Source organism: Photobacterium sp. 270122K (genome assembly GCF_059941365.1).
In genome coordinates, this window is the sequence record NZ_JBPOEN010000008.1 from 1 (window position 1) to 57,671 (window position 57,671).

50 protein-coding genes, 16 tRNA genes and 1 other annotated feature (1 of these 67 running past the window's edge) are annotated in these 57,671 nt (G+C 50.8%); of the genes, 12 read left to right on the top strand and 54 right to left on the bottom strand.

Translation table 11 applies throughout. The features are described from left to right. Window positions 1-446: 446 nt before the first annotated feature. Complete coding sequence (clpB, locus tag ACSF8W_RS14740) at window positions 447-3,020, bottom strand: ATP-dependent chaperone ClpB (RefSeq protein WP_500848024.1); 2,574 nt, start codon at window positions 3,018-3,020, stop codon at window positions 447-449. Between the two features lie 222 nt (window positions 3,021-3,242). On the opposite strand from clpB, the gene ACSF8W_RS14745 reads away from it, so the two are divergent. Beyond that, a complete protein-coding gene (locus ACSF8W_RS14745) occupies window positions 3,243-3,611 on the top strand; it encodes a hypothetical protein (RefSeq protein ID WP_500848025.1) in 369 nt (122 codons plus the stop codon). Between the two features lie 168 nt (window positions 3,612-3,779). Further along, a complete protein-coding gene (locus ACSF8W_RS14750; RefSeq protein ID WP_500848026.1) occupies window positions 3,780-4,151 on the top strand; it encodes a hypothetical protein in 372 nt (123 codons plus the stop codon). A gap of 52 nt (window positions 4,152-4,203) precedes the next feature. Here ACSF8W_RS14750 and pgeF read toward each other — a convergent pair whose 3' ends face one another. Both pgeF and rluD read right to left on the bottom strand, forming a co-directional pair. After that, window positions 4,204-4,971 (bottom strand): peptidoglycan editing factor PgeF, encoded by a 768-nt coding sequence (gene pgeF, locus ACSF8W_RS14755; RefSeq protein WP_500848027.1) that lies wholly within the window; start codon window positions 4,969-4,971, stop codon window positions 4,204-4,206. Further along, window positions 4,961-5,935 (bottom strand): 23S rRNA pseudouridine(1911/1915/1917) synthase RluD, encoded by a 975-nt coding sequence (rluD, locus tag ACSF8W_RS14760; RefSeq protein WP_500848028.1) that lies wholly within the window; start codon window positions 5,933-5,935, stop codon window positions 4,961-4,963. The genes pgeF and rluD overlap by 11 nt, the downstream gene beginning before the upstream one ends. 139 nt (window positions 5,936-6,074) lie before the next feature. On the opposite strand from rluD, the gene bamD reads away from it, so the two are divergent. Then, the gene (gene bamD / locus ACSF8W_RS14765; protein WP_500848029.1) at window positions 6,075-6,800 is read left to right on the top strand and encodes an outer membrane protein assembly factor BamD; all 726 of its coding nucleotides are present in this window, start codon (window positions 6,075-6,077) and stop codon (window positions 6,798-6,800) included. Between the two features lie 128 nt (window positions 6,801-6,928). Here the strand turns inward: bamD and ACSF8W_RS14770 are convergent, their stop codons facing one another. Next, on the bottom strand, window positions 6,929-7,129 hold the full coding sequence (locus tag ACSF8W_RS14770; protein WP_500848030.1) for a hypothetical protein: 201 nt from the start codon (window positions 7,127-7,129) through the stop codon (window positions 6,929-6,931). Window positions 7,130-7,198: 69 nt separating this feature from the next. Between ACSF8W_RS14770 and hpf the strand changes: the two genes are divergently transcribed. The 3 genes from hpf (at window position 7,199) to ACSF8W_RS14785 (ending at window position 10,429) form a co-directional block, all read left to right on the top strand. Beyond that, complete coding sequence (hpf, locus tag ACSF8W_RS14775) at window positions 7,199-7,558, top strand: ribosome hibernation-promoting factor, HPF/YfiA family (RefSeq protein ID WP_500848031.1); 360 nt, start codon at window positions 7,199-7,201, stop codon at window positions 7,556-7,558. A gap of 144 nt (window positions 7,559-7,702) precedes the next feature. Continuing rightward, window positions 7,703-7,825, top strand: a sequence feature (Phe leader region). A 32-nt stretch (window positions 7,826-7,857) separates the two neighbouring features. Beyond that, a complete protein-coding gene (pheA, locus tag ACSF8W_RS14780; RefSeq protein WP_500848032.1) occupies window positions 7,858-9,027 on the top strand; it encodes a prephenate dehydratase in 1,170 nt (389 codons plus the stop codon). Window positions 9,028-9,172: 145 nt separating this feature from the next. After that, the gene (locus ACSF8W_RS14785) at window positions 9,173-10,429 is read left to right on the top strand and encodes a glycosyltransferase family 4 protein (protein WP_500848033.1); all 1,257 of its coding nucleotides are present in this window, start codon (window positions 9,173-9,175) and stop codon (window positions 10,427-10,429) included. A gap of 48 nt (window positions 10,430-10,477) precedes the next feature. Here the strand turns inward: ACSF8W_RS14785 and tyrA are convergent, their stop codons facing one another. Next, window positions 10,478-11,605, bottom strand: a complete 1,128-nt coding sequence (gene tyrA / locus ACSF8W_RS14790) for a bifunctional chorismate mutase/prephenate dehydrogenase (RefSeq protein ID WP_500848034.1) — start codon at window positions 11,603-11,605, stop codon at window positions 10,478-10,480. 34 nt (window positions 11,606-11,639) lie between these two features. Continuing rightward, the gene (locus ACSF8W_RS14795; protein WP_500848035.1) at window positions 11,640-12,710 is read right to left on the bottom strand and encodes a 3-deoxy-7-phosphoheptulonate synthase; all 1,071 of its coding nucleotides are present in this window, start codon (window positions 12,708-12,710) and stop codon (window positions 11,640-11,642) included. Window positions 12,711-12,926: 216 nt separating this feature from the next. On the opposite strand from ACSF8W_RS14795, the gene ACSF8W_RS14800 reads away from it, so the two are divergent. From ACSF8W_RS14800 to ACSF8W_RS14810, 3 genes are all read left to right on the top strand, one after another. Beyond that, on the top strand, window positions 12,927-14,663 hold the full coding sequence (locus ACSF8W_RS14800; RefSeq protein ID WP_500848036.1) for a LytS/YhcK type 5TM receptor domain-containing protein: 1,737 nt from the start codon (window positions 12,927-12,929) through the stop codon (window positions 14,661-14,663). Next, entirely contained in the window at window positions 14,656-15,369 is a 714-nt protein-coding gene (btsR, locus tag ACSF8W_RS14805; protein WP_500848037.1) for a two-component system response regulator BtsR, read from the top strand. Before ACSF8W_RS14800 ends, btsR begins: the two co-directional genes overlap by 8 nt. Before the next feature lie 301 nt (window positions 15,370-15,670). Beyond that, window positions 15,671-17,152 (top strand): carbon starvation CstA family protein, encoded by a 1,482-nt coding sequence (locus ACSF8W_RS14810; RefSeq protein WP_500848038.1) that lies wholly within the window; start codon window positions 15,671-15,673, stop codon window positions 17,150-17,152. A 669-nt stretch (window positions 17,153-17,821) separates the two neighbouring features. Here ACSF8W_RS14810 and ACSF8W_RS14815 read toward each other — a convergent pair. The 7 genes from ACSF8W_RS14815 to ffh all read right to left on the bottom strand — a co-directional run bounded on the left by ACSF8W_RS14815 (window position 17,822) and on the right by ffh (window position 22,664). After that, on the bottom strand, window positions 17,822-18,106 hold the full coding sequence (locus ACSF8W_RS14815; protein WP_500848039.1) for a transposase: 285 nt from the start codon (window positions 18,104-18,106) through the stop codon (window positions 17,822-17,824). A gap of 212 nt (window positions 18,107-18,318) precedes the next feature. Next, window positions 18,319-18,594: a hypothetical protein gene (locus tag ACSF8W_RS14820; RefSeq protein ID WP_500848040.1), complete on the bottom strand. Its 276-nt coding sequence runs from the start codon at window positions 18,592-18,594 to the stop codon at window positions 18,319-18,321. A 564-nt stretch (window positions 18,595-19,158) separates the two neighbouring features. Further along, window positions 19,159-19,512 carry a 50S ribosomal protein L19 gene (rplS, locus tag ACSF8W_RS14825; protein WP_428479376.1) on the bottom strand — a complete coding sequence of 118 codons (354 nt, stop codon included), beginning with the start codon at window positions 19,510-19,512 and terminating at the stop codon, window positions 19,159-19,161. 36 nt (window positions 19,513-19,548) lie between these two features. Then, window positions 19,549-20,295 carry a tRNA (guanosine(37)-N1)-methyltransferase TrmD gene (gene trmD / locus ACSF8W_RS14830; protein WP_428479377.1) on the bottom strand — a complete coding sequence of 249 codons (747 nt, stop codon included), beginning with the start codon at window positions 20,293-20,295 and terminating at the stop codon, window positions 19,549-19,551. 19 nt (window positions 20,296-20,314) lie between these two features. Then, window positions 20,315-20,842, bottom strand: coding sequence for a ribosome maturation factor RimM (gene rimM, locus ACSF8W_RS14835; protein ID WP_500848041.1), 528 nt, complete (start codon window positions 20,840-20,842; stop codon window positions 20,315-20,317). A 26-nt stretch (window positions 20,843-20,868) separates the two neighbouring features. After that, the gene (gene rpsP, locus ACSF8W_RS14840) at window positions 20,869-21,117 is read right to left on the bottom strand and encodes a 30S ribosomal protein S16 (RefSeq protein ID WP_047879367.1); all 249 of its coding nucleotides are present in this window, start codon (window positions 21,115-21,117) and stop codon (window positions 20,869-20,871) included. A gap of 182 nt (window positions 21,118-21,299) precedes the next feature. Then, on the bottom strand, window positions 21,300-22,664 hold the full coding sequence (ffh, locus tag ACSF8W_RS14845; protein ID WP_500848042.1) for a signal recognition particle protein: 1,365 nt from the start codon (window positions 22,662-22,664) through the stop codon (window positions 21,300-21,302). Between the two features lie 212 nt (window positions 22,665-22,876). Here ffh and ACSF8W_RS14850 point away from each other — a divergent pair, with 212 nt between their 5' ends. Beyond that, window positions 22,877-23,674 (top strand): cytochrome C assembly family protein, encoded by a 798-nt coding sequence (locus ACSF8W_RS14850; protein WP_500848043.1) that lies wholly within the window; start codon window positions 22,877-22,879, stop codon window positions 23,672-23,674. A gap of 109 nt (window positions 23,675-23,783) precedes the next feature. Continuing rightward, a complete protein-coding gene (locus tag ACSF8W_RS14855; RefSeq protein ID WP_500848044.1) occupies window positions 23,784-25,061 on the top strand; it encodes an HlyC/CorC family transporter in 1,278 nt (425 codons plus the stop codon). A 163-nt stretch (window positions 25,062-25,224) separates the two neighbouring features. On the opposite strand, the gene luxS is transcribed toward ACSF8W_RS14855, so the two are convergent. The 29 genes from luxS to ACSF8W_RS15000 all read right to left on the bottom strand — a co-directional run bounded on the left by luxS (window position 25,225) and on the right by ACSF8W_RS15000 (window position 44,001). Beyond that, window positions 25,225-25,743, bottom strand: a complete 519-nt coding sequence (luxS, locus tag ACSF8W_RS14860) for an S-ribosylhomocysteine lyase (protein WP_428479383.1) — start codon at window positions 25,741-25,743, stop codon at window positions 25,225-25,227. Window positions 25,744-25,895: 152 nt separating this feature from the next. Then, on the bottom strand, window positions 25,896-26,522 hold the full coding sequence (locus ACSF8W_RS14865) for a transglycosylase SLT domain-containing protein (protein WP_500848045.1): 627 nt from the start codon (window positions 26,520-26,522) through the stop codon (window positions 25,896-25,898). Between the two features lie 110 nt (window positions 26,523-26,632). Continuing rightward, entirely contained in the window at window positions 26,633-28,198 is a 1,566-nt protein-coding gene (gshA, locus tag ACSF8W_RS14870; RefSeq protein ID WP_500848234.1) for a glutamate--cysteine ligase, read from the bottom strand. Window positions 28,199-28,389: 191 nt separating this feature from the next. Continuing rightward, entirely contained in the window at window positions 28,390-31,254 is a 2,865-nt protein-coding gene (locus tag ACSF8W_RS14875) for a M16 family metallopeptidase (RefSeq protein ID WP_500848046.1), read from the bottom strand. An 11-nt stretch (window positions 31,255-31,265) separates the two neighbouring features. Continuing rightward, window positions 31,266-31,697: a YqaA family protein gene (locus ACSF8W_RS14880; RefSeq protein WP_500848047.1), complete on the bottom strand. Its 432-nt coding sequence runs from the start codon at window positions 31,695-31,697 to the stop codon at window positions 31,266-31,268. Window positions 31,698-31,867: 170 nt separating this feature from the next. Beyond that, window positions 31,868-33,001: a sodium ion-translocating decarboxylase subunit beta gene (locus ACSF8W_RS14885; protein WP_500848048.1), complete on the bottom strand. Its 1,134-nt coding sequence runs from the start codon at window positions 32,999-33,001 to the stop codon at window positions 31,868-31,870. Window positions 33,002-33,010: 9 nt separating this feature from the next. Further along, complete coding sequence (oadA, locus tag ACSF8W_RS14890) at window positions 33,011-34,801, bottom strand: sodium-extruding oxaloacetate decarboxylase subunit alpha (RefSeq protein ID WP_500848049.1); 1,791 nt, start codon at window positions 34,799-34,801, stop codon at window positions 33,011-33,013. A 75-nt stretch (window positions 34,802-34,876) separates the two neighbouring features. Then, window positions 34,877-35,128, bottom strand: a complete 252-nt coding sequence (locus ACSF8W_RS14895) for an oxaloacetate decarboxylase subunit gamma (protein WP_500848050.1) — start codon at window positions 35,126-35,128, stop codon at window positions 34,877-34,879. A gap of 488 nt (window positions 35,129-35,616) precedes the next feature. Further along, a tRNA-Arg gene (locus ACSF8W_RS14900) sits at window positions 35,617-35,693 on the bottom strand. A 50-nt stretch (window positions 35,694-35,743) separates the two neighbouring features. Further along, window positions 35,744-35,820, bottom strand: a tRNA-Arg gene (locus ACSF8W_RS14905). Window positions 35,821-35,870: 50 nt separating this feature from the next. Further along, window positions 35,871-35,947: transfer RNA gene (locus ACSF8W_RS14910), tRNA-Arg, on the bottom strand. A gap of 50 nt (window positions 35,948-35,997) precedes the next feature. Continuing rightward, window positions 35,998-36,074 (bottom strand) — tRNA-Arg (locus tag ACSF8W_RS14915). A 50-nt stretch (window positions 36,075-36,124) separates the two neighbouring features. Beyond that, window positions 36,125-36,201, bottom strand: a tRNA-Arg gene (locus ACSF8W_RS14920). 50 nt (window positions 36,202-36,251) lie between these two features. After that, window positions 36,252-36,328: transfer RNA gene (locus ACSF8W_RS14925), tRNA-Arg, on the bottom strand. 50 nt (window positions 36,329-36,378) lie between these two features. Continuing rightward, window positions 36,379-36,455 (bottom strand) — tRNA-Arg (locus ACSF8W_RS14930). 50 nt (window positions 36,456-36,505) lie between these two features. Then, window positions 36,506-36,582 (bottom strand) — tRNA-Arg (locus ACSF8W_RS14935). A 50-nt stretch (window positions 36,583-36,632) separates the two neighbouring features. Continuing rightward, window positions 36,633-36,709, bottom strand: a tRNA-Arg gene (locus ACSF8W_RS14940). A gap of 117 nt (window positions 36,710-36,826) precedes the next feature. Beyond that, window positions 36,827-36,903, bottom strand: a tRNA-Arg gene (locus ACSF8W_RS14945). Window positions 36,904-36,994: 91 nt separating this feature from the next. After that, window positions 36,995-37,087: transfer RNA gene (locus tag ACSF8W_RS14950), tRNA-Ser, on the bottom strand. Window positions 37,088-37,097: 10 nt separating this feature from the next. After that, window positions 37,098-37,174, bottom strand: a tRNA-Arg gene (locus ACSF8W_RS14955). Between the two features lie 53 nt (window positions 37,175-37,227). Further along, window positions 37,228-37,304, bottom strand: a tRNA-Arg gene (locus ACSF8W_RS14960). Between the two features lie 36 nt (window positions 37,305-37,340). Further along, window positions 37,341-37,433 (bottom strand) — tRNA-Ser (locus ACSF8W_RS14965). A gap of 10 nt (window positions 37,434-37,443) precedes the next feature. After that, window positions 37,444-37,520 (bottom strand) — tRNA-Arg (locus ACSF8W_RS14970). Between the two features lie 36 nt (window positions 37,521-37,556). Further along, a tRNA-Ser gene (locus tag ACSF8W_RS14975) sits at window positions 37,557-37,649 on the bottom strand. 209 nt (window positions 37,650-37,858) lie between these two features. Further along, the gene (gene csrA, locus ACSF8W_RS14980) at window positions 37,859-38,056 is read right to left on the bottom strand and encodes a carbon storage regulator CsrA (RefSeq protein WP_036818084.1); all 198 of its coding nucleotides are present in this window, start codon (window positions 38,054-38,056) and stop codon (window positions 37,859-37,861) included. An 85-nt stretch (window positions 38,057-38,141) separates the two neighbouring features. After that, window positions 38,142-39,320, bottom strand: coding sequence for an aspartate kinase (locus ACSF8W_RS14985; RefSeq protein ID WP_500848051.1), 1,179 nt, complete (start codon window positions 39,318-39,320; stop codon window positions 38,142-38,144). Window positions 39,321-39,335: 15 nt separating this feature from the next. Next, window positions 39,336-41,960: an alanine--tRNA ligase gene (alaS, locus tag ACSF8W_RS14990; protein ID WP_500848052.1), complete on the bottom strand. Its 2,625-nt coding sequence runs from the start codon at window positions 41,958-41,960 to the stop codon at window positions 39,336-39,338. 362 nt (window positions 41,961-42,322) lie between these two features. Continuing rightward, window positions 42,323-43,381, bottom strand: a complete 1,059-nt coding sequence (gene recA, locus ACSF8W_RS14995; RefSeq protein ID WP_500848053.1) for a recombinase RecA — start codon at window positions 43,379-43,381, stop codon at window positions 42,323-42,325. Window positions 43,382-43,515: 134 nt separating this feature from the next. Beyond that, window positions 43,516-44,001 carry a CinA family protein gene (locus ACSF8W_RS15000; protein WP_500848054.1) on the bottom strand — a complete coding sequence of 162 codons (486 nt, stop codon included), beginning with the start codon at window positions 43,999-44,001 and terminating at the stop codon, window positions 43,516-43,518. 305 nt (window positions 44,002-44,306) lie between these two features. Between ACSF8W_RS15000 and mutS the strand changes: the two genes are divergently transcribed. Continuing rightward, a complete protein-coding gene (gene mutS / locus ACSF8W_RS15005; protein WP_500848055.1) occupies window positions 44,307-46,862 on the top strand; it encodes a DNA mismatch repair protein MutS in 2,556 nt (851 codons plus the stop codon). Window positions 46,863-46,968: 106 nt separating this feature from the next. Here the strand turns inward: mutS and rpoS are convergent, their stop codons facing one another. The 12 genes from rpoS to relA form a co-directional block, all read right to left on the bottom strand. Further along, on the bottom strand, window positions 46,969-47,961 hold the full coding sequence (gene rpoS, locus ACSF8W_RS15010; RefSeq protein WP_500848056.1) for an RNA polymerase sigma factor RpoS: 993 nt from the start codon (window positions 47,959-47,961) through the stop codon (window positions 46,969-46,971). Between the two features lie 56 nt (window positions 47,962-48,017). Continuing rightward, on the bottom strand, window positions 48,018-49,019 hold the full coding sequence (locus ACSF8W_RS15015) for a peptidoglycan DD-metalloendopeptidase family protein (protein ID WP_500848235.1): 1,002 nt from the start codon (window positions 49,017-49,019) through the stop codon (window positions 48,018-48,020). 5 nt (window positions 49,020-49,024) lie between these two features. Continuing rightward, window positions 49,025-49,648, bottom strand: a complete 624-nt coding sequence (locus ACSF8W_RS15020) for a protein-L-isoaspartate(D-aspartate) O-methyltransferase (RefSeq protein ID WP_500848057.1) — start codon at window positions 49,646-49,648, stop codon at window positions 49,025-49,027. 11 nt (window positions 49,649-49,659) lie between these two features. Next, the gene (surE, locus tag ACSF8W_RS15025; RefSeq protein WP_500848236.1) at window positions 49,660-50,409 is read right to left on the bottom strand and encodes a 5'/3'-nucleotidase SurE; all 750 of its coding nucleotides are present in this window, start codon (window positions 50,407-50,409) and stop codon (window positions 49,660-49,662) included. Continuing rightward, a complete protein-coding gene (gene truD / locus ACSF8W_RS15030) occupies window positions 50,390-51,463 on the bottom strand; it encodes a tRNA pseudouridine(13) synthase TruD (protein WP_500848058.1) in 1,074 nt (357 codons plus the stop codon). Before truD ends, surE begins: the two co-directional genes overlap by 20 nt. A gap of 68 nt (window positions 51,464-51,531) precedes the next feature. Further along, window positions 51,532-52,005 carry a 2-C-methyl-D-erythritol 2,4-cyclodiphosphate synthase gene (ispF, locus tag ACSF8W_RS15035; RefSeq protein ID WP_500848237.1) on the bottom strand — a complete coding sequence of 158 codons (474 nt, stop codon included), beginning with the start codon at window positions 52,003-52,005 and terminating at the stop codon, window positions 51,532-51,534. After that, a complete protein-coding gene (gene ispD / locus ACSF8W_RS15040) occupies window positions 52,005-52,709 on the bottom strand; it encodes a 2-C-methyl-D-erythritol 4-phosphate cytidylyltransferase (RefSeq protein ID WP_500848059.1) in 705 nt (234 codons plus the stop codon). The genes ispF and ispD overlap by 1 nt, the downstream gene beginning before the upstream one ends. A 4-nt stretch (window positions 52,710-52,713) precedes the next feature. Beyond that, window positions 52,714-52,986, bottom strand: coding sequence for a cell division protein FtsB (ftsB, locus tag ACSF8W_RS15045; RefSeq protein ID WP_500848060.1), 273 nt, complete (start codon window positions 52,984-52,986; stop codon window positions 52,714-52,716). A 245-nt stretch (window positions 52,987-53,231) separates the two neighbouring features. Next, window positions 53,232-54,533, bottom strand: a complete 1,302-nt coding sequence (eno, locus tag ACSF8W_RS15050; protein ID WP_500848238.1) for a phosphopyruvate hydratase — start codon at window positions 54,531-54,533, stop codon at window positions 53,232-53,234. 83 nt (window positions 54,534-54,616) lie between these two features. Beyond that, window positions 54,617-56,257, bottom strand: a complete 1,641-nt coding sequence (gene pyrG, locus ACSF8W_RS15055) for a CTP synthase (RefSeq protein ID WP_500848061.1) — start codon at window positions 56,255-56,257, stop codon at window positions 54,617-54,619. Window positions 56,258-56,452: 195 nt separating this feature from the next. Further along, complete coding sequence (mazG, locus tag ACSF8W_RS15060; RefSeq protein ID WP_500848062.1) at window positions 56,453-57,262, bottom strand: nucleoside triphosphate pyrophosphohydrolase; 810 nt, start codon at window positions 57,260-57,262, stop codon at window positions 56,453-56,455. Window positions 57,263-57,482: 220 nt separating this feature from the next. Further along, window positions 57,483-57,671: the final stretch of a GTP diphosphokinase gene (relA, locus tag ACSF8W_RS15065; RefSeq protein ID WP_500848063.1), read on the bottom strand. 2,043 nt of this gene lie beyond the right edge of the window; only the last 189 of its 2,232 coding nucleotides appear in the window; its start codon lies beyond the right edge, outside the window — the gene reads right to left on this strand; it ends in the stop codon at window positions 57,483-57,485.

Consider the following 57,671-nt stretch of genomic DNA (forward strand, 5'->3'; position numbering starts at 1 on the left):
TCTCCTCATATTCAGCTCAAGGCTGCGTCCGATTCGATTTGGTCACTCAGTTTCATTGATAATTCTTTTGTTGACTATCATTTCACGAGTGCCCACACAGATTGCATGGTCAAATTGTTAAAGAACAATACTGACGGGTTAGCGACTTAAGTTGCCGTTCTCCGTGTCAGTGAGGCGGCATTATAAGGAGATTCATCAACGACGCAACCCCTTAAAATAAAAAAAACAACAAAAACAAACCAACCGAACAAAAAACAAACAAAACCACCATCATTAGGCCGCCACGCAACCAATAACACTTCCCTTGAGGGCGCGACTATCGATGAACATTACAGAAACGTCAGCTGTCAGTTCTATCCTCAGTCAAGATCTCGCCTGTCATTCTCATCTTCAAATAGCAACACACCGCCCAAGGGCGGTGTGTGAATGTGCGAAGGCGACATCAATTACTGACGCGCAACAATCTGCCCGTCTTCTGCCACAACAGTGATGGGTTTACCCGTGGTGATTTTGCCGGACAAGATATCTTGCGCCAGCGGGTTTTCAATGTATTGCTGAATGGCACGTTTTAATGGGCGCGCACCGTAGACCGGGTCAAAGCCCGCTTCAGCAATCAAATCCAACGCGCTTTCATCTAATGACAAGATATAGTCACGCTCACTGAGGCGTTTCACTAAGCGTGCGATCTGAATAGACGCAATATTTTTGATATTTTCCGCCCCTAATGGATGGAAGACAACGGTCTCATCCACACGGTTAATGAACTCTGGACGGAAGTGTTGTCCGACCGCTTCCATCACCATCTGTTTGATGCCGGCATAATCCAATGCACCGAAGTGTTCTTGAATTTTGTCTGAGCCTAAGTTCGAGGTCATGATCACCACGCTGTTGCGGAAATCAACCGTGCGACCTTGACCATCAGTAAGGCGCCCATCGTCCAAAACCTGTAGCAGAATATTGAACACATCCGGGTGCGCCTTCTCGACTTCATCCAACAAAATCACAGAATACGGACGACGACGTACGGCTTCCGTTAAGTAGCCCCCTTCTTCATAGCCGACATAGCCCGGAGGCGCCCCAACTAAACGGGCAACCGAGTGTTTCTCCATGAACTCGGACATATCAATCCGCACCATGGCATCATCACTGTCGAACATAAAGTTGGCCAGCGCTTTACACAATTCGGTTTTCCCGACACCGGTTGGGCCTAAGAAGAGGAAAGAGCCAATCGGGCGATTAGGATCCGCCAACCCTGCACGGCTACGTCGAATGGCATTGGCCACGGCTTCCACCGCTTCATTTTGACCAATCACACGCTGATGCAGGCCTGCTTCCATTTGCAGTAACTTATCACGCTCCCCTTCCAGCATCTTCGCAACCGGAATCCCAGTTTGGCGCGACAAGACTTCGGCGATTTCTGCATCCGTGACCTTGTTTTTCAACAAGCTCATTTCTTGCATCTCTGCTTGCGCGGCCAGATCCAATTGCTTTTCTAGCTCAGGAATACGGCCATACTGCAATTCAGACATACGGTTCAAATCCCCTGCACGGCGGGCGATTTCCATGTCTGTACGCGCTTGTTCAAGTTCAGTTTTGATATGCTGCGTTCCCGACAGGGCCGCTTTTTCTGCATTCCACACTTCTTCCAGCTCAGCGTACTCACGCTCTTTGGCATCCAAATCCACGCGCAGATCGGCCAAACGTTTCTGGCTGGCCTCATCGCTTTCTTTGACCAACGCTTGTTGCTCAATTTTCAGCTGAATGATACGACGCTCAAGACGGTCCAAGGACTCTGGCTTAGAGTCAATTTGCATGCGAATGCTCGACGCCGCTTCATCGATCAAATCAATGGCTTTATCAGGCAGTTGACGATCTGAGATATAACGGTGTGACAAACTGGCCGCAGCCACAATTGCCGGATCAGTAATTTCCACATGGTGGTGCAGCTCGTAGCGCTCTTTCAGGCCACGTAAAATCGCCACGGTGTCTTCAACGGTTGGCTCATCCACCAGCACTTTCTGGAAACGACGTTCAAGTGCTGCATCTTTTTCAATGTATTGGCGGTACTCATCTAACGTCGTTGCGCCGACACAGTGTAGTTCACCACGGGCAAGAGCCGGTTTGAGCATGTTACCGGCATCCATTGCACCTTCACCTTTACCGGCGCCCACCATGGTATGAAGTTCATCAATAAAGAGGATCACACTGCCCTCTTCTTGTGACAGCTCGTTCAAAACGGATTTCAAACGCTCTTCAAATTCACCTCGGTACTTTGCCCCGGCAATCAATGACCCCATGTCCAGTGACAGCACACGCTTATGGCGAAGGCCTTCCGGCACTTCCCCGTTGACGATACGCTGCGCCAACCCTTCAACAATTGCGGTTTTCCCCACGCCCGGTTCACCAATGATCACTGGGTTATTTTTGGTACGGCGTTGTAATACCTGAATCGTGCGACGAATTTCATCATCTCGCCCGATCACCGGATCCAATTTGCCCTGCTCGGCACGCTCGGTGAGATCGATGGTGAATTTTTCCAATGCCTGACGGTTTTGCTCGGCATTCGGATCATTCACATTCTGACCACCACGGACTTTTTCAATCGCTTTTTCGATTTTATCCGCCGTCATCCCTTTGGCTTTCAACAGTTGACCCAGCGGGCCTTTGTCATCGACGGCGGCAAGAATAAATAGCTCAGAGGAGATGAACTTATCGTTGCGTTTCTGTGCCAGCTTATCGCACATGTTCAGTAACATGCCCATGCCATGAGACAGTTGTACATCACCGCCAATCCCGCTCACCTTAGGCAAACGATCCAGCAATTCAGCGAGTCCCGATCGCAGCGATGCCATGTCAACATCCAACAAGGTCAGTAACGGTCGAATCGTACTGCCATCTTGGTTCAACAAGGCCACCATCAGGTGAGCCGGTTCGATATACTGATGATCACGCCCTAATGCTAGCGATTGCGCATCAGAGATCGCCATTTGAAATTTGCTCGTAAAACGGTCAAGACGCATACGTCCTCCTCTCTATTCTATCGATAGATATGGTGATCACCTTCTCGCTTTTCAATGCTCTGCCACTACAGATTATTCCTTTATATGCTTTTTCCCGATATTTAACCGCGTAAAACACGCGTTGAGAAGTCAAACGATTTGATTATAGAACGTGCATTGACAGGCATAATCCGCATGGCGTACTATTTAACCGTACGCCATTCTTTAACAAGGATCACCATCATGACAAAGCAACGCCAGATCACCCGAATCATGACTCTTGCCCTACTCATCATGCCCGCTACCGCTTTGGCGCAGCGCGATATCCAAGAACGACGTCAGGAAGCCCGCCAAGAAGCACGTATCGAACACCGCACGGAAGCGCGCATTGATGATCGCCACAATCACACCAGCCCAAACAATGTCATCGTGATTCAACAAGCGATGCTACGCACCGTGAGCTACAACGGGATCGTCTTGCTGCAAGATTCCGCGAACCAACGCTTCTACCGCGCAGACGGTAATGGCTACCGCCTGTATAACGTGCCCTATGGCGCATACGTTGTTGAACTGTCGCCCGCTAACCCGATTAATATCACCGTACTCAATTAAGTCCGCGATACTCGACGCGATCATTGTGTCTGACGTACGTATTCAGTCGAGAGAAGACAGACAGTGATACCGATCGCATCACACAAGCATGGATGACACATGGGCATAGACAGGATCCCTTGACGACGGAAGATAACCACCATCACCATACGGAAAGGGAAACACACCATGAAAGGAATGAATGGTTTACGGGCAATCGTCTTGGTCGGTTGTGGGCTAGTGTCACTTAACAGCTGGGCTGCTTGTAATGATGATGCGAATGCACAAGTGCATTTGGTGTATATCGAAGCGTTTGCGGAAGGAGCCAGTGCAGGCCAAATCGTGAAGCAGAAGGTGGATTACTTACGCAGTGTCATGTCGAACTCTGCGTTTGAATCGATTTCATCGATCCAATCTAATGTCTCGATGTATAAAGAATCAGAGGAAAGTAACAAGCTGATGATCACACTCAGTAGCCAATATAAAGGCGGCTTTGAGGCAATGACCCAGCTTGTTAATAGTAAGCATCATATCTCAATCGATATTAGCCAGTGCGACTAACGTATCTCAGCCATACCACGTAAGAAGATAAAAACGTAAAAAGGCAGAGGCGTTAACCGTGCGCTGCCGGCGCGTCAATCCAAATTAAACTGGCTTGACGCCCCGTCACACCGTCGCGGCGATAGGAATAAAACTGTGCGGGCGAGTGGTACGTGCAGTACTCTCCGCCATACACAGCAGACACACCGACCGATTGCAAACGCTGCGTGGCCAGCTGATACAAATCCGCTAGCCATTTATCTTCCGCCCCGTCCCCCGACACCACAAACGCCTGTGCTGCTTGGGGATCTTGCGTGATAAATTGCGCGCGTACTTCACCACCGACTTCAAACGCCGTCGGGCCAATGGCCGGCCCCAACCACGCCATGATTTCATCAGGCGCCGCGGAAAAGGCCGCGACTGCCGTTTCAATGATCCCATCGGCCAAACCACGCCAGCCCGCATGTACCGCAGCCACTTCCGTGCCCGCTTTATTACATAACAACACCGGCAAACAATCCGCCGTCATGATGGTACAGGCCATGCCCGGCACCTGCGTATAACTGCCATCCGCATCGGGCACACCCCCAAGGGTGTGCGGAAAGGTCAGCACCGTGGTGCCATGGATTTGGTTCAGCCACACCGGTGGTGTGGTAAGGGATAATACTTGCTGCAACGTGGCCCGGTTATCCGTGACCGCATTGATGTCGTCCCCAACGTGCATGCCCAGGTTAAACCCCTGATAAGGCGCGACACTGCAGCCACCCTCACGCGTGGTTGTTACGGCTTTCACCGAGGCCGGCGCAGGCCAGTTGGGAACAAGCAGCATATTAGTATTCATCCTCGCTATGCGCTTCTTTGTCATCACGCAGGATGTTCATCATTACCACCATGTCGACAGGTAACGCCGCGCGCCATTCCATCAACTCACCGGTGATTGGGTGCGAAAGACGCAACATGCGTGCGTGCAGGGCTTGACGATCAAACGCACGTAGCGCGTGGATCAACTCATCAGCGGCATCACGTGGCGGACGAGGACGGCCACCGTACGTTGCATCACCCAATAGCGGGTGGTTCAAGTACGCCATGTGCACACGGATCTGGTGGGTACGGCCTGTTTCAAGGCGTAGCACGATACGCGTATGCTCACGGAAATGCTCAGACACACGGTAGTGCGTGATCGCATCTTTACCCATTTCATTCACAGCCATGCAAGTACGCTTGGTCGAGTGACGGCCAATCGGCTTTTCTACCGTACCGCCACCGGTCATCTTACCGATCGCAATGGCTTCGTATTCACGGGTGATCTTACGTTTTTGCAATGCACGCACCAGACGCGTTTGCGCTTGGATTGTCTTCGCCACCACCATCAAACCGGTGGTGTCTTTATCAAGACGGTGCACAATACCCGCACGCGGCACTTCCGCCAGCTCAGGGCAATGGAACAACAGGGCATTTAGCACCGTACCGTCGGGTGTACCGGCACCTGGGTGGACAACAAAATCACGCGGTTTGTTGATCACCAAAATGTGCTCATCTTCGTAGACGATATCCAATGGGATGTCTTGCGCTTCCCAACGTTCTTCGTCTTCAATTTCAGCATTGATCAGTAGCTCTTCGCCACCCATCATTTTGATTCGGGGTTTGGTTATCACGTTTCCGTCTACTGCAACCATACCGTTAAGGATCCACTCTTTAATCCGAGAGCGAGAGTAATCTGGGAATAATTCAGCGACAACCTGATCAAGGCGCAAGCCTAACTGGCTATCTTTTACTGTATTTGTTAACTCTATCTGCTGTGCCATACCGAACTTTTTTAAAAAGCGTGGGACTAAACGTCAAACGCTGCGTAAAATAACCTAATAGTGTCATTGTATCTGTTAACGGGGCTAACCGTAATGGATCCACAGAAATAAAATTTTTATCAAGGAAGCAGACGCCACAATGAAACGCCTGACCCTCACAGCTCTTCTTGCCGTAACTCTCCTTTCAGGTTGTTCAACCACGGAAGAAGTGGTGCCGGATGTGCCACCTTCAGAACTTTACGCGACCGCCCAACAAGCGTTGCAAAACGGCAGCTGGACGACCGCCATCGAACGTCTTGAAACGCTCGATTCTCGTTATCCGTTCGGTGCTTACTCTGAACAAGTACAGCTTGATCTCATTTATGCCTATTACAAAAATGATGATCTGGCGCTGGGCGAAGCGACCATTGATCGCTTTAACCGTTTAAATCCGGCCCATGAAAAAGCAGATTGGGTGCTGTATATGCGTGGCCTGACCCGCATGGCACAAGATCGCAGCTTTATGCATGACTTGTTCAACATTGATCGCCACGATCGCGATCCTGAACCGGCGCGAAAAGCCTTTCATGACTTTAAACGCCTGCTAGAGCGTTACCCTAACAGTCGCTACACCGCCGATGCGCAAGCCCGTATGGTTTCTTTGAAAAACCGTCTGGCCGATTATGAACTCGCCACCACGGATTTCTATATCCGCCGGGGTGCCTGGGTTGCCGCGATCAACCGTGCACAGCTGATCCAAAATGAATTCGCTGACACACAAGCGGCACGCGAGTCTCTGGCAATGATGGCTATCGCCTATGAAAAACTGGGGCTGGAAACACCGCTTGAAAACACCCGTAAGCTGATGGCGTTGAATCCACAGTAAACGCCGCGGTGACAGAAACAAAAACAGCAGCCCTTGGGCTGCTGTTTTTTTATGTTCTTTTTCAAATCGGGCTAATGGTGTTCAATCGCGCGGTCGTATCATGGCGTTTTAACGCTTAACTCAAGTGGTCAAAAATAACTCAACCCCTTGTTATAAATCGAATAAAGCCCCTGAATAGCACCAGCCACCAGCGTTTGATATACCTCCATACTGCCCCAATTCATTCCACCTCGACAAGTACTTTCGTCAAACTTTTTTGCAACAAACAAATCACGATCACAGATTTTTTTGTGCTGATAACTTAAAAGCCCAAGCGTGACTTGGATCACATTATTGTTCGCTGATTTTAGTAATCTGAAGTTAACCCAACAAGGGGTAGCAAAAGAGGAAAGATAATTATGACATTAAACATCACTGGTAAGAATCTAGATATCACCCCTGCTATCCGTGAGCGTATTGAATTTAAATTCAAGAAGTTGGAGAAGTTTCAAGTACCCTTTATCAGCAAGCATGCCGTCATCAGCACTGAGCCAAACCGCCAATTCAAAGTAGAAATTTCTGCTGCTATTCCAGGAGGTCAGCTTGTCGCCTCAGCAGAACATGATGATATGTACGGCGCCATTACTGAAGTGTACCAAAAACTGGAACGTCAACTTAACAAACAAGCTCACAAACCGACAGCGCGTCGCGCCAGTCACAGTGATAAGCCAGACGTCGAAGAAGAAGCGATCGACGCAGCGGAAGAAGCCGAAGCATAATCACGACAAGAGGATTCCTCGGGGAGTGACCCACTCCCCTAACAGCCCCGCACTGCGGGGCTGTTTAGTTTCAGCTTGACAACATTCCATCAGCTGCATAATGTTGAGCCATATCTCACACAAAATAGACAATTTCATCAACATGTATCCACATCCCCTGTTTTTCTTTCACTTCTTTTTTATGTCACCGTAATGGGGGCTCATCGTTACGTCAGAATGAAGCGAAAGACGAACAGAGAGCCTCCCCAACACGGAGGCTTTTTTTGTGGGTAGCACACAGAGACAGACAGGGAGCAACAATGACAACACCGCACTATTCGCTGGATGAGATTCGGGAAAATGTGACTCGCATTGATAATGAGATTCTCAAACTGCTCGCCGAACGCCGCCAACTGAGCTTGGCCGTGGCCAAAAGCAAAATTCAAACCGCGAAACCGGTGCGAGATCAAGAACGCGAACACGCTTTGTTATTGCGTTTGATTGAGCGGGGCAAAACCGAGCAGCTCGATGCGCAGTATGTGACCCAGATCTTCCATACCATCATTGAAGATTCGGTCTTATACCAACAAGCGTACCTGCAAAAGCTCACCAACCCTGACAGCCTGCAACCCACCGCGCGCGTTTCCTTCCTCGGTGCCAAAGGGTCTTACTCCCATCTGGCCAGTCGCCATTATTTCAGTAAAAAACAAACCACCTTGGTTGAGCTCAGTTGCTCGACGTTCCGTGAAGTGCTGCATGTGGTTGAAAACGGCCATGCCGATTACGGGGTACTGCCGATTGAAAACACCAGTTCAGGCTCAATCAATGAAGTGTATGACTTATTGCAGCACACCAGCCTGTCGATTGTCGGGGAAATCACCCAGCCCATTGAACACTGCCTGCTGACCGCCGTCGATACCCAACTCACCGATATCGACACCTTGTATTCCCACCCGCAGCCACACCAACAATGCAGTGAGTTCTTGCATGCAATGGGGAACATTAAGCAGGAATACTGTTCGAGCACCGCAGAAGCGATGCAAACCGTGGCTGATCTACAACAGCCCAACGTAGCAGCCATCGGTAATGCCTCCAGCGGGGAGCTGTATGGTCTGACCGCCCTGAAAGGGAACATTGCCAACCAACAAGAAAACCATACCCGCTTTATTGTGGTGGCCCGTAAGCCCGTCAATGTGACCTCATTGATCCCGGCCAAAACGACCCTGATCATGTCCACCGCTCAAAAAGCGGGCTCCTTGGTCGAATGTCTGCTGGTCTTGCGTAACCTCGGCATCAATATGACCAAGCTGGAGTCCCGCCCTGTGATCGGCAACCCGTGGGAAGAAATGTTTTATGTCGACGTGGAAGAAAATCTGAAATCCAACGTGATGGAAGTGGCATTGGAAGAGCTGACCCAACTGACGCGCTTTATCAAAGTGCTGGGGTGCTACCCGAGCGAGAACGTCAAACCGACCGACGTTGAGATCTAATCCGCCGCTCTTTTTATCCCCTTTTTTTCGCCCCCCTTCCCCCGTCAAGCAACAGGCTTGGCGGGGTGTCGCGAACCGCTGAGCCATTGTATTTCAACGCATATCTACTACCCTAAGATCACAAAGTGACGAAGGAGGGTAAGGTATGAGTCAGGGAAACATCATCGGCATACTCACAGGTGGACTCATGGGATCCGATCCCTATCACCCTTCATCCTGGTCTGGCAGCTCCGCCTCCTTTTTCAATGAACTGCAGCGACAACAACGCCTAGCCTATGCGTTTGGGCCTGAACTGAGTCGTTGGTATTACTATCGCCGCTTTGCCGGTTGTATGCATTACAACAAAGAAGTGTGGAAACGTAAGCTCTACATGCGTAAAGCCTACCGCGATGATCTGACGGACAAAGCCCGCCAACTGGCGCACTTACACCAAATACAGCACGCCCAATCCGCCGCTCCCCTAGGCCATGCTGTCGTGCAACTCGGCGCCTACATGAATGCGCGTGAAATCTACGGCAACAAGATGCCGATTTTCAGCTACCAAGATGGCAATATTGCCGAGCGGCAGACCTCCAGCTTTACGCCAAAAGCCTTGCGTTCACAGAAAAAACTCTTTGCGGAAGCCATCGCGTATGAAAAGAAAGTCGCCCACGACATGGATTTGATTTTCACCACCAGCGAATACCTGCGCCAGTCCTTCATTGACCATTATGCGTTACCGCCTGAGCGGGTCGTTAATATCGATATGGGCACCAATATCGCTCCGTTTGACCACATCACCAGTCAAGGAAAAGACTACACCCGTAAAGAGATCCTCTTTATCGGTAAAAGCGACTTTTTGCGCAAAGGCACCGATATTGCCATTCATGCATTTGAACGCGTCCAGCAACAGTATCCCGACGCAATCCTGCATCTTGTTGGCCCAGATGTGAAACACCAACAGCGCTACCCCAACCCGAATATCCGCTTTCACGGTTTACTGTCAAAAGAGAACCCGCAACACCTGAAAACACTGGAGGCGCTCTTCCAGCAATGCTCCGTGTATATTCAGCCATCCCGCTATGAGCCATTTGGGATCGCTCCCATAGAAGCCATGATGCACGGCATTCCTGCGGTCGTCACCGGTGAATGGGCGTTGAAAGAAAGTGTGATTGATGGCGTGACCGGTCGGCATGCCAAGTTGGAGGATCATCATGATCTGGCGGATAAAATGATGCAGTTACTGCAAGACCCCACACTGCCGCAAATGGGCGCACAAGCCCAACAGTGGGCAAAAGGCAATTTTACCTGGGAAAAAACCGTGTCGACCCTGCTGCAGCATATTGATCAAACCGCTGGTAACGTCGATGAGCGTGAGGATGAGATGAAACAAGAAAAGGAGAAAGAAGGTGTGTCTCAATGAAAAGCCACTGGGGTGTCCGCACCCCAGTGAGCGTTGCATGCATCAACGTCATGCGCGGTGAGTAGAATCGTTCGCCTGTCTAAGCAATCCCTGGCTCTCGATTAAAAAATGCTGGGCATAATCCCCAAACCAATTTTCGACCCGACCAAACGCCTGTTTGAAGGTCTCTTTGTCTTGGTTATCCAGCATCTCAATCGCGTCACCAAAGCGCTGATGGAAACGTTTGATCATGTCAATGTTCTGCGGCGAAGACATGATAATGTCGGCATATAGCTGGGCATCCTGCGCAAACAAGCGCCCCACCATGGCCAGCTCCAATCGGTAGATCGGCGAGCTCAAAGACATCAACTGCTCAAGCTTGGGATCTTCTTCCGCCAAGTGCACCCCATAAGCAAACGAGGTGAAGTGACGCAGTGCCTGGATCAAGGTCATGCCTTGGTCATGTTCAATGGCACTGATCCGATTCAATGACGCGCCCCAAATCTGGAACTGCTCCAATAGCCATTGGTAGCTTTCTGGGTTGCGGCCATCACAGTAGGCCACCACCTGCTTGGCGAGGCTAGCAATGTCCGGCCCAAACATTGGGTGTAACCCGACAACCGGCCCGTTATGCACTTCCAACATGGCTTGTAACGGGCCGCTCTTCACAGAGGTCAAATCAGCCAGAATACAATCGTCCGGCAAGTTGCTCAGGCGACCGATGATCGCTTCGGTCTGGTTGATCGGCACTGACACCACCACCATTCCGGCATCCGCCAATATTTCATCCGCGTTATCCCAGTCTTGGCTGCCCAGCTTACGCACTTCATAGCCCGATAAACTAAACAGACGGCAGAACAGGCTGCCCAACTGGCCATAACCGCCCACGACCACAATCGGACGCAGTGTCGGATTCAGGCATTTAAAGCCGGAGTCATTTTCACTGGCGTACGACTCACGCATCGTACGGCGCAAAATATCTTCAATCAGATCCGGCGGCACGCCTTGCTGCTCGGCTTCCTGACGGCGTGAGGCCAGCATGGCAGCCTCACGATCCGGGGCATAAATCGGTAGGCCATGCTGACTTTTCACATGACCCACCTCTTCCACTAACGCCAAACGGCGCGCTAGCAGTGCCACCATTTGTTTATCGACATCATCAATCTGATCTCGCAATGTACTCAGTTCGGCAACCATTGATGGGCTCTCTGTCATCTATTTGCTGTAACGATTAATCCATTCGCTGCTGAAGGAAAGGACGCAGTTCCTGATAAGCATGGGCGAGGAGCGCTTGGGTGTTTTCCCAGCTAATGCACGCATCCGTGATGGATACCCCGTAATCCATCTCGGAGAACGGTAAATCTGCGCTTTGACTTCCTTCGTGAATATGGCTTTCCAGCATCAAGCCAATGATTGACTTGTTTCCCTCTCTGATTTGATGAAACACATCTTCCGCCACCAGCGGTTGGCGACGATAATCTTTGCGGGAATTTGCATGGCTACAGTCTACCATCAGCGATGGTGAAAGACCTGCTGCTTTCATCTCGTTCTCACATTCCGCGACCGATACCGAATCGTAATTGGTTTGTTTCCCGCCACGTAAAATCACATGGCCGTCAGGGTTGCCTTCGGTATTAAGCAACGCCACCTGCCCATCGCGGTTAATCCCCATGAAACGGTGGCCAGAAGCCGCCGCTTGCATAGCATTGATCGCGGTGCCTAAGCTGCCATCAGTACCATTTTTAAACCCCACCGGCATCGACAAGCCACTGGCCATTTCACGGTGCGTCTGGGATTCTGTGGTACGGGCACCAATCGCCGCCCAGCTAAACAAATCGCCCAAGTACTGCGGGCTGATCGGATCCAAGGCTTCTGTCGCCAGCGGGATCCCCATTTCGACCAAATCAATCAAGAGTTGGCGAGCAATGTGCAGGCCTTCTTCCACTTCAAATGAGCCATCCAGATGCGGATCATTGATCAGCCCTTTCCAGCCCACTGTCGTACGCGGCTTCTCAAAGTACACCCGCATCACAATGTATAACTGATCACCCAGTTCTTCAGACAAGGCTTTTAATTTCACGGCATAGTCCTTTGCCGCTTCAATATCATGAATAGAGCACGGCCCACACACCACCAATAAGCGGTGATCGCGCTTATGGATAATGTCTGCAATGGTTTGACGAGACTGATGGACAAACTGCAAGCCCGCATCGCTAACAGGGAGCTTGTCACGCAACTGCTGCGGGGTGATTAATACCGATTCATTTTCGATATGGACATTATTGAGCTGGTCTTTTTGCATATGGGCTTCCCTGTAAATCAATAAATACAAAACCGTGAACGAAGAACAGGATCTCCCTGTTGAGGGTAAAACCATAACAAGGATGTCACGTTCATTGCAAGGCAGTGTAAACAAAAAACACCAATCGTAAACCAAGGTTTACATCAAATGTGTTTTGGCGATAATTGAGAAAGCCAGTTACCATAGTGCGATTCCCTCTAAGCCGAAATCACGTCAATGGAACTGATCTTTTCGTTACTGCAACAACTGAGTGTCTACTTAGTACTGGCCTATCTGCTGAGTAAAACCCCTTTATTCATGCCGCTCACCTCGGTGTCGGGGCGCCTTTCTCAGCGTTTTGCCTGCTACATTTTGTTTTCTCTCTTTTGTATTTTAGGCACGTATTTCGGACTTAACATTGAAGATGCCATCGCAAACACCCGTGCCATTGGCGCCGTGATGGGCGGTTTGCTCGGTGGACCGGTAGTCGGTTTTGCCGTGGGCCTGACCGGCGGTCTGCACCGCTACAGCCTCGGCGGCTTTACCGATGTGGCTTGTGCGATATCGACCACCGCCGAAGGATTGATTGGCGGCCTGATGCACAGCTATTACCTGCGCCGTGGCCAAGTGGATCAAATTTTCAAACCCTCTGTCGTGCTGGGTATTACCTTGGTCGCTGAAATTGTTCAGATGGGGATCATTTTGCTGGTCGCCGATCCGTTCAGTCAGGCGCTGCAACTGGTCAGCGCGATTGCCCTGCCGATGGTGATTGCCAATTCCATTGGTGCCGCGCTGTTCATGAGCATCATTCAAGACCGAAAGACCATCTATGAAAAATACTCAGCCGCCTTCTCCAGCCGTGCCCTGAAAATCGCCCAGCGCTCCGTGGGGATCCTCAGCCAAGGCTTTGATGAGGTGACCACCAAGAAAATCGCCCAGATTGTCTACGAGGAAACAGGCGTTGGTGCCGTTGCCATTACCGATCGGGAAAAAATTCTGGCCTTCATTGGGATTGGCGATGATCACCACCTACCCGGAACCCCCATTTCGTCCACTTGTACCCATCGCGCCATTGACGGTTGTGAATTGATCTACGCCGACGGTTACGAGATGCCTTATCAGTGCTCACTGCATGATAAATGCAAACTGGGCTCGGCCTTGGTGATCCCGTTAGTGGGCGGTAACAACGAGGTGCTGGGCACCATCAAACTGTATGAACCCAAACGCAAATTGTTTTCAACCGTTAACCTCACACTGGGAGAAGGGATCGCCAAACTGCTGTCGAACCAGATCCTAACGGGCCGTTATATTCAACAGCAAAACCTGCTGACGCAGGCCGAACTCCGCCTGTTGCAAGCGCAAGTGAACCCGCATTTTTTGTTCAATGCCCTCAACACCATTAATGCGGTGATCCGCCGTGATCCGGATAAAGCCCGTCAGCTTATCCAGCACTTATCGCAGTTTTTCCGCCGTAACCTCAAGCAAAACATTGAGACGGTCACCCTGCAAGAAGAGCTGCAACATGTGAATGCGTATTTAGAGATCGAGCTGGCGCGCTTCTCTGATCGGCTCAGTGTTGTGATGAATGTCAGCCCTGAGCTGCTCAATCACCCTTTGCCGACATTTACCTTACAGCCCTTGGTAGAAAATGCGATTAAACACGGTACTTCCACCCTGCTGGAAGAGGGTAAAATCACCATCAATGGCTATATCCGTCACCACGACATGATCCTCGAAGTAGAGGATAATGCCGGCAATTACAGTGACGATAACGCCGATGCTGGTCTTCCTCTCAAGCAGGAAAAAGGCCTTGGCATGATGATTGTTGATAAGCGCCTCAAAAACCGGTTTGGTAAACACTACGGCCTAACCATGAGTGCGCAATCTCAGGTCTGGACACGCGCGACGATTTGCATGCCGCTTGCGCATCCATCCTATTCCCCCCCACACAAGGAGAACACGCTGCATGATTAACGCCCTCGTCATTGATGATGAACGATACGCCCGTGAAGAGTTAATGGATCTGCTGCAAGAAAGCGGGAAAGTGAACGTGATCGGCGCGTGCAGCAATGCCATTGAGGCACTGAAAAAAATCAACACACTCAAGCCTGATGCCATTTTTCTCGATATCCAGATGCCACAAATCACCGGTATTGAGCTACTGAGTATGCTCGACCCTGACACCATGCCCAAAGTGGTATTTGTCACCGCGTATGATGATTACGCGCTACAGGCGTTTGAAGACAATGCGTTTGACTACTTGCTCAAACCGGTTGAGCCGATGCGGTTAGAAAAAACCCTGAAACGGTTGGATCGTGAATGCCAACCGGTCGACTATGCGCCGCTGGTCAGAGATATGCTGGAGCTGATCCCGTGCAGTGGCCATAACCGGATCATCTTGTTGAGCCCGGCAGAAATAGAAACCGCCTATTCGGATCTCTCTGGGGTGCATGTGGTCAGCAAAACCAGCAAAGCCACGACCCAGTTAACCCTGAAAACGCTGGAAGAGAAAACCCCGCTCATTCGTTGTCATCGGCAATATTTGATCCACCCTCACGCCATACGCGAGATCAAACTACTGGAAAACGGCTTGGCCGAAATCACCACTCTACATCATCATCAGGTGCCCGTGAGCCGCCGTTACCTCAAAGAATTAAAAGACCGCTTTGGCCTGAACTAAAGCGCGCATATCACTGCCCTCGTGCTTGATGCGAGGGCAATATATACCTAGATCACAATTCTCGATAAATCTTCGCAAACGATACCGCACGGAAAAAGCAGAGCCATTGTTCGGAAAAACCATTCAATAGGTATATCGACCACTCGCATCGCTATATAACCGCTCACCCCCTTAGCGGATGAATAATGCTCTTAAATCATTAAGATGGTAGTTATCAAAAGAAGCATTGCGCAGGTTGCCAAGGTGTCTGGCAAGGAACGCAAATTCAACCCACTCCAAAGGAAAGAAGAGAGATAAGCATATGGCTTGGTTTCTAATGTGTGTCGCCGCACTGGTTGGCGGATACTTCATCTACGGTGCCTTCGTCGAGAAAGTCTTCGGGATCAATGAGAATCGTAAAACCCCTGCCTACACCAAACAAGATGGCGTCGACTATGTGCCGATGTCGAACAAGAAAGTGTACCTGGTTCAGCTACTGAATATTGCCGGCGTAGGTCCTATCTTCGGCCCTATCATGGGTGCGCTATACGGCCCTGCGGCCATGCTGTGGATTGTACTGGGCTGTGTGTTTGCCGGCGCGGTACACGACTATTTCTCAGGCATGCTGTCTATCCGCAACGGCGGGGCGTCAGTACCTACTATTACCGGTCGCTACTTGGGCAACGGTGCAAAACATTTTATGAATATTTTTGCTATCGTACTGTTGCTGCTTGTGGGCGTGGTATTTGTTTCTGCCCCTGCTGGCATGATCACCAACCTCGTTAACGAGCAAACTGACATTGGCTTGTCGATGACCACCATGGTTGTGATCATTTTTGCTTACTACATTCTGGCGACCATTGTACCTGTCGATAAAATTATCGGCCGCTTCTACCCGTTCTTTGGTGCCCTGCTTATCTTCATGTCGGTTGGCCTGATCACCGCAATGGCGTTCTCTAGCGAGCATTCGCTGCTAGCGGGCTACGAAATGAGCCAGATGTTCACCAACATGAACCCGAACGACCTGCCACTATGGCCAGCGCTGTTCATTACCATTGCTTGTGGTGCGATTTCAGGCTTCCACGCGACCCAGTCTCCATTGATGGCACGTTGTATGGAAAATGAAAAGAACGGCCGCTTCGTGTTTTACGGCGCGATGATCGGTGAAGGTGTGATTGCCCTAATTTGGTGTGCGGTTGCCCTGTCTTTCTTCGGCTCGGTTGAAGGTCTGAATGAAGCCGTCGCTAACGGCGGTCCAGGCAACGTGGTATACACCGCCTCTATGGGTCTACTGGGTGTATTCGGCGGTATCATTGCCTTCTTGGGTGTGGTTATCCTGCCTATCACCTCAGGTGACACGGCATTCCGTTCAAGCCGTCTGATCTTGGCTGAATACTTCAACATGGAGCAGAAAACCCTACGTAACCGTCTGCTAATGGCTGTACCGCTATTCGTTGTCGGTGGCATCCTGACTCAGGTGGACTTCGCGATTATCTGGCGTTACTTCGGCTTTGCGAACCAGGCGACTGCGGTAATGATGCTGTGGACCGCATCAGCTTACCTGCTGCGTCACAACAAGCTACACTGGATCACCACTGTGCCGGCTATCTTCATGACCACGGTATGTATTACCTTCATTCTGAACAACAGCCAGCTAGGCTTCGGTCTGCCAATGACGCTTTCAACAATTGTAGGTCTTGTCAGCGCCTTCGCAGTTACCGGTCTTGTTATCAAGCGCTCTAAGGGCAAAGGTGAAACAGACCTAGCTGATGAAGAAAGCGGCGAGCTAGATACGGCGAAGTAATCAGCATCGTGATACGCGAGACGCATTAAACAAAAACCAGCCTGCGGGCTGGTTTTTTGTTTCTTGGGGAAAGCAGGGGCGAGTAAAAGCGGGACGAGGAACGAGTAGAAGCGGGAAAAGCGGAGCGAGTCGCAAGATAACAGCCCAACGTAATCCTGTGGTCCTGTGGTCCTGTGGTCCTGTGGTCCTGTGGTCGCCTTATATGGACTCCTAGAGAAAATCAACAAACAGCATGAAAGCAGGAATTGATACGCGCTTATATACGGGCTACTTTGAGGAGCGACCTCGCCCTACTATGTATTAGCACCAACAAGCTTATTCTGGGGCGGTATAACTTACCATGAACCACAACGAGCTTTTGTTGGTCGGTCTGACCTGTTTCATCGTAATTTGTTGATTACTCATATTCATAAAGCCAAACAAACAGGCTTATATTCTGAGTCATGTTTTAGTAGTGCGTACGCGGTACGCACTGTTTTTGACTAACGCTATAGCTGCAATTTTCTTACCTCGACGCTCGATTAAGGATTTCAGCCAAGCTTCTTTTTGAGTTCGTGGTTGGATATGAACCACCTTACACATACGGCAAGCGCACCTTGAAAAAGGATACTGGAGTCGCTTGTCTGCATTACGTTTAGAGATCCGCCTAAGCGCTCTTTCTCACCCGAACTATACTGCTTGGGGGGTTAAACCGATACTGGCTGCTGCATCTTTGCCATTAACAAAATTTTCGCCTTTACCCAAGCGGATAGCTAATCCAAGCGCCCCAATTGGGCCGACGCCCTCTAACGCCATCAACTTTTTGACAAGGAGCATGAAAGCTGCTACCAAAGCTTCCAATTGCACATTTAAACTATCTACATACTCAAGCTGCACTAATAATCTTTGCCAGGCCTGAAATAATGTCTCTCTGAAACTATGAGGTAAGCCGTTCTCGGCATCTTCTAAAATCAAAGGTAGGCTACGTTTTTAACGCTGATAGACCTTGAGGAAAAATGATACCGAACTCACTGAGTAACCCCTTAGTTGGTTACTTAATTCAACTTGTTGAGCAATCGCTAACTCACCGCACTCGAGATATAGATTGTAGGCCTTGCTCCTCTTCAGATAACACCCTCACACTATGAATGTGTAATTGCGTAGCCGCTACGGCTATTGCAAGCGCATCATTTCGATCTTTTTCTGCTTATGTTGGAATGGCTTAACAGCCCTGCACTCATCATCTTTACTGAATGCCCGGCCGACTTTGCAAGTCTTGACCAATAATGCGCGCTGGCGCACGCTTCCATTGCGACCAGCGAAGGCTTTTCTTTCCATATCAATTCAATGAGCTTTTGTCTGGACAACTTTCGGTTGTATAGCACGTTGCCTAACGGGCCAACTTTGCAAACTTGAAAAACATTTTTTGCCAAATCGATGGCAAGCACATTATGGTTACTCATGTATGGGCTCCTCTTTGGCTAATTCTTGCTTGAATTAATACCGTACTCCCCTTGGTGGGAAGGAGTCCATACATCTGTGGTCCTGTGGTCCTTGGTCTGTGCCTGTCCTGGGTCCTGTGGTCCTGTGGTCCTGTGGTCCTGTGGTCCTGTGGTCCTGTGGTCCTGTGGTCCTGTGGTCCTGTGGTCCTGTGGTCCTGTGGTCCTGTGGTCCTGTGGTCTGTGGTCCTGTGGTCCTGTGGTCCTGTGGTCCTGTGGTCCTGGTCCTGTGGTCCTGTGGTCCTGTGGTCCTGTGGTCCTGTGGTCCTGTGGTCCTGTGGTCCTGTGGTCCTGTGGTCCTGTGGTCCTGTGTGGTCCTGCAAGCAGGATTTCAGATCCCTTTATGAATGCAAGCACTTCCGCTCCTGCTTTTTCCATAGGGCCTTAGGGCCATAGGTCCGCTTTTGTTCTTCCGCTTTGACTCGTTCCTCGTCCCGCTTTTACTCGCCCCTGCTCTTCCCAAATTCCACACAAAAAAAAGCCCACCTTACGGTGGGCTTTTTTATTAAACGTCTTACGCGAAGTAAATTACTTCTTAGTAAGCTTCTCTTTGATTCGAGCTGCTTTACCAGAACGATCACGTAGGTAGTACAACTTGGCACGACGTACTGCACCACGACGTTTAACAGTAATGCTGTCAACTACTGGAGAGTGAGTTTGGAACGCACGCTCAACGCCTTCACCGTTAGAGATCTTACGAACAGTGAATGCAGAATGTAGACCACGGTTACGCTTAGCGATAACTACGCCTTCAAAAGCCTGAAGACGTGAACGATCACCTTCTTTAACTTTAACCTGAACGACAACAGTGTCACCTGGTGCGAAAGTAGGTAGGTCTTGTTTTAGTTGCTCGTCTTCGAGCTGCTTAATGATGTTACTCATTGGTATATACCCTAGAATAAACTGATACTAAATTAATTAATTGCTTGCTTTATATTCACGGATAAATTCCGTGAGCAAGAATTCCTGATCGTCAGTCAGAGCTAGGTTTTCCAGGAGCTCTGGTCTTCTCAGCCAGGTACGGCCCAACGATTGTTTCAATCGCCAGCGGCTTATGTCCTTGTGATTTCCCGACAACAAGACCTTAGGCACTTCTTGTCCGTCCAACACTTCAGGACGTGTGTAATGAGGGCAATCTAACCAACCATTTGCAAAAGAATCTTCTTCTGCTGACGCAAAGTCTCCCAGTACACCCGGTACAAACCGGACGACTGCATCCACTAGCGTCATGGCAGGCAGTTCACCACCCGTCAGCACAAAATCTCCGATAGACCATTCTTCGTCTACCTCTTGTTGGATAATGCGCTCATCTACCCCTTCGTAGCGGCCACAGATGAGGATCAGATTCTCATTCTGCGCAAGCTCCTCAACACCCGCTTGATCAAGCTTACGGCCCTGAGGTGAAAGATAAATGACTTTAGCCTGACCTTCTACAGACTGTTTGGCAGCATGAATAGCGTCGCGCAAAGGCTGCACCATCATTAGCATGCCAGGTCCGCCACCATAAGGTCGATCATCAACCGTACGGTGTTTGTCGTGGGTAAAATCACGAGGATTCCACGTTTCCACAGACAAAAGGCCTTTTTTTACCGCCTGGCCTGTCACCCCAAAATTGGTAATGGCGTTAAACATGTCAGGAAACAGGCTAATTATGCCTACCTTCATTTTTTCACCTTACCGGGGATTAAAATCCAGGATCCCAGTCAACTTCGATCCGCTGAGCAGTGCGATCAATCGACTTGATGACCTGCTCATCGAGGAACGGGATTAGACGTTCCTTCTGGCCAAAAGCATCTTTCAGATTGGCTTTTACTACCAACACATCGTTTGACCCTGTTTCCAGGATGTCAGTAACTTTACCGAGGTCGTAACCTTCAGTTGTCACTACTGTCATGCCAAACAACTCACGCCAGTAGAATTCATCTTCTGACAATGATGGCAGTTGGTTAGCCAATACAGAGACTTCTGCGTTAGTTAAGACTTGAACATCCTCGCGGACGTCAAAACCCTCAATCTTCGCAACTAATCCCTGACCATGGCGTTTCCACGACTCAACCTTAAGCTCTCTCCACTCACCCTTAACTTTTACAAACCAAGGATGGTAAGAGAAAATGCTTTCAGCCTCTTCGGTGTAAGAAAAAACTTTGAGCCAGCCCTTGATACCATAAGTGGCACCCAGTTTCCCGACAACAATGCGGTCTTGTGTACTCATTGCTTCTCTGCTACCTGTCATGCCAATTAAGCCGCTTTAGCAGCGTCTTTGATTAGCTTAGCTGCGCGGTCAGACACAGTTGCGCCTTGACCTACCCAGTGGTTTACACGGTCTAGGTCTAGACGTAGACGCTCTTCCTGACCCTTAGCTAGCGGGTTGAAGAAGCCAATTTTTTCGATGTTACGACCGTCGCGAGCTGCGCGAGAGTCAGCAACAACGATTTGATAAAATGGACGCTTTTTAGCGCCGTGACGTGCCAAACGAATGGTTACCATATCGTCCTCTTTGCATTACTGTAAATAAAATTGACCCCGCCATGAATCATAACGGGGTCCGTGCCAAATTAAGCTCGGGAATTTTACTCTTAAAACTGACGAATGCAACCGCTTTAGCTATTTTTTCACCAGTAAAAAACATTCCTGTCCCCAAACCCAATAGATTCAAGGGTTCATGCCGCTTAGCGACCGAACATACCGCCGCCCGGCATCATGCCTTTCATGTTGCGCATCATGTTTTTCATGCCGCCCTTCTGCATTTTCTTCATCATTTTCTGCATCTGGGTGAACTGCTTCAACAGGCGGTTAACGTCTTGCACCTGGGTACCTGAACCCATGGCAATACGCTTTTTACGTGACCCTTTAATGATCTCAGGACGCTCACGCTCTCCTGGGGTCATTGAGTTAATGATCGCTTCCATCTGCATAAACATTTTGTCGTCGACTTTATCTTTTACATCGTCCGGCAATTGCGACATGCCTGGCAGCTTATCCAGCATACCCATCATGCCGCCCATGCTTTTCATTTGCTGCAGCTGGCCGCGGAAGTCTTCAAGATCAAAGCCTTTCTTCTCTTTGAATTTCTTCGCGAGTTGTTCTGCTTTCTCTTTATCAACGTTACGCTCAAGATCTTCGATCAGGGACAGTACGTCACCCATACCCAGAATACGTGAGGCAACACGATCAGGGTGGAACGGTTCCAGTGCGTCGGTTTTCTCACCCACACCCAAGAACTTGATTGGCTTGCCGGTAATGTGACGCACAGACAGCGCCGCACCACCACGGGCATCACCATCCACCTTGGTTAGGATCACACCGGTCAACGGCAGCGCATCCCCAAAGGCTTTCGCGGTATTCGCCGCATCCTGACCCGTCATGGCATCAACCACGAACAGGGTTTCAACTGGGTTCAATACCTGATGGACGTCTTTGATCTCGTCCATCATCTCGCCGTCGACATGCAAGCGACCGGCGGTATCGACAATCAGGACATCATAAAACTTCAGCTTCGCTTCAGCGTGTGCAGCTGTCACGATGTCGACCGGCTTTTGATCGGCCGATGATGGGAAGAAATCAATGCCAATGTCGCCAGCAAGGGTCTCTAGCTGTTTGATCGCCGCCGGGCGATAAACGTCCGCCGACACCACCATGACTTTCTTCTTCTGGCGCTCTTTCAGCAATTTACCCAGTTTACCGACACTGGTGGTTTTACCCGCACCTTGCAGACCCGCCATCAGGATCACCGCCGGTGGCTGGCTCGCCAGATTCAAATCTTCGTTCGAGTCACCCATGACCGCTTCAAGCTCTGCTTGAACAATCTTGATAAACTCCTGACCCGGTGTCAGGCTTTTAGAAACTTCGGTCCCTACTGCGCGCTCTTTTACGCGCTTGACGAAATCACGAACAACTGGAAGCGCAACATCAGCTTCAAGTAACGCCATGCGAACTTCACGCAGCGTATCTTTGATGTTGTCGTCGGTCAGTCGGCCACGGCCACTGACATTCTTAAGCGTTCGCGATAAACGCTCCGTTAAATTTTCGAACATGTGCTACTCGCTCGTTACGCATCTAAAATCGGTAAGATCTGGCTAGTATAACGCAATCTTCCCTTCGCTTTCATGCCTTCACAGCCACTTTCGCTGTGATATCGCCTTATAAAACGGCCTTCGTATCACGGTGAAACGGCTTTGCCGTGGCAGCCGGACGGCTGGCAAGGTATACTTGCGAACTCTTACCATCTTAAATAGTTAAGTTTACTATGGATATGTTGATAGCCTTACTGGCTACGTGCCTTTACGTTTCTGCCCTCGGGCTTGTGGTGCCGGGTTTAACCAATAGCAATGGAATCAAAACGCGGCCGGTCTTTTTGTGTGCCTTGGCGGCCATCGCCTTACATATCCTACTGCTCAAAAATCTGATCTTAGGGGGCATCGGCCAAAACCTCAGCATGCTGAATGTCGCGTCCCTGATCAGTGTCTTGATTGCGATCATCACCACCGGCGCCATGCTCAAAATGCGGGTCTGGTTTTTATTGCCCGTGGTGTACAGCTTTGCCGCGATCAACCTGCTCGCCGCCACCTTCTTGCCGGGTGCCTTCATTACCCATTTAGAAACCCACCCTGCGGTGTTGCTGCACATTTCACTGGCGCTGTTTTCCTATTCCACCTTAATGGTCGCCACCTTATATGCCATTCAACTGGCATGGCTCGATCACAAGCTAAAGAATAAAAAGCGTTTGGCAATAAACCCGAACATCCCTCCTTTAATGATGGTGGAACGTCAGCTTTTCAAGATCATCTTAGTCGGAAACAGCTTACTCACGGTCACGTTGATCTCTGGCTATGTTTTTATTGAAGACTGGCTCATCCAAGGAAAAACCCATAAAGCCGTGCTGTCGTTGATGGCCTGGGCGGTTTATAGCGTGTTGCTGTGGGGACACTATCAAAAAGGCTGGCGCGGTCGCCGCGTGGTCTGGTTCAGCTTGGTGGGGGCCTTTTTATTGACCCTCGCTTACTTTGGCAGCCGATTTGTTAAGGAAATCATTATCGGTGCTTAAGCCTAAGGCGAAAACATTTGCATCAGCGGGGAAATTACCCGCCATGCATTGACACCCAGAGTATCTGGGTACACAGTACATGTAACAGAAACGTTAAGGATAGAGTTTTTTGGACGATATATCCACGGGAGCCTTATTCTCCCTTCTGGTATTACTTCTCGTCATTTCCGGATACTTCTCCGGTTCTGAAACGGGCATGATGGCCCTCAACCGCTATAAATTGCGGCACCTTGCTAACCAAGGACACCGGGGCGCGAAACGGGTGGAAAAACTCCTCTCTCGGCCTGACCGCTTGATCGGTCTGATCCTCATCGGTAACAACCTTGTCAATATTCTCGCCTCTGCCATCGCCACCATCCTCGGCATGCGCCTGTACGGTGACATGGGGGTCGCTATTGCCACCGGTGCCCTCACCTTAGTGGTACTGGTGTTTGCCGAAGTCACCCCAAAAACATTAGCGGCGCTGTACCCAGAACGGGTGTCTTATACCAGCAGCGTAGTGCTGCAAATTCTCATGAAACTGCTCTATCCCCTCGTGGTCTTTGTGAACGCCATCACCAACGGTTTTCTGCGGTTGGTTGGGTTGCGCGTCAATCATCACGGGGATGCCGATCTCAGCTCTGACGAACTGCGTACCGTGGTTAATGAAGCCGGTGGATTGATCCCACGCCGTCACCAAGACATGTTGCTGTCGATTTTGGATTTGGAAAATGTCACGGTGGAAGATTTGATGGTGCCGCGCAACGAAATCGCCGCCATCAACGTAAATGACGACTGGAAGTCCATTGTCCGTCAGCTCAGCCATTCTGCCCATGGGCGGATTGTGTTGTATCGTGACAGCATTGATGAAGTAGTCGGCATGCTGCGGGTACGTGAAGCCTACCGCATGATGATGGACAAGAATGATTTCAGTAAAGAGAACCTGCTGCGCGCGGCCGATAAAGTCTACTTTATTCCAGAAAGTACCCCACTCAATATCCAGCTACTGAAATTTCAGCGTAACAAGCAGCGTATCGGTTTGATTGTGGATGAATACGGCGACATTCAAGGATTGATCACGTTAGAAGATATTCTGGAAGAAATCGTGGGAGAGTTTACCACCTCCATCAGCCCGACCTTGGCTGAAGAGATCTCGCCACAAGCCGATGGCAGCCTGATCATCGAAGGAAGCGCCAATATCCGGGACTTGAACAAGAGCCTGAACTGGGCACTGCCGACCGATGGGCCTCGCACCCTGAATGGCCTGATCTTGGAACACCTTGAAGATATCCCTGATAGCTTGCTGAGCATTGAAGTGGCGGGCCACCAGATGGAAATTATCGAGGTGGCCGATAACATGATCAAATCCGTGCGTATTTTGCCAAACCAACTAAAGAAAACCGGTTAACGGCGTCTTCAATAGCGCGCCCCAATTCGCCTTGGGCACCCGCACCCTGCGTTTATACAAAGCATAAAAAGCCGGCATTTCACGCCGGCTTTGTTTTGTCTGTCACTCAGGGCGCCCCCGTGTATGTTACACATGCTTTTTCACACGGGCTTTTTCACACAAGCTATTTCACATTCAGGGTTTGCAGCAACTCAGCGGGTAACGCCAAGTCGTCGTTTTGATTCACGCTGATCCCTTGGTCAAGAATGGCCTGTGCGATGGCTTGGGCTTCTTGCAACGAGTGCATACTGTACGTCCCACATTGGTATTCGTTCAGTTCAGGGATTTGATCTTGCGAGGCCACCTTGAGCACATCTTCCATCGCGGCCAACCAGCCGTCCGCCACTTGCTGCTCCGTCGGCGTGCCAATTAAGCTCATGTAGAAACCGGTACGACAGCCCATTGGGGAAATGTCGATGATCTCAACCTGATCGGAATTGACATGATCGCGCATGAAGCCGGCGTACAGGTGCTCGAGGGTATGGATCCCGCGCTCACTCAGGATATCCGCATTGGGGCGGCAAAAGCGCAGGTCAAATACAGTGATGGTGTCCCCTTTAGGGGTTTGCATCGTCTTGGCTACGCGCACAGCGGGCGCATGCATACGGGTGTGGTCGACGGTAAAACTGTCTAATAGCGGCATTGCTTCCTTACTCCTTGGCCTGCTCATGCACCGGTCGCGCATCCCACGTGACCGATACTGTCATGAGTGTTGTTGTTCCTCAACCTTATACCAAGGTGCACAAACACGGCAAGTTTCGCCCGGTTTACGCACCGTTGTCTGATGTGGCCATCTTAAAATGGCCACCAGCTGCGGTTATCTTCCAGCTCCTTGCGGCATTGCTTGAGCTGCCAACCGTAATCTTTGGCTTGTTGTTCGACGCGACGGGAAATTTTCAGTAACTGGGGTTTCCCTTTGTATGTGCCGCGCTGATAGCCACCGCGTCCATCGTGATACGCCAGATACTGGTTATACGCATCCCATTTAGAGATCCCCAGCTGCCGTTGGGTTTCTGCGGTGTACCAACCCACAAACATCATCGCATCGGCGAAATCGGTACGCGAACCACCATTGCCGGTCGCTTTTTGGTAATCTTCCCACGCAGGATCCTGCGCTTGGGCATAGCCATAAGCACTACTCACGCGCCCCCATGGAATAAAACCCAGCACATATTTTTTCGGTGGGCGGGCATCGTGGCGAAAACTGCTTTCTTGTTTGATAAACGCCATGGCGACCTGCATCGGAGTGCCCCATTCGTCCTGCATATCTACCGACGCTTCGTACCAATCCGGGTATTCACGGTAGATCTCACACAAGTTCGATTGTTGTTTCGGCGGTGCAGTCGCACAGCCAGACAGGGCAACGGCTGCGAGGAAGAGAAAAAGCAAGCGGGAAAAAAATTGCGGATTTTTTGCAACCATGGAACCAATCACCATCCTTGCGGTCATAAAGAAGGACAGGCTGCTAAACAGCAGCCTCTCATCCCTGCGAAATTTCTTCTGGGCAGCACGGTCGCTGCCCATTTTTTTGTCTATCGAATATCCGCAAAGTAATCATCAAGAAACGCATCAAACGACAGCGTATCAGCCTGTTCAATCTGCTGCTGCTTCACTAATGATTCTTTTGCTTCTTGTTCAAACTGTGCCACCGAGTAAAAACGGAACGGTGACGTCGCGAGCGTGTCTGCATGGGCTTGCGCCAACCCTTTACCCACCGCACCAATACCTTGCTGGTCAAGGATCTCTGTCAGCAATTGTGCTGATAACGTCAGTGACGGATCATCGATCCACGTTTGCAAACGGGCAATGGTCTGCTGGTAAGCGTCATTGCCTGCCGCGGCATCCATCACTTGTGCCACTTCCAGCAACTCAGTGAAGACACTTGAGCCCCACTGTTGCAACGTCAAACGTTCGCCGTTACAGCCAATGGTCAACTCAAGCTCAGGGTTACGCCCATCAAGCACGACACGGTTCCAGTTATGGCGCCAACACGCCAGCTCTGCATCGTCCATATCCGCCGACGGTGACAACACGGCCCACGTCAGGAACACATCCAAAAATCGCACCTGATCCGCCGTGATCCCTACCGGGCTAAACGGGTTCACATCCAATGAGCGCACTTCAATGTATTCCACACCGCCACGGCTTAACGCCTCAGACGGTTTTTCACCACGCCCGGTGACACGTTTAGGACGAATAGGCGCGTACAGTTCATTCTCTATTTGTAGCACATTGGCATTTAGCTGACGGTACTCGCCGTCTTCTTTCACACCGATTTCAGCAAAGGTGTCTGATGGCGTACGGATCGCACGGCGTACCCCATCAAGGTATTGATCCAAGCTGTTAAAGCCGATCTTCAGGGCGCTTTGCTCATGGTTGGTGTAACCCAGATCGCTCAAACGTAAAGCGGTGGCATTCGACAAGAAATGCGTGCCCTTGCCCACTTGCTTAAACGGCAAATCCGTCCCACTTTCTTCGAGGAACGATCCGCACAATGCCGGTGAAGCACCAAACAAATACGGGATCAGCCAACCGAAACGGTAGTAGTTTCGGATCAACGCGAAGTACGCATCCGAGACAGAAGCCTGACGCGATTCAGGAGATTGCTCACCAAACAGTTGATCCCAGAAGGTATCCGGGAATGAGAAATTGAAGTGAACCCCAGAAATCACCTGCATCACACTGCCGTAGCGGTGCTTCAGGCCTTCACGGTACAGGGTTTTCATGCGACCGGTGTTTGAGGTGCCGTACTGTGCCAGCACGATATCGTCTTCGCAGCCAACAAAACACGGCATCGACATCGGCCAAAGCTGTTCACCGTGTAGTTGGGAATAGGTGAATTGATGAATATCATTGAGCTGTGACAGCAAGTCATCCACAGTGTGGGAGACAGGCGTAATAAACTCTAGCAGCGACTCAGCAAAATCTGTCGTGATCCATTTATTCGTCAGTGCCGAACCTAAGCCGACAGGATGCGGTGCTGTCGATAACTGCCCATTTTGCGTCATACGCAGTGCTTCACGCTCAAGACCACGACCAAGCTGGGTCAGTGCGTCAGGATTTGCAGCGATCTGCTGCAATCTTTGTGAAAAGTTCATCACGGTGATACTCAATCATTAACAACTCAGTGACGTAGAGTAATCATTATTGTTAATGAATGCCACGATTATTACGTCGAAACACTTTTACCCAGCAGAAACAATCACCGCCAAAAAGTGCGGAAAAAAGAAAGCCGGCACTAGGCCGGCTTAATCACTGTGTTGAATATACTTTTTCCGCGTTTTTTCCCTTATTGGATCGGCTGTAAATCCCGCACAGGCAGTCCCATCGCCGTAAACTGAGGCGTCAGACTTTTTGCATCCCCGACCACAATGATCTGGTAATCCGCCGGATTAAACCATTTTGCCGCCAACGCATCGATCCGATCTTTACTGATCGACGCAGCGATGGCATTACGGGTTTCAACAAAGTTCTCCGGCAAATCGTACATTAAGATCTGCCCCAACAATTTGGCTTTCTTGCTTGGCGTTTCGTAGTTTAAAGCATCCTTCTGCCCGACCGCTAAACGCATAAAGGCTAACTCTTTCTCCGTCACGCCTTCCGTCGCCATCGCGTTCAATTCCGCCAAGAACTCCTTCACGGATGGCACACTGGCATCCGCCCTGACTTGGGCATAGTACGCCGATACACCCACTTCTTTACCGCCACTCTGATAACCGCCTGCACCGTAGGTGTAGCCTTTATCTTCACGCAAATTCAGGTTAATGCGGCTGTTAAAGTTACCGCCCAAGTTAAAGTTCGCCAGTTGGGTTTCATACAATTCACCCGTCGCATCATACGGCAGGCCCTGACGCACCAAGCGGATCACCGTTTGAGGCGCGCCCGGCTTGTCCACCATCCACACGGTCTGCTTGGGTAAGGTCGGTAACGTCGGTGTCTGGTAAGTGGGCGCAGGCATACCTTGCCAGGTTGCCAATGCGGACAAACGCGGTGTCAATGCGGCTTGATCGATATCGCCAATCACCACCATATCCGCCCCGTTCGGGGTGTAATAACGGTGGTAGAAGGCCTTCACATCGTCCAAGGTGATCGACGCTAACGTGGCTTTGGTCCCTTCCGGTGGCAAGCTGAATGAGGTACCGCTGAACAACACTTCGCGGGTAGCCTGACTGGCCAACCATGCCGGGTTTTGATGTTCATAGATGATCCCTTCCAGTGCCTGCTTTTTCAGACGATCAAAGTCCGCCTGATGGAACCCCGGCTGGAACAGTTGCTCTTCCAAAATCGCCAAGGTTTCTGGCAGGTTTTTAGTCAATGCGGTCAGTGAAATGACCGTACCGTACTGCCCCGCACTGAAGCTGACCGTACTGCCTAAGGTATCAAGGCGGGAGGATAACGCTTCTGCACTCGTGGTTTTCGTTGCTTCCCCCATCATGCTTGCGGTCAATTGCGCCAAGCCGGCTTTACCCGCAGGTTCAAAACGGCGGCCTGCCGGTACCACTAACTGCAACTCAATGGTCGGGGTTTCTTGATACTGGGTGCCCAGCACGCTAATGCCGTTGGCCAACTCAAACTGGTACAGCGCTGGCATCACCGCTTCAACCGGTGAAGAAGGCTGTGGCATCACGGAACGATCAAAGTTATCAACCGGCTCACGTAATTGCTGTGCAATTTCCGCTTCTGACAATTTGGTATACGCCGGAATCACACGCTCTGCAGGGGTAAAGTTTGGCGTGGCAGCTTGCATCGCTGTTTTTCCCTTCGGTATCACACTCAAGCTCACACTTGGGTGACCATTCAGGTACTGCGCATAAGCCTGCTCTATGCTTTGTGGTGTAACCGCACGTAAGTTCCCCAGCTCGGTGCTGAGATAACCCGGATCATTAAAGAAGGTTTCATACGCCGCCAATTGTGACACTTTGCCACTGACACTTTGCAAGCCAAAAATCGCACTGGCTTCCACCATGCCTTTGAGTTCATTGACCGATTGCGTACTCACACCTTGCTGTTCCAAATCGCCCAGCACACCGGTCACTTTACTGCGCAGGGAGCGTAAATCCCCTTTATCGCCACTTTCACCGATCGCATAAACGTACATAGTACAGGCCAGTTCCGCACAATCATGGAAGGCGCCGGCATCGACCACATCACCGGTTTTCACCAAGTTTTGGTACATCAGGCTATTCTTACCGCCCCCGATCACTCGGGCCAGCATGTCGAGTGATGCTTCGTCTTTCGCCCCGTTATAGGAAGTCGGCCATGCCATCAGTAGCATCGGCTGCTGAACGTTATCTTCCAGCGTCAGGTACAAATCGTGATCCAAGGTCACCGGTTGCTTTGCGGCTTTTTCCACTTCCGGTCCACGCGGGATCGAACCGAAGTATTTGTTTACCCACGCCAGTGTTTCCGCTGGATTAATGTCACCACCGATGGTCAGCGTGGCATTGTTCGGACCGTACCAGCGTAAGAAGAAGGCTTTCAGATCGTTCACATCCACGCGATCCAAATCCGCCACATACCCGATCGGCTGCCAAGAATACGGGTGGGTACGCGGGAATAAGGCTTCGCCCATACGCTCATACATCAAACCATAAGGTCGGTTTTCATAACGTTGAGCGCGCTCATTTTTCACAGTGGAACGCTGTATTTCAAATTTCTTCTGCGACACAGCACCCAGCAAAAAGCCCATGCGATCGGCTTCTAGCCACAACATTTTTTCCAGCTGATTGGCCGGAACCGTTTCAAAGTAATTCGTACGGTCACGGTTAGTGGTCCCGTTCATGGTCCCACCGGCTTCGGTGATCAAACGGAAGTGTTCTTGATCACCCACATGCTCGGAGCCCTGAAACATCATGTGTTCAAAGAAGTGAGCAAAGCCTGACTTCCCTAACTGCTCACGGGCCGAGCCGACGTGGTAGGTCACATCCACATGCACCAAAGGATCGGAGTGATCTTCGTGCAGCACCACGGTTAAGCCGTTGGCGAGGGTGTATTTCGAATACGGGATCACCGGCGTGTCCAATGATGCCCCTGCTTTCACCTGTTCGACCAAGGTTACCCCTTCCGGTAACGAGGACGATAGGCCCTGTTGCGACTGAAACTGGCTACAACCTGCCAATGAGATCAGCGCCATCCCCACTATCCACTTTTGCACAAATGCCTTCCTTATAGTAAACCCTGAACCAGCATCGCCAACACCGCATAACGGGCCGCTTTACCGAGCAAAATCAATAGCATGCTCAGCCAGTGATGCATGCGCAGCCACCCTGCCGCTAGACACAACGGATCACCAATGATCGGTAACCAACTGAAAAGCAGCGACCAGTAGCCGTATTTTTTTAGCCATAATAATGCTTTATGACCGTGTTTTTCGTGAGAAGTTTTATTGGGTAACCAGCGACCTATCCAATAGTTGGTCATGCCCCCCAAGGTATTCCCTAGCGTAGCAATGGCCACGACTAACCAAACAGGGTGATCCCCAACGGACAGTGCCGCCACCAAGCTGGCTTCTGAGCCCCCTGGCAATAACGTCGCACTCAATACCCCGGTGCTAAACAGCACCCACAGTGCGGCATCCCCTTGAAATAACTCTAGCATTGTTCTGGTTTTCTCTACGCGGCTTTCCCGCATTCCGATCGGTAAACCGTGGGGTAACACACGCCACCCCACTATTGAAAGGGCACTACAATAACGTATTTGACTGAAAAAAAAACGGGTAGCACGATGGCTACCCGTTTCAATATGTATCCAATGATGACGAAGCGGGATTAGCCGCCCACCAATGCCAGCAGAATACCGGCTGCGACCGCAGACCCCAGTACCCCAGCCACGTTCGGGCCCATGGCATGCATCAATAGGAAGTTTTGCGGGTTGGCATCCAAGCCCACTTTGTTCACCACACGCGCTGCCATTGGTACCGCAGAAACACCCGCCGCACCGATCAATGGGTTAATGTCTTCTTTGCTGTAGCGGTTGAGCAATTTCGCCATTAACACGCCACCGCCCGTACCGACACTGAACGCCACGGCACCCAGTACCAAGATCCCCAGCGTTTCCATCTGTAGGAACTGATCGGCGGCCAGTTTCGAGCCGACCCCCAGACCCAACATGATGGTCACGATGTTAATCAATTCGTTCTGTACCGTGTTAGACAGACGATCTACCACGCCTGATTCACGCATTAAGTTACCCAGACAGAACATCCCAACCAGCGGCGTCGCCGTTGGCAAGAACAAGATCGTCATCAGTAACACCGCCAATGGGAACAAGATTTTCTCTGTCTTGCTCACATCACGCAGCTGCTTCATCTGGATCTTACGCTCTTCCGGTGTGGTGAGCGCTTTCATGATTGGCGGCTGAATGATCGGCACCAATGCCATGTAGCTGTAAGCGGCAACGGCAATGGCCCCAAGCAAATCCGGCGACAGCTTACTGGCGAGGAAAATCGCCGTTGGGCCATCCGCGCCCCCGATAATCGCAATCGAGGATGCATCCGCTAAGGTAAATTCCATCCCTGGGATCACGTTGAGGAAAATCGCCCCGAACAAGGTAAAGAAGATACCAAATTGCGCGGCCGCCCCCAGCAACAGAGTCTTCGGGTTCGCGATTAACGCCCCGAAGTCCGTCATGGCGCCGACCCCCATGAAGATCAATAAGGGAAAAATACCCGTCTCGATCCCAACATAGTAGATGTAGTACAGCAGCCCGCCCGGATCCGTGAAACCCGCATTGGGAATGTTTGCCAAAATGGCACCGAACCCCATCGGTAACAGCAACAGCGGTTCAAAGCCTTTTTTGATTGCTAAGAACAATAAGCCGGCACCCACCAACATCATAATGATTTGGCCGAGCTCAAAGTGCGCAATCCCGGTTTCATTCCAGAGTGTTAATAAACCTTCCATGGATCCCTCTTACGTCAAGCTCAAAATCGGTGAGCCTACAGTGACAGAGTCCCCTTCTTTCACCAGCAGATCTTGTACGATACCGCTACGCGCCGCACGGATCTCGGTTTCCATCTTCATCGCTTCAAGGATAACCAATACATCTCCTTCAGAGACTTGATGACCCGGCTGCACATTAATTTTGAAGATATTACCCGCCAACGGTGCAGGGATCGCTTCAGCGCTACTGGCCACGGGTGCCGGCGCAGCGGCCACAGGGGCAGAGGCTGCCGCAACGGAAGCAAGTTCGCCTTCCGGCCCGACTTCCACGTTGTACACTTGGCCATTCACTTTCACGCTGTAGGCTTCAATCCCGCCCGCTTTCGCCACAGGAGCGGCGGCTGCCGATACCGGCGCTTTCACGTTTGGCTCGGTGCCTGGTGCCGGTTCAAAGGCGGCGGCATTGTCACGGTTTTTCAGGAAGTTAAGCCCTACCTGAGGGAACAGCGCATACGTCAATACGTCATCCACTTGCGCATCGGCCAAACGGATGTTGTCTGCCTTGGCCTTCGCCAACAGCTCATCGGTCAGGGTATGCAATTCGGCTTTCAACAAATCAGCCGGACGACATGTTACCGGAGACGCACCGTCTAGCACGCGCGCTTGCAGCTCTGCATTCACAGGGGCCGGTGCCGCACCGTATTCACCTTTAAGGATACCGGCGGTTTCTTTACTGATGCTCTTGTAACGCTCGCCAGTCAGCACGTTAATCACGGCTTGTGTGCCGACAATCTGTGAGGTTGGCGTCACCAATGGAATGAAGCCCAGATCTTCACGTACGCGTGGAATTTCTTCCAACACTTCATCAAAACGATCTGACGCGCCTTGCTCTTTCAACTGGCTTTCCATATTTGTCAGCATGCCGCCCGGTACTTGCGCCGTTAAAATACGTGCATCAACCCCTTTCAGGCTGCCTTCAAACTTGGCGTACTTCTTACGTACCTGACGGAAGTAAGTGGCGATCGGCTCCAGTTTCTGCAGATCCAACTGCGTATCACGCGCGGTACCTTGCAGCATTGCAATCACGGTTTCCGTCGGGGTATGACCATAGGTTTGGCTCATAGAAGAAATGGATGTATCGAGAATATCAATCCCTGCTTCGACGGCTTTCACGGCCGTTGCCGCAGAAAGACCGGTCGTGGCATGGCAATGCAGCGCCAATGGTACATCACACGAGGCTTTAATCCGCGTGATCAGCTCTTCCGCTTCATACGGCTTAAGCAAACCGGCCATGTCTTTGATACACAAAGAGTGACAGCCTAAGTCTTCAAGGCGCTTGGCCAAATCCACCCAAGTGTCTGCATTGTGAACAGGGCTGGTCGTGTACGACAGCGTTCCCTGAGCATGCGCACCCACGTCGACCGTGGCTTTTACGGCTTTTTCAAAGTTGCGCACATCGTTCATCGCATCAAAGATACGGAACACATCCATCCCGTTATGATGGGCACGCTCAACAAATTTTTCGACCACGTCATCCGCGTAGTGACGGTAGCCGAGGAGATTCTGCCCGCGCAGTAACATTTGCATCGGGGTTTTCGGCATGGCTTGCTTTAGCAAACGCAGGCGTTCCCACGGATCTTCACCCAGGTAACGGATACAGGCATCAAATGTTGCGCCCCCCCAGGTCTCAAGAGACCAATAACCAATATCGTCCAACTGCGCCGCAATGGGCAGCATATCGTCAATACGTAGGCGAGTCGCAAAGAGAGACTGATGGGCATCACGTAACACAACGTCAGTGATCGCTAAAGGCTTGGACATGCTCACAAACTCCTTGTAGAAATAACATCCTAAAAATCACAAAAAAATCAATGACGGGGAAAATCCCCCACCGATTTAGGCATTTTGCCGACGGTATTGATGTACAGCAGCAGAGATCGCCGCAACGATTTCAGGCTGAACGCCATTGTGATTCACGGCGGTTGAGGATGGCTTGTTGGCCACTGGGGCTGGCGGTGCATCTTTCGGTGCAAACTTTGCCAACAACGTAACGAGATAGATCAGGATACTGAGAAACAGAAAGACCACGACCATACCGGTGACCATGATAGTTGCTGCTTCCCACAACAAAGGGCCTAAATCTGCCATAATGCTTCCTTTCATTTATTTTTGTGACTGGCGCGTTAACAATTATCATGACACGTAAAATTATGTCAATATGATTAACAACAACGCAAATAGTGCCGACAATTTAACCTATTTTTGCGTATTTGGTAGTACTTTTACGAAATAAGCGGAAAAATCCGGACAGAGCACACGATTCATTGCTTGTTACACGCGAGCCCCTCTCACTCATACCGACCTAAAACCAGAGATACTGGGCGTTGCCAGCGATCATGTTCCGCTTACGTAAACGGAATGCGGAGAGTTGATGTGACTAAAATAAAGCAGAAAGCTGGGATGTTATGAGGTGAGTATCACAGTCGGTTAATTATGCAGCGCTCAATCGGCCATAATTCGATCTTGTCGACAAAATGACCAATCTATCATCTTAGCGGGAAAAGCTTTGAGGAAGCGATGTGAGGCGAAATTGCAGGCATAAAAAAAGCCCAGCCGAAGCTGAGCTTTTTAAATGATGGTGCGCGCGGGAGGATTCGAACCTCCGACCGCCTGGTTCGTAGCCAGGTACTCTATCCAGCTGAGCTACGCGCGCACTAAATCGGTGTAACAGCAATAAGCATTGAGGCTTATCACTTTAAATAATGGTGCGCGCGGGAGGATTCGAACCTCCGACCGCCTGGTTCGTAGCCAGGTACTCTATCCAGCTGAGCTACGCGCGCACTAAATCGGTGTAACAGCAATAAGCATTGAGGCTTATCACTTTAAATAATGGTGCGCGCGGGAGGATTCGAACCTCCGACCGCCTGGTTCGTAGCCAGGTACTCTATCCAGCTGAGCTACGCGCGCACTAAATCGGTGTAACAGTAACAAGCATTGAGGCTTATCACTTTAAATAATGGTGCGCGCGGGAGGATTCGAACCTCCGACCGCCTGGTTCGTAGCCAGGTACTCTATCCAGCTGAGCTACGCGCGCACTAAATCGGTGTAACAGCAACAAGCATTGAGGCTTATCACTTTAAATAATGGTGCGCGCGGGAGGATTCGAACCTCCGACCGCCTGGTTCGTAGCCAGGTACTCTATCCAGCTGAGCTACGCGCGCACTAAATCGGTGTAACAGCAACAAGCATTGAGGCTTATCACTTTAAATAATGGTGCGCGCGGGAGGATTCGAACCTCCGACCGCCTGGTTCGTAGCCAGGTACTCTATCCAGCTGAGCTACGCGCGCACTAAATCGGTGTAACAGTAACAAGCATTGAGGCTTATCACTTTAAATAATGGTGCGCGCGGGAGGATTCGAACCTCCGACCGCCTGGTTCGTAGCCAGGTACTCTATCCAGCTGAGCTACGCGCGCACTAAATCGGTGTAACAGTAACAAGCATTGAGGCTCATCACTTTAAATAATGGTGCGCGCGGGAGGATTCGAACCTCCGACCGCCTGGTTCGTAGCCAGGTACTCTATCCAGCTGAGCTACGCGCGCACTAAATCGGTGTAACAGTAACAAGCATTGAGGCTCATCACTTTAAATAATGGTGCGCGCGGGAGGATTCGAACCTCCGACCGCCTGGTTCGTAGCCAGGTACTCTATCCAGCTGAGCTACGCGCGCACTGATGTGTTGCTATGTTCTCTTGGAAAACATCAAATTGTTTTGTTAGGAAAACACCTAACGGCCAATGCGTTTCCGTATTGGCTTCAGTAACAATCCATTGATACCTAAGAGAAGTGGTGCGCGCGGGAGGATTCGAACCTCCGACCGCCTGGTTCGTAGCCAGGTACTCTATCCAGCTGAGCTACGCGCGCACTGTGTGTTGCTGTGTCTTCCTGCTAGGAAAGACAGTTTGCATTAACAAGATTATTTCACATCATGTGACAGATCTTATCAAGCAAATAATGGCGGTGAAGGAGGGATTCGAACCCTCGATACGGTATTAAGCCGTATACTCCCTTAGCAGGGGAGCGCCTTCAGCCTCTCGGCCACCTCACCGCAAATTAGATGGTGCGCGCGGGAGGATTCGAACCTCCGACCGCCTGGTTCGTAGCCAGGTACTCTATCCAGCTGAGCTACGCGCGCACTAATTCGGTGTTGCAACAACAAGCTAAGTTATAGCTCATCGCTTTAAATGATGGTGCGCGCGGGAGGATTCGAACCTCCGACCGCCTGGTTCGTAGCCAGGTACTCTATCCAGCTGAGCTACGCGCGCACTGTTTGTTTCCGTATTCTTTTTGCTAAGAAAGAATGGCGGTGAAGGAGGGATTCGAACCCTCGATACGGTATTAAGCCGTATACTCCCTTAGCAGGGGAGCGCCTTCAGCCTCTCGGCCACCTCACCGTAAATCTGATGGTGCGCGCGGGAGGATTCGAACCTCCGACCGCCTGGTTCGTAGCCAGGTACTCTATCCAGCTGAGCTACGCGCGCACTATTTTGTTTCCGCTTATCCTCTCGAAGAAAGGATGGCGGTGAAGGAGGGATTCGAACCCTCGATACGGTATTAAGCCGTATACTCCCTTAGCAGGGGAGCGCCTTCAGCCTCTCGGCCACCTCACCGTCTTGCGGGGGCCCATATTACTGACAGGCAAAAATAAGTCAAACATTTTATTGTGAAAAAATGACACTTACGACACGGATGCGCACTTAATGGCCAATACGGCAATTTACCAAGCATAACAACCGAGTATTCCGTCACTTTCCCTTATTTTTACGACAGCAAACCGGACAATTAAAAAAGGCCAGCCCATTGGCTGACCTTCTTCAAATTAGTAGTTACCAGAACCCTGGGAACCCGTTTCTTTTTCTGCTTGAATGCGCATGTAGATTTCTTCGCGGTGCACAGAAACTTCTTTAGGTGCATTTACACCGATACGGACTTGGTTACCTTTCACACCAAGTACAGTAACAGTTACTTCATCACCGATCATTAGCGTTTCGCCTACGCGGCGTGTCAAAATTAGCATTCGTGTGCTCCTTGAGTAATCTCAGCTTTATAAGAGTTAACGTTGGCGTATCCAACAATTTTTACATTTCGTAAAAGCTCACTGATCAAGAAACAGCGAGAATTGTTCGATTATCCAGACTTTCGGCGTCAACCACAAACTTTTTGTGGATGCCATCAACCGCTAACTGCTGATCCACACTATTAATCAAGATAGATAAACAGCGTTTGGATTGTTTTTGTTGATAAATTGTCAGCCCCATCTCTGCCATCATGGCCTGCAATGCGTCACGCAACGGACTAACGTGTTCGCCCACCAATGACAAGGTAGATACCCCTGCCACCGTGATCGTCGGGACATGCATCCCCCACTTCAGTCGCGCCAGCTCATCATTGGCCACCACAACAAGTGTGGCATCACTGTCATCAGCATAGCACCATGCATCCAAGCCTAACAGCGTCAGCCGCTCTCTGACCGCGTGAAACGGGGCATCGATACGGACTAATAACTGCTGGCTCATCACGGCGACACCGACGGCCGTCTGTGACGATGAGACAGAAAAGTCGACAAGTGTGCCCTCTCCTTCTTCGAAGGACGACAACACACGTAAAGGAACCTGATGCGATTGAGCATATTCAACCGACTGTAATTGTAGCACTTTTGCACCAAAACGTGCCATTGTCGTCATATCATCGAAATGAATCGACGACAAACGGCGAGCGGTCGTCACTAACCGAGGGTCCGTGGTATACACCCCGTCGACATCGGTAAAGATCTGACACTCGTCCGCGCGCAACGCACTCGCAATCGCGACTGCGGTAGTGTCTGAGCCGCCGCGCCCCAAGGTCGTGATGTTGTTACCGCTATCACGCCCTTGAAAGCCAGCCACAACAACAATGTGGCCAGCGTTCAACAGAGGCGTCAGGTTATCAGTGTCTACCTGCATGATGCTGGCATTATTAAATGCATTATCCGTTCGGATGGTGACTTGATCCGCCGTCATTGACGTCGCACGGAAACCGCGCTTGTTCAATGCCATCGCCAATAACGCGATCGTGACCTGTTCCCCTGTTGATAACAGGACGTCCAGCTCACGCTGATCAGGAACGTCATCCACCTGTTTAGCCAAACCCAATAAACGGTTTGTTTCGCCCGCCATTGCGGACACGACCACGACAATTTGATGACCTTGCTGGCGCGCTTGAATCACGCGCTCAGCAACCGCTTCAATGCGTTCGATATCCCCTACCGATGTGCCACCAAATTTCTGCACCAATAGTGCCACTGCACCTCTCCACTCTTACAGTTTGTCAGCCAACCAAGGAGCAACCGATTCTAGTGCAGCTGGCAATGCCGCTGCATCGGTACCACCCGCTTGTGCCATATCAGGACGACCACCGCCCTTACCGCCAACTTGTAGCGCCACAAGATTAACCAGATCACCAGCTTTTACTTTGCCGATCAGATCTTTGGTTACGCCCGCGATAAGACCCACTTTGCCTTCGCTGACGTTACCCAGTACAACCACACCGCTACCCATCTGGTTCTTCAGTTCGTCAACCATGCCACGTAGGGCTTTGTTGTCCGCACCGTCCAGTTTCGCGATCAAGACTTTCACGCCGTTGATCTCTTGCGCCTGGTTGATCAGATCAGCACTTTCTTGTGCCGCTAGCTTGTCTTTTAGCTGCTGGATTTCTTTTTCCAACTGCTTGCTGTGTGCAACCAGTGCGCTCACTTTTGTTGCCACAGACGCCGCGTCAGATTTCACTAGGCTTGCTGTTTCTGCCAGTAGTGCTTCTTGTGCGTGCAGGGCTGCGATTGCCGCTTCGCCCGTTACCGCTTCGATACGACGTACGCCTGCCGCGATACCGCCTTCAGAAACGATCTTAAACAGACCGATGTCACCGGTGTTCGCCGCATGGATACCACCACACAGTTCTACCGAGAAATCACCCATGCTCAGTACGCGTACTTCGTCATCGTATTTTTCGCCAAACAGCGCCATAGCGCCTTTTTCTTTGGCTGATTCGATGTCCATGATGTCCGTGCTGATCGCGTGGTTACGGCGGATTTGCTCGTTCACGACACGCTCAACTTCACGCAGTTCTTCTGGCTTCACCGCTTCTAGGTGAGAGAAGTCAAAACGCAGGCCATCGGCTTTTACCAATGAACCTTTCTGTGCCACGTGCTCACCCAATAGGTTGCGCAGTGCAGCATGCATCAGGTGTGTTGCTGAGTGGTTTAGGCTCACCGCGGCACGACGTGCAGCATCTACCGTTGCCATCAACTTGTCACCCACGCTCAAGCTGCCTTCAGACACCTGACCTTTGTGACCAATGGCCGCGCCGAATTTCTGGGTATCTGCAACATTGAACTGTACACCTTGTGCGTTTAGCACACCGGTATCACCACACTGACCGCCTGACTCGGCGTAGAATGGGGTGTTGTCCAGAACAACCAGCACGTCTTCACCGGCATTAACGCCGTCAACTTGCTCGCCATCACGGTACAGGGCAACCACCGTTGCTTCACCGGTCGTCGCGTTGTAGCCACAGAATGCGGTTTCTGCATCGACTTTGATTGCGTTGTTGTAGTCCACACCGAACTGACCCGCTTCACGTGCACGCTGACGCTGTGATTCCATTGCATCGTTGAAGCCTTCTTCATCGATAGAGAAACCACGCTCACGCGCTACATCGTTGGTCAAATCAGCAGGGAAACCGTATGTGTCGTACAGTTTGAATACCGTTTCGCCGTCAAGCATGTTGCCGTCTAGGTTATCTAGCGCTTCAGCCAGAATATCCATGCCGCGATCAAGCGTACGACCGAAGTTTTCTTCTTCGATTTTCAGTACTTTCTCAACCAATTCTTGCTGTTTTTTCAGCTCTGCGCCTGCGCTGCCCATCACGTCAGCCAGTGGACCCACCAACTTGTAGAAGTAAGAGCCTTTCGCACCCAGCTTGTTACCATGACGTACGGCACGACGAATAATACGACGTAACACGTAACCACGGCCTTCGTTTGACGGCATCACGCCATCGGCGATCAAGAACGCACATGAACGGATGTGGTCAGCCACAACGCGTAGTGACTGGTTGCTAAGATCGTCAAACCCGATCACCGCCGCCGCTTCTTTGATCAAGCGCTGGAAGATGTCGATTTCGTAGTTTGAGTGCACACCCTGCATGATCGCAGAGATACGCTCGATACCCATACCGGTATCTACTGATGGCTTAGGTAGCGGTTCCATAGTGCCGTCTGCGTGACGGTTGAACTGCATAAATACGTTGTTCCAGATCTCGATGAAACGGTCGCCGTCTTCATCAGGAGAGCCCGGAGGACCACCGGCAATGTGTGCGCCATGGTCGTAGAAAATTTCAGTACATGGACCACATGGACCCGTATCACCCATCTGCCAGAAGTTGTCAGACTCAAACGCCTTACCGCCTTCTTTATCACCGATACGGATGATACGTTCAGCCGGAATGCCAACCGCTTTGTTCCAAATGTCGAAAGCTTCGTCATCGGTTTGGTAAACCGTGACAAGCAAACGATCTTTTGGCAGCTGAAGCACCTCAGTCAGGAATTCCCAAGCAAATGAGATGGCATCTTCTTTGAAGTAATCACCAAAGCTGAAGTTACCCAGCATTTCAAAGAAAGTGTGGTGACGCGCGGTGAAACCCACGTTTTCCAAATCGTTGTGCTTACCGCCAGCACGTACACAACGCTGTGCGGTTGTCGCACGCGTGTAGGCACGCTTTTCAAGGCCTAGGAAGCAATCTTTAAATTGGTTCATCCCTGCGTTAGTAAATAGCAAGGTTGGATCGTTGTGTGGCACTAACGATGAACTCTCTACGATTTGGTGTCCTTTGCTTTCAAAGAACTTGAGGAACGCGTTACGTACCTCATCAGTGCTCATGTACATTGGCAATTCCTGAATAATGCTTTTCTGTAAACTGAATAGTCGAATTTGGTGATTTTCCCATCACCTATTGCTTCCTCCCGCCCAAGGTAGGACGCACGGGGAAGACAGTGATTGAACTAACATAAATTCTTTGAAGGTTATTGTAAAACAACGGCAGGCAATACGGGAAACGTTATGTTGAGAAATGGGGCAATTTCAGCTCACGGATTGTGCAGCACATCGCTACAAGGGGCGGACGTATTGCCTTGGCGAAAACCCCAAAGGCCACCATTTAGCATGGCAACGAACGCCTTAACGGCGTTGAGCATAAATAACACATACAAAAAAGCCCTGCTTAGCAGGGCTCTTGGGAAGGCGAGAAATTAGAACTCTTCGTCTTCGGCATCCATTTCTTTCAGGCTTGGCTCGCTACCCGCCGCCGCATCATGCTCAGGGTTATTCAGCAGCAAATCACGCAGTGACTTTTCAATTTCTGCTGCGATAGCCGGGTTTTCAGCAAGGTATTTACAAGAGTTTGCTTTACCTTGGCCGATCTTATCGCCTTTGTAGCTGTACCATGCGCCCGCTTTTTCAATGAACTTGTGCTTCACACCCAAGTCAATCAGCTCGCCATTACGGTTAAAGCCCAAGCCGTACAAAATTTGGGTTTCCGCTTGTTTAAACGGTGCCGCAATCTTGTTTTTCACCACTTTGATGCGCGTTTCGTTACCCACCACTTCGTCGCCTTCTTTCACCGCACCCGTACGACGAATATCAAGACGTACAGAGGCGTAGAACTTCAGCGCATTACCACCTGTGGTGGTTTCTGGGTTACCAAACATCACACCGATCTTCATACGGATCTGGTTGATGAAGATACACATACAGTTTGACTGCTTCAGGTTACCGGTCAATTTACGCATTGCCTGCGACAACATACGTGCCTGCAGACCCATGTGTGAATCACCCATTTCACCTTCGATTTCTGCCTTCGGTGTTAGCGCGGCAACGGAGTCAACCACCAGAATATCCACGGCGCCAGAACGCGCTAGGGCGTCAGCGATTTCCAATGCTTGTTCGCCGGTATCTGGCTGAGAAACCAATAGCTGGTCAATATCTACGCCCAATTTTTTCGCGTAGATTGGGTCAAGGGCGTGCTCAGCATCAATGAAGGCACAGGTTTTGCCTTGACGCTGTGCAGCGGCAATCACTTCTAGCGTTAGTGTGGTTTTACCTGATGATTCCGGACCGTAAATTTCAACGATACGGCCCATTGGCAGGCCACCCGCACCCAAGGCGATATCCAACGATAACGAACCAGTAGACACGGTCTCAACATCCATTGTGCGGTTATCGCCCAACTTCATGATCGAGCCTTTACCGAATTGTTTTTCAATTTGACCTAATGCGGCGGCAAGTGCCTTCTGCTTATTGTCGTCCATTCGACTCTCCCAAGGATGCTGAATTAATGCTTAGATTAAGTACTGATAATGATGACTAGTATACTGTCTATTCATACAGTGTCTAGCACTGGATAAAACTTTTTTCTTCGGACATCGTTTGTTGTTGATCACTCTCACGCTTTTGCGACGGTATCCACACGCTGGATCACCCCGTTCAACGCGGCTTCAATCGCCTGCTGACGCACGGCGTGGCGATCACCGTGAAAGTGGTAACAGCGCGCACACAGCCAGCCCGTATGATCCGCCCACGCGAGCCACACCGTCCCCACCGGTTTGGCCTCACTGCCGCCCCCTGGCCCCGCAATGCCACTGACAGCGACACTGATATGGGCTAACGAATGCGCCAAAGCCCCACGCGCCATCTCATGCACCACCGCTTCACTGACCGCCCCATGTTCATTGAGAGTATGCGCGGCAACGCCGAGCATGTCCTGCTTCGCGTCATTGCTATAGGTAATAAAGGCCCGGTCAAACCATGCCGAGCTGCCGGCCACCTCGGTGATCGCACTCGCGATCCCGCCACCGGTACACGATTCCGCCGTGGCTGCTACCCATTGCTGGCGAGCCAATCGCTGGCCAAGTTGCACTGCAAGTTCCATCGCTGTCTTCCTGTTATTCATCACCGATGACACACCCATCGACGGCATGTGTCCTTATGGGCTTATACCTTACTCTGCACCGCTTCAAGGAGCAACGGAGACGCAAGGACACGCCCATGGCGATCACCGTCAACATGCCCTTTATTCTGCGATCAAAAATCCTTCTCGGCTCTTTGCCCCACGCAGCGATTCACGTATCCTAAGCGGTCAGAAATTTCCCCGGACATGGCGGCGCGCCAGCGACCCGACCGGCACTACGAGCAGGCAAAATCGTGACCATAAAAGGCATAGAAAAGCACACACCTATGATGCAGCAGTTTTTACGGATCAAGGCCGAAAACCCTGATATCCTGCTGTTTTACCGCATGGGTGACTTCTACGAATTATTCTTTGATGACGCCAAACGCGCTTCCCAACTTCTCGATATCTCGTTGACCAAACGCGGTGCCTCTAACGGTGAGCCTATCCCGATGGCAGGCGTGCCGTATCACTCTATCGAAGGCTACCTGGCGAAATTGGTACAACAAGGGGTATCGGCGGCAATCTGTGAGCAAATTGGCGATCCCGCGACAAGCAAAGGGCCGGTAGAGCGTAAAGTGGTGCGCATTATTACCCCAGGCACCGTCAGCGATGAAGCCCTGCTCAATGAACGTCACGATAACCTGATCGCTGCGATCTACCAGCACGGCAATGCCTTCGGCTATGCCACGTTGGATATCACCTCTGGCCGCTTCATGCTCACCGAGCCAGAAACGGAAGAAGCGATGCAGGCAGAACTGCAACGCACCAGCCCGGCGGAACTGCTGTACCCGGAAGATTTTGCCCTGCCCGGCCTGCTGCAACACATCAAAGGCAGCCGCCGTCGTCCGGTGTGGGAATTTGATCTCGACACCGCACGTCAACAATTGACAATGCAATTTGGTACCCGCGATTTAGTCGGCTTCGGGGTTGAAAACGCGGAACGTGGCCTGTGTGCTGCCGGTTGTTTGCTGCAGTACGTGAAAGACACCCAGCGTACAGCTCTGCCGCATATTCGCGCCATTACCCAAGACACCAAAGATCACGCCGTCATTTTGGATGCCGCCACCCGTCGTAATTTGGAACTAACGCAAAACCTGTCCGGCGGCTTTGACAACACCTTGGCCTCGGTACTGGATCACACTGCGACCCCAATGGGTAGCCGCTTACTGAAACGCTGGCTGCATCAGCCTATTCGCGATCAAAAACAGCTTAACGGCCGTTTAGATGCCATCAGTGCCTTTAAAGATACGGGCCTGTTTTTGGATCTGGCTGGCGTATTACGCCACATGGGCGATCTGGAACGTATTCTTGCTCGTCTTGCGCTGCGTTCTGCCCGCCCACGCGATTTAGCCCGTATGCGTACCGCCCTGCAACACTTACCGGAAGTCAGCGAACTACTGAGCGACATCAGCCAACCGCGCATTGGTCAGCTCGCTCAAGCAGCGGCACCGATGGACGATCTGTGTGAACTACTGGAACGTGCCATCATGGAAAACCCGCCTGTGGTGATCCGTGACGGTGGCGTGTTGGCTACGGGGTATAACGCGGAGTTGGATGAATGGCGCGACTTGGCTGACGGGGCGACCAAGTTCCTTGATGAACTGGAAGCGAGTGAGCGTGAGCGCCACGACATCGACAGCCTGAAAGTGGGCTTCAACCAAGTACACGGTTTCTTCATTCAGGTCAGCCGCGGCCAAAGCCATTTAGTGCCAAGCCACTATGTGCGTCGTCAAACGCTGAAAAATGCGGAACGTTACATCATTCCGGAATTGAAAGCACACGAAGACAAAGTGCTGAACTCTAAATCTAAGGCCTTGGCTTTAGAGAAGAAACTGTGGGATGAGCTGTTTGACCTGCTGTTACCGCACCTTGAGCAGCTACAAAATGCCGCCAGTGCGCTGTCAGAATTGGATGTATTGGCGAACTTGGCTGAGCGTGCCGATACCCTTAACTACTGCCGTCCAGAGTTGGTGGAACAACCGGGTATTACGATCAGTGCCGGTCGTCACCCCGTGGTTGAGCAAGTATTGAGTGAGCCGTTTATCGCTAACCCGATTTCGCTGCATCAAGATCGTCGTATGCTGATCATCACCGGTCCAAACATGGGTGGTAAATCGACCTACATGCGTCAAACGGCGTTGATCGCGCTGCTGGCGCACGTCGGTTCCTTTGTACCGGCTGAAGCGGTGAAGATCGGCCCATTAGATCGCATTTTCACCCGTATCGGTGCATCGGATGATCTGGCCTCTGGCCGCTCGACCTTCATGGTCGAGATGACCGAAACCGCTAACATCCTGCACAACGCGACAAAGCACAGCTTGGTGTTGATGGATGAAATTGGTCGTGGCACCAGTACGTATGACGGTCTGTCACTGGCGTGGGCCAGTGCCGAATGGCTGGCAGAGAAAATCGCCGCCATGACGTTATTTGCCACACACTATTTCGAGTTGACTGAACTGCCATCGTTGATTGACGGTCTTGCCAATGTTCACTTGGATGCGGTTGAGCACGGCGACGAGATCGCCTTCATGCACGCGGTACAAGAAGGCGCAGCCAGCAAGTCTTACGGCTTGGCGGTCGCCAGCCTGGCGGGTGTACCTAAACCTGTGATCAAGCGTGCCAAATTCAAACTGCAGCAGTTGGAAGCCAGTGGCCACCAGCAAGCCGTTGCACCACAAGCCGGCACGCTCAGCACCACAGCCGTGCCACGGGTTGAGAACCAACTGAGTTTGATCCCGGAGCCTAGCGAAGTGGAAGAAGCACTGGCCAAAGTCAATCCCGATGAAATGACCCCACGTCAGGCATTGGATGAGCTGTATCGCCTGAAAGCGTTGTTGTAATACCGGCGCAAATTCACGCCCAAAACAAAAAAGGTTGATGCGAGGCATCAACCTTTTTTATCTCATTTCACCCAGAAAAGGCATAACTGCAAAAAGGAAGGGGGGATCAGAGCTGCTCTTGATTGAACAAGGATTCGATACTCAACCCTTGATGGGTCAGCATGTCACGCAGACGACGCAAGCCTTCTACCTGAATTTGACGCACCCGCTCACGGGTCAGGCCAATCTCACGCCCCACATCTTCCAACGTCGAAGCTTCATAGCCGAGTAAACCAAACCGGCGAGCCAGCACTTCGCGCTGTTTCGGGTTCAATTCTTTCAGCCAATGCACAATCGACAGTTTGATGTCATCGTCTTGGGTTGAGGTTTCAGGGCCTCCGCTTTTTTCATCAGGAATGATATCCAGCAGGGCTTTTTCGGAATCGCCACCAATAGGGTTATCCACCGAGCCGACACGCTCATTCAGGCGCAGCATACGGTTTACGTCATCAACGGACTTATCCAGTTTGAAAGCGATGTCTTCAGCGGTGGGTTCATGATCGAGTTTTTGTGCCAGCTCACGGGCGGTGCGCAGATACACATTGAGCTCTTTAACGACATGGATAGGTAAACGGATGGTGCGGGTTTGATTCATGATGGCCCGTTCAATGGTTTGACGGATCCACCAAGTGGCATAAGTAGAGAAACGGAAACCACGCTCAGGGTCGAACTTTTCCACCGCGCGGATCAGGCCAAGATTACCCTCTTCCACTAAGTCCAGTAATGCCAAACCGCGATTACTGTAACGGCGGGATATTTTCACCACCAAACGTAGATTACTCTCAATCATACGTTTACGGGCCACTTCATCCCCCCGCAGTGCACGGCGGGCGTACAGCACTTCTTCTTCGGCGGTGAGTAATGGGGAAAAACCGATTTCCCCCAAATACAGCTGCGTCGCATCTAAGGCTTTTTGCGGTGTGCCAAATTGAGACATATCGACATCATCATCAAGGGTCTCTGTACTTTCCGCTTTGGCCTCGGTGCTCCCCGCGTCAATCTCCATTTCCTGTTCTACATCGAAATCATCAATCTCTGTAGCAGTATTGCTTCTACTCATAGCGCCTCCCAGATGGCGAGTTAGCAAGACATTACAACTTTACTCTGTCATGTTCTCTATCGCGGTAAGTACCGCATCGGATCAACAGATTTACCCTTGTACCGGATTTCAAAATGGAGCCGCACATTGTTGGTGCCTGAGCTACCCATTGTGGCGATTTTCTGCCCCACCTTAACCCGCTGCTGCTCCTTGACATACATCTGATCGTTATGGGCATAAGCACTGAGGAAATCCTCGCTATGCTTAATAATGACCAGATTGCCATAACCTCGTAGCGCATTACCGGCATAAACCACAACACCGTCGGCGGATGCCTCGATGGCTTGACCGCGCTGCCCCGCAATATCCAGACCTTTGTTGCCGTTCTCTGCATTAGAGAAACGCGCAATGACCCGTCCTTTGGTTGGCCACGTCCATTTATCTACCTTGGTGTTGCTTGGTTTGGGTGTTGGTTTAGGTTTTGGCTGATTTGTAACAACTTTGTTACTTTCAGCTTTTTGAGAGTACTCTTTTGTGGGAGCTGGATCAATATTTTTATTGCTGTTTTTTTGCACAGTTGCAGGTTTGGTCGCGGCAACCGCAACCGGCTTCTGGGGAGCCGGTTTTGTCACAGGCGGCACGACCGCTTTACTGGCGGTTTGAGACGCAGGGGGCACGGTCGGTTTTGCGACCGGCGTGATCACCGGTTTAGCCTTATCTGCCGTCTGCGTCGAAGGGGATGTGATTGGCACCGTTTTACCGTATTGTGGCGCTTGGTATTTCGGCTTCCACAATTGCAACTTCTGCCCGGGGAAAATGGTGTACGGCTTCGCCAAGCGGTTATAAGCCACCAAGTCATTCACATCTTTGTCAGTGATATAAGAAATGAAATACAAGGTGTCACCTTTTTGTACTTCATAGTAGCTGCCCCGGTAGCTGCCACGCTCCAGGCTATGATAGTCCTTCCCCAAACTGGTTACAGGGGCAGGCGTATGATTGCTACAGCCAGATAGCCACAAGCTGACAGCCAATACTGTCCACTTTACGGTCGGTTTAATCACTGACACTGACGCGCTCATCCTCATTAATACAGCAGTTCCCCTGCTACCAACGGTACAAAACGTACCGGCTCAACATCGCTGGCGCGATACCGATCACCGTCACGTACAATCAATTTTAACACTTGTGTTGCTTCGCCTACGGGCACAATCAAGCGGCCACCTTCGGCCAACTGCGCCAACAAGGCCATCGGAATATCAGCAGCAGCCGCGGTTACAATAATGGCATCAAACGGCCCTTTGCTCGCCCACCCCTGCCAACCATCGCCATGCTTAGTCGACACGTTGTGCAGCGCCAGTTGATTTAAACGCCGTTTCGCCCGCCATTGCAATGCTTTAATGCGCTCGACCGAATACACGTGATCCACCAGCTGTGCCAGCACGGCAGTCTGGTACCCCGAGCCAGTGCCGATTTCCAAAATACGTGACTGTGGCGACAACGCCATCAGCTCTGTCATTCTAGCCACAATGTACGGCTGTGAAATGGTCTGTCCATTCCCGATTGGCAGCGCATTATTTTCATAGGCTTTGTGCGACAAGGCTTCATCAATAAACACCTCGCGTGGCACGGCGCCTATCGCTCGAAGTACCTTGTCATCGCGGATCCCTTGCTGAGATAGATACTGCAGTAGGGCGTGCCGCTCATCCACATAGCGCATCCTTACTTTATCTCCTGATCGTTAACCCACTGCTGTAATGCACCCAGTGCATCGTGTGCGGTGAGATCCACCTGCAACGGTGTCAAAGACACACAACCGTGTTCAATCGCATAAAAATCGGTGCCCGGGCCGGCGTCCTGACACGGTCCCGGCGGGCCCAGCCAGTACAACTCTTTCCCGCGAGGGTCGACGGCTTTCACCATATTTTCTGCACGGTGGCGCGCCCCCAAACGTGTCACCTGCCAAGGCCCCAGTTCTGCCAGTGGCAGATCCGGCACATTGATATTCAGGATCCGATTTTCAGGTAACGGGTGGGTATCCATTTTCATCAATACCTGCTTCACCACTTGGGCGGCGGTCTCAAAATGGGTATTCCCCACCAGCGACACGGCAATGGCCGGCACACCCAAAAAATGACCTTCTGTGGCGGCAGCAACGGTACCGGAATACAGCACATCATCACCCAGGTTTGCACCGTGGTTGATCCCAGCCACGACCAAGTCTGGTCGTTCATCCAACCATTCATTGAGGGCAAAGTGCACGCAATCGGTCGGTGTACCTTCCACGGAAATGCGGCGCTCCCCTTCATGGCGAATGCGCAGCGGGTTATCCAGACTCAGTGAATTTGACGCCCCCGACCGATTTCGGTCAGGGGCAATCACCGTCACGTCACCAAGATCAGATAAGACACGTGCTAAGGTGTTTATACCCTCAGCAAAAATGCCATCATCGTTACTGATCAGTATCCGCATCGTGTCCATAAACCTTTTGTTCTGTCGCCAGCTCACTCATCAGCTCACGCACCACGGCGGTGGCAAAACAACCTGCCGGAAGGGCAAAGGAAACCGTCATTTGATCACCGTTCTGTTGCCATGCCATTTGTTCAGGTTTAAGCAACAGCGTACGGCGTTCATGGCGCATACGGTTATCACGGATCAGCTTCAACAAAGCCGGCTCTTGCTCAACAATCGCCATTTCGAACGCTTGTGCATCGCCCGTTGTCGGCAAGGCATTATCACCCATCATCGGGGCAGTAATCGCCAAACGACCGGCGTCCACATCGTGTTGGATGCTGTCGGTCACCGTTGCCACTAACATGCCACGCGGATCAGCGTCTGATTGCAGCCAATCACCCGCCATCAGCGTGTTCACCGTGTTCTGCTCAATACGGGCTGACAGCACTTGGTTAAACAACCATGAACGTGCTGCTGACAAGTAGAAGCTGCGCTTACTCTTATCACGCACGCGGAATTCATCGTTACCCCACGCGCGGGCTTTTGTGACGTTGTTGCCGCCATGGCCGAAACGCTGCTCACCGAAATAGTTTGGCACACCGTGTTCACGCACCTGCTCCAAACGTGCGATCAACGCCTCTGGCTGATCCAGATCGCTTAACGTCAACTGGAACCAGTTACCCACCAAATCACCGGGGCGCAATTTTTTATCATGACGCGCCGTTTCCAGCACTTCAATCCCCGGGTGCTCTGCCACAAAGGCGCTTAGATCCGGATCCGGCTTACCCGGCAAATGGACACTCAGCCATTGCTCGGTGATCGCATGGCGATCTTTCAGGCCCGCCCAGCTCACATCGCGAGATTTTACCTCACACGCTTTGGCTAACTCATTCACAACATACTTGGTGTTTTCGCCAGTCTTACGGATTTTCACCATAAAATGTTCGCCAGTACCGGCAAAATCAAAACCCAAGTTTTCCTTAACAATAAAATCTTCAGGCTCAGCTTTAATTCGGCCCTGACAGCTTGGTTTTCCGTATAACCAGCTGAAATTGTCCATAACAGTAGACATATATACACCATTAACTAGCGGCACATGTGTGCCAATCAGTAGACCCAATAATGGGGCCTACCCTTGAATTATTGTTGGCAGATCAATACGACCGCTTCACAGGCAATGCCTTCTTTGCGGCCGGTAAACCCTAAACGTTCTGACGTTGTCGCTTTCACATTCACATTGCCGATCTCGGTTTCTAAATCTGCGGCAATGGCCTGACACATCGCGGTGATGTATGGCGCCATTTTCGGCGCTTGCGCGATGATGGTGACATCCACGTTACCTAAGCGGTAACCTTTCGCCTTTACCTTACTATAGACATCACGCAGCAATGCACGGCTGTCTGCGCCTGCCCATTCTGCATCCGTATCAGGAAAGTGACGGCCAATGTCGCCCGCGCCAATTGCGCCGAGCAGGGCATCACACACCGCGTGTAAGGCCACATCGCCATCGGAATGGGCAATCAAACCTTGTCCATAAGGGATCGCAACGCCGCCAATAATTACCGGCCCTTCACCACCAAATTTATGTACATCAAAGCCGTGTCCAATTCGCATCATTCCGCTTCCCTCATCATGGTTTCTAAATAAAATGCCGCCAACGCAAGATCTTCCGGTTGCGTCACCTTGAGATTATCGGCACGCCCTTTCACGAGTTGAGGCGGTTGCTGCGCATGCTCCATCGCGGAGGCTTCATCAGTGATCACCGCACCGTCAGCCAATGCCTGTTCCAGCGCATGCTTGAGCATGCCGGCGCGGAACATCTGTGGCGTGAGGGCATGCCATAAATCGGTACGATCCACCGTGGTGGCAATGCCCCCGATGCCATTGCCTCGCTTCATGGTGTCACGCACGGGTGCCGCCAAAATCGCCCCAAACGGGGAAGCCTGCGCCCCTTGGATCAGGTCATCCACATCACTCAGGTGTAAACACGGTCGGGCCGCATCGTGTACCAGTACCCAGGTGTTCGGATCGTCAATCGCCGCTAAACCCGCAAACACGGAATCCGCACGTTCAGCCCCGCCATTCACGCGGATCACGCGAGGGTCGGTAGCCAGTGGCAACTGCGGGAAATACGGGTCGTGTTCACTCACGGCGATGATCACTTGTGCGATCGAAGGGTGTTGCAACAAACGGGCAACGGTATGTTCCAATATCGTCTTGCCGGCGATCTGTAAGTACTGTTTAGGGCGGTCAGCCGCCATACGGCTCCCAACCCCTGCAGCAGGCACCACTGCAATCATTTTTTCACGTAGGATCATCAGACTATTCCCCGACAATACGAAAGAAGGTTTCGTCAGGGCGGATCATGCCAAGCTCATTGCGAGCCCGCTCTTCTATCGCTTCCTGTCCGCGGTTCAGATCGTTGATTTCAAAATACATCTGCTGGTTACGCTGCACTAGCTGCGCATTGGCTTCTTGCTGAACGGCGACATTATCTTTCACCGCCAAGTAATCAAGCATGCCGTTTTTGCCTAACCAGAAATCATATTGCAGCCAACTCAACACTGCCAGTAGCAGCAAGGTAAGCATTCGCATTCCATTCTCCAGACAATGATCAGTGATATTAACAGATCACACTGCCTGATAATGCTGATAATGCCATCAATAAATACCACGTCTATCCTCATCAGACAGCCGACTAAACCGATAATAATCCCATAAAGCGCAGTTTGACACTAGCGTAGAAGCCACAACCGGTGACCATTCGGCCATAAAAAAACCGCCCCTTAGAGGCGGTTTTTATTAAAGCGTGTAGGGTGTCCCTACAGGCAGGCTAATAATTAAGCCTGACCTTTCACTTCTTTAAGACCGTTGAAAGGCGCTTTAGCACCTAGAGCTTCTTCGATACGGATAAGTTGGTTGTACTTAGCAACACGGTCAGAACGGCTCATAGAACCTGTTTTGATCTGGCCTGCAGCAGTACCTACCGCTAGATCAGCGATAGTTGCATCTTCAGTTTCGCCTGAACGGTGAGAGATTACAGCTGTGTAACCTGCGTCTTTAGCCATCTTGATTGCAGCTAGAGTCTCAGTTAGAGAACCGATTTGGTTGAACTTGATAAGGATTGAGTTAGTGATGCCTTTCTCGATACCTTCAGCAAGAATCTTAGTGTTAGTAACGAATAGATCGTCACCTACTAGCTGAATCTTGTCGCCTAGAAGTTCAGTCTGGTGTTTGAAACCAGTCCAATCTGACTCGTCAAGACCGTCTTCGATAGAAACGATTGGGAATTGCTCAACTAGACCAGCAAGGTAGTGGTTGAACTCTTCTGAAGTGAAGGTTTTGCCTTCGCCTTTCATGTTGTAGATGCCAGCTGCTTTGTCGTAGAACTCAGAAGCTGCACAGTCCATAGCAAGAGTGATGTCTTTGCCTAGCTCGTAGCCAGCAGCTGCAACAGCTTCTGCGATTACTTCTAGTGCTTCAGCGTTAGACTTAAGGTTAGGCGCGAAACCACCTTCATCACCAACAGCTGTGTTGTAGCCTTTAGACTTAAGTACTTTAGCTAGGTTGTGGAATACTTCCGCACCCATGCGTACAGCTTCTTTCAGCGTTGCAGCGCCAACTGGCTGAATCATGAACTCTTGAATGTCAACGTTGTTGTCTGCGTGCTCGCCACCGTTGATGATGTTCATCATTGGTAGAGGCATAGAGAATACGCCCGCAGTGCCGTTTAGTTCAGCGATGTGCTCGTATAGAGGCATGCCTTTAGCAGCAGCTGCTGCTTTAGCGTTTGCTAGAGATACCGCTAGGATTGCGTTTGCACCGAAGTTAGATTTGTTTTCAGTGCCGTCTAGTTCGATCATCACTGCATCGATTGCAGCTTGGTCTTTAGCGTCTTTGCCGATTAGAGCTTCAGCGATTGGGCCGTTTACAGCTTCAATAGCTTTAAGTACGCCTTTACCTAGGAAACGAGATTTGTCACCGTCACGTAGCTCAAGAGCTTCGCGAGAACCAGTAGATGCGCCTGATGGAGCTGCAGCCATACCGACGAAACCGCCTTCTAGGTGTACTTCAGCTTCAACAGTTGGGTTACCACGTGAATCGATGATTTCACGACCTAGAACTTTAACGATCTTAGACATTGATGTTTCCTCTTGCTTTATCTTGAAATTAAAAGCTAAAAAAATAGCTGCAGCTAACACTGCGCTACAGCTATCCGTAATCCTTACTTTTTAAGCTCACCGCGCTGGTTATCACCAGCCGCTTTCACGAAGCCCGCAAACAATGGGTGACCATCGCGAGGTGTTGAGGTGAACTCAGGGTGGAACTGAGCAGCCACGAACCATGGGTGGTTCGGGATCTCGATGATTTCCACCAATTTCTTGTCTGCAGAAAGACCAGAAATTTTCAGACCTGCCTTCTCTAGTTTAGGAAGTAGGTTGTTGTTTACTTCGTAACGGTGACGGTGACGCTCGTGAATAGTCGGGTTACCGTATAGTTCACGTGCTTTTGAACCGTCTTGTAGATGACATAGCTGTGAACCTAGACGCATTGTACCGCCAAGATCCGATTTTTCGCTACGCTCTTCAACGTTACCTTCGCTATCAACCCATTCAGTGATTAGGCCAACAACTGGGAATTTCGTTTCAGGGTTAAACTCAGTAGAGTGCGCCCCTTCAAAGCCTGCAACATTACGAGCGAACTCGATCAGTGCAACCTGCATACCCAAACAGATACCTAGGTATGGGATTTTGTTTTCACGTGCATATTGTGCAGTCAGGATTTTACCTTCTACACCACGGTTACCGAAGCCACCTGGTACCAAGATCGCATCAAGGCCTTCCAGCACTTCTGTGCCTTTTGACTCAACATCTTGAGAATCGATGTACTTGATTTGCACTGACAGACGGTTTTTCAGGCCTGCGTGCTTCAATGCTTCGTTAACTGATTTGTATGCGTCTGGTAGTTCGATATATTTACCGACCATACCAATCACAACTTCCGCCGTTGGGTTCGCTTCTTCGTAGATCACTTGTTCCCACTCGTTCAGGTCTGCTTCTGGTGCAGTAATACCGAAACGCTGACAAACAAGATCATCAAGACCCTGTGCTTTAATTAGCTGTGGGATCTTGTAGATAGAATCTACGTCTTTCATCGAAATAACAGCTTTTTCTTGTACGTTACAGAAAAGCGCAATCTTCGCACGTTCGTTTGCTGGGATCATGCGATCGCTACGGCAGATCAGCACGTCAGGCTGAATACCGATAGACAGAAGCTCTTTTACTGAGTGTTGGGTTGGCTTGGTTTTTACTTCGCCGGCTGCGGCAAGGTAAGGAACCAGCGTCAGGTGCATGAACATGGTACGATCACGCCCTTTCTGAACAGCTAGCTGACGGATAGCTTCCATAAATGGTAGCGATTCGATATCACCGACAGTACCGCCAACTTCAACGATAGCCACATCGTGGCCTTTAGCGCCCGCAATCACACGATCTTTGATTTCGTTTGTGATGTGAGGGATCACCTGAATAGTGGCACCAAGATAGTCACCGCGACGTTCTTTACGAAGCACTTCTTCGTAAACACGACCTGCAGTGAAGTTGTTACGCTTGGTCATCTTGGTACGGATGAAACGCTCGTAGTGACCTAAGTCAAGGTCGGTCTCTGCACCGTCTTCCGTTACGAATACTTCACCATGCTGAATCGGGCTCATTGTGCCAGGGTCAACGTTGATGTAAGGGTCTAGTTTCATCATGGTCACGTTTAGACCACGTGCTTCTAGAATAGCCGCTAGAGATGCAGCAGCAATACCTTTACCTAGTGAGGATACGACCCCGCCCGTAACAAAAATGTAATTCGTCGTCATGTTTTACCTGGAAGATTGGTATAGAGGATATAAGTGTATCTGGACGGGAAATTAGTATACCAGACACCCCTTATTGCCACAACGTGAAAACTATCACAGCAGACTGAGTTTTTTTTTGTCTCAAATCAAATCTCCTTCTCAGGACGACTATCAATAGACTCATTAATAGCCAGCCAAAGGTAAACCGTGTTTCGTCTAACCTTTTGACTCGCTGCGTTTTACCGCATCCCAGATCTGATCTAACTCCGCCAGCGAGCAGTCTTCAAGACGCTTCCCTTGTTCTAGCACATTTTTTTCAACCTGGCGAAAGCGACGCTCAAATTTCTGGTTGGCACGCTGCAAGGCGATCTCCGGTTTCACGGCCACATGGCGGCTGAAGTTCGCGACAGCAAACAGGAGATCTCCCATCTCTTCTTCGATTCTCTCCTGCTTCGGTGACGCTTGGATGACTTCTTCCATCACTTCTTCAATTTCTTCGTGCACCTTATCCACCACCGGCCCCAATGTGTCCCAGTCAAAGCCATGCTTAGCACAACGTTTTTGAATTTTATCCGCACGTGTCAGTGCCGGCAGCGCGCGGGGAATATTGGCCAGCACACTGTTGTCCTCGCCTTTTTGGGCGCGCTCTTTGGCTTTTTCGGCCTCCCAATTGGCGTTTATGTCTGCGTCACTCGCAAACGCCTTATCGCCAAACACGTGCGGATGGCGACGGGTCAGCTTTTCATTGAGCCCTTCGACCACATCGTTAAAGTCAAACAGCCCTTGCTCTTTGCCCATCTGGCTGTAAAAAATCACCTGGAACAATAAATCCCCCAGCTCCTCACGCACGTCATCCCAGTTTTGCTGCTCAATGGCATCCGCCACTTCATAGGCTTCTTCAATGGTGTGCGGCACAATGGAGGCGAAAGTTTGTTTTTGATCCCACGGGCAACCCGTTTGCGGATCACGCAGTGTCGCCATGATCGCCACCAAGCGTTCTATCGGTGTCTGTGATGTCTCTGTCATTGTTCGTTTTCCTTCTCACTCTCGATGCGAACTGTTGCTTCAACAATATAGCGGTAAAAAAAACGGGCAGCATCTGGGCTCCCCGTTTCTGGTTTGAGTTTCTGGTTTTTAGTTCCGAGTCTCGAGTTTCTAAGTTCTAGTTCCTAAATTCTAGTTTCTAGGCTCTACATCTAGATACTCGTCCCTAGATACTCGTCCCTAAATACTCAGCTCTCACTGATCAGTGAAGACGCTTGGCTTCGGCCACGTCTTTCACTTGCTCAATGCGCTTAAGCACTCGGCCCAGCACATCGAGATCCGTCAATTCCAAATCAAAGTCCAAAATGGAAAGCTGCTTTTTAAAGTCCACCCGGCTCTTCATACCCGCGACCTTGGCTTTTTCATTGGCAAAGGTATTGGTCAGCTCTTT

Coding starts and splice junctions, on each gene's coding strand:
- ACSF8W_RS14880 (WP_500848047.1), bottom strand. CDS start 31,697: ATGCTAGAGTTATTTCAAGGGGATGCCGCACTGTGGGTGCTGTTTAGC.
- ACSF8W_RS14865 (WP_500848045.1), bottom strand. CDS start 26,522: ATGGTTGCAAAAAATCCGCAATTTTTTTCCCGCTTGCTTTTTCTCTTC.
- pheA (WP_500848032.1), top strand. CDS start 7,858: ATGACAACACCGCACTATTCGCTGGATGAGATTCGGGAAAATGTGACT.
- ACSF8W_RS14750 (WP_500848026.1), top strand. CDS start 3,780: ATGAAAGGAATGAATGGTTTACGGGCAATCGTCTTGGTCGGTTGTGGG.
- recA (WP_500848053.1), bottom strand. CDS start 43,381: ATGGACGACAATAAGCAGAAGGCACTTGCCGCCGCATTAGGTCAAATT.
- ACSF8W_RS15015 (WP_500848235.1), bottom strand. CDS start 49,019: ATGAGCGCGTCAGTGTCAGTGATTAAACCGACCGTAAAGTGGACAGTA.
- ACSF8W_RS14895 (WP_500848050.1), bottom strand. CDS start 35,128: ATGGCAGATTTAGGCCCTTTGTTGTGGGAAGCAGCAACTATCATGGTC.
- ACSF8W_RS15000 (WP_500848054.1), bottom strand. CDS start 44,001: ATGGAACTTGCAGTGCAACTTGGCCAGCGATTGGCTCGCCAGCAATGG.
- ACSF8W_RS14745 (WP_500848025.1), top strand. CDS start 3,243: ATGACAAAGCAACGCCAGATCACCCGAATCATGACTCTTGCCCTACTC.
- ACSF8W_RS14785 (WP_500848033.1), top strand. CDS start 9,173: ATGAGTCAGGGAAACATCATCGGCATACTCACAGGTGGACTCATGGGA.
- pgeF (WP_500848027.1), bottom strand. CDS start 4,971: ATGAATACTAATATGCTGCTTGTTCCCAACTGGCCTGCGCCGGCCTCG.
- ACSF8W_RS14795 (WP_500848035.1), bottom strand. CDS start 12,710: ATGCAAAAAGACCAGCTCAATAATGTCCATATCGAAAATGAATCGGTA.
- ACSF8W_RS14820 (WP_500848040.1), bottom strand. CDS start 18,594: ATGAGTAACCATAATGTGCTTGCCATCGATTTGGCAAAAAATGTTTTT.
- ACSF8W_RS14850 (WP_500848043.1), top strand. CDS start 22,877: ATGGATATGTTGATAGCCTTACTGGCTACGTGCCTTTACGTTTCTGCC.
- oadA (WP_500848049.1), bottom strand. CDS start 34,801: ATGTCCAAGCCTTTAGCGATCACTGACGTTGTGTTACGTGATGCCCAT.
- mutS (WP_500848055.1), top strand. CDS start 44,307: ATGATGCAGCAGTTTTTACGGATCAAGGCCGAAAACCCTGATATCCTG.
- ACSF8W_RS14800 (WP_500848036.1), top strand. CDS start 12,927: ATGGAACTGATCTTTTCGTTACTGCAACAACTGAGTGTCTACTTAGTA.
- trmD (WP_428479377.1), bottom strand. CDS start 20,295: ATGAAGGTAGGCATAATTAGCCTGTTTCCTGACATGTTTAACGCCATT.
- eno (WP_500848238.1), bottom strand. CDS start 54,533: ATGTCTAAGATCGTTAAAGTTCTAGGTCGTGAAATCATCGATTCACGT.
- clpB (WP_500848024.1), bottom strand. CDS start 3,020: ATGCGTCTTGACCGTTTTACGAGCAAATTTCAAATGGCGATCTCTGAT.
- rluD (WP_500848028.1), bottom strand. CDS start 5,935: ATGGCACAGCAGATAGAGTTAACAAATACAGTAAAAGATAGCCAGTTA.
- pyrG (WP_500848061.1), bottom strand. CDS start 56,257: ATGACGACGAATTACATTTTTGTTACGGGCGGGGTCGTATCCTCACTA.
- btsR (WP_500848037.1), top strand. CDS start 14,656: ATGATTAACGCCCTCGTCATTGATGATGAACGATACGCCCGTGAAGAG.
- tyrA (WP_500848034.1), bottom strand. CDS start 11,605: ATGGTTGCCGAACTGAGTACATTGCGAGATCAGATTGATGATGTCGAT.
- ispD (WP_500848059.1), bottom strand. CDS start 52,709: ATGATCCTACGTGAAAAAATGATTGCAGTGGTGCCTGCTGCAGGGGTT.
- rplS (WP_428479376.1), bottom strand. CDS start 19,512: ATGAGTAACATCATTAAGCAGCTCGAAGACGAGCAACTAAAACAAGAC.
- mazG (WP_500848062.1), bottom strand. CDS start 57,262: ATGACAGAGACATCACAGACACCGATAGAACGCTTGGTGGCGATCATG.
- ACSF8W_RS14810 (WP_500848038.1), top strand. CDS start 15,671: ATGGCTTGGTTTCTAATGTGTGTCGCCGCACTGGTTGGCGGATACTTC.
- ftsB (WP_500848060.1), bottom strand. CDS start 52,986: ATGCGAATGCTTACCTTGCTGCTACTGGCAGTGTTGAGTTGGCTGCAA.
- bamD (WP_500848029.1), top strand. CDS start 6,075: ATGAAACGCCTGACCCTCACAGCTCTTCTTGCCGTAACTCTCCTTTCA.
- ispF (WP_500848237.1), bottom strand. CDS start 52,005: ATGCGAATTGGACACGGCTTTGATGTACATAAATTTGGTGGTGAAGGG.
- alaS (WP_500848052.1), bottom strand. CDS start 41,960: ATGTACATGAGCACTGATGAGGTACGTAACGCGTTCCTCAAGTTCTTT.
- luxS (WP_428479383.1), bottom strand. CDS start 25,743: ATGCCGCTATTAGACAGTTTTACCGTCGACCACACCCGTATGCATGCG.
- ACSF8W_RS14885 (WP_500848048.1), bottom strand. CDS start 33,001: ATGGAAGGTTTATTAACACTCTGGAATGAAACCGGGATTGCGCACTTT.
- rimM (WP_500848041.1), bottom strand. CDS start 20,842: ATGAGTACACAAGACCGCATTGTTGTCGGGAAACTGGGTGCCACTTAT.
- gshA (WP_500848234.1), bottom strand. CDS start 28,198: ATGAACTTTTCACAAAGATTGCAGCAGATCGCTGCAAATCCTGACGCA.
- ffh (WP_500848042.1), bottom strand. CDS start 22,664: ATGTTCGAAAATTTAACGGAGCGTTTATCGCGAACGCTTAAGAATGTC.
- csrA (WP_036818084.1), bottom strand. CDS start 38,056: ATGCTAATTTTGACACGCCGCGTAGGCGAAACGCTAATGATCGGTGAT.
- hpf (WP_500848031.1), top strand. CDS start 7,199: ATGACATTAAACATCACTGGTAAGAATCTAGATATCACCCCTGCTATC.
- rpoS (WP_500848056.1), bottom strand. CDS start 47,961: ATGAGTAGAAGCAATACTGCTACAGAGATTGATGATTTCGATGTAGAA.
- rpsP (WP_047879367.1), bottom strand. CDS start 21,117: ATGGTAACCATTCGTTTGGCACGTCACGGCGCTAAAAAGCGTCCATTT.
- truD (WP_500848058.1), bottom strand. CDS start 51,463: ATGTCTACTGTTATGGACAATTTCAGCTGGTTATACGGAAAACCAAGC.
- surE (WP_500848236.1), bottom strand. CDS start 50,409: ATGCGGATACTGATCAGTAACGATGATGGCATTTTTGCTGAGGGTATA.